The sequence below is a fragment of the Rhodobacter sp. SGA-6-6 genome, assembly GCF_011043545.1.
Classification (GTDB): domain Bacteria; phylum Pseudomonadota; class Alphaproteobacteria; order Rhodobacterales; family Rhodobacteraceae; genus Pseudogemmobacter.
Genome location: NZ_JAAKGP010000011.1, coordinates 1 through 56,371, shown reverse-complemented (window position 1 = coordinate 56,371; position 56,371 = coordinate 1). Strand labels below are relative to the sequence as shown.

Annotated in this window: 50 protein-coding genes (1 of these 50 cut by a window edge); 23 read left to right on the top strand and 27 right to left on the bottom strand. The window is 70.3% G+C overall.

Features of this window, described 5'->3' with window-relative positions; all coding sequences use genetic code 11:
* The 4 genes from G5B31_RS16705 to G5B31_RS16690 all read right to left on the bottom strand — a co-directional run.
* Positions 1-637, bottom strand: the 5' portion of a protein-coding gene (locus G5B31_RS16705) for an ABC transporter ATP-binding protein (RefSeq protein WP_165019345.1). Its footprint begins 434 nt before the window's first position; the window shows 637 of its 1,071 coding nt (coding positions 1-637); the start codon lies at positions 635-637; its stop codon lies off the left edge, out of view.
* 1 nt (position 638) lies between these two features.
* On the bottom strand, positions 639-1,736 hold the full coding sequence (locus tag G5B31_RS16700) for an ABC transporter ATP-binding protein (protein WP_165019344.1): 1,098 nt from the start codon (positions 1,734-1,736) through the stop codon (positions 639-641).
* Positions 1,737-1,745: 9 nt separating this feature from the next.
* A complete protein-coding gene (gene glpD, locus G5B31_RS16695) occupies positions 1,746-3,332 on the bottom strand; it encodes a glycerol-3-phosphate dehydrogenase (protein WP_165019343.1) in 1,587 nt (528 codons plus the stop codon).
* Positions 3,333-3,400: 68 nt separating this feature from the next.
* Positions 3,401-3,562, bottom strand: a complete 162-nt coding sequence (locus G5B31_RS16690) for a hypothetical protein (protein ID WP_165019342.1) — start codon at positions 3,560-3,562, stop codon at positions 3,401-3,403.
* Between G5B31_RS16690 and G5B31_RS16685 the strand changes: the two genes are divergently transcribed.
* Positions 3,561-4,319, top strand: a complete 759-nt coding sequence (locus G5B31_RS16685; RefSeq protein WP_165019341.1) for a DeoR/GlpR family DNA-binding transcription regulator — start codon at positions 3,561-3,563, stop codon at positions 4,317-4,319. The genes G5B31_RS16690 and G5B31_RS16685 overlap by 2 nt on opposite strands.
* An 85-nt stretch (positions 4,320-4,404) precedes the next feature.
* On the top strand, positions 4,405-5,565 hold the full coding sequence (locus G5B31_RS16680) for a serine hydrolase (RefSeq protein ID WP_165019340.1): 1,161 nt from the start codon (positions 4,405-4,407) through the stop codon (positions 5,563-5,565).
* A gap of 455 nt (positions 5,566-6,020) precedes the next feature.
* Here the strand turns inward: G5B31_RS16680 and G5B31_RS16675 are convergent, their stop codons facing one another.
* The 10 genes from G5B31_RS16675 to G5B31_RS16630 form a co-directional block, all read right to left on the bottom strand.
* Complete coding sequence (locus G5B31_RS16675) at positions 6,021-6,551, bottom strand: chemotaxis protein CheD (protein WP_165019339.1); 531 nt, start codon at positions 6,549-6,551, stop codon at positions 6,021-6,023.
* Complete coding sequence (locus G5B31_RS16670) at positions 6,551-7,549, bottom strand: CheB methylesterase domain-containing protein (protein WP_165019338.1); 999 nt, start codon at positions 7,547-7,549, stop codon at positions 6,551-6,553. The genes G5B31_RS16675 and G5B31_RS16670 overlap by 1 nt, the downstream gene beginning before the upstream one ends.
* 51 nt (positions 7,550-7,600) lie before the next feature.
* The gene (locus G5B31_RS16665) at positions 7,601-9,940 is read right to left on the bottom strand and encodes a methyl-accepting chemotaxis protein (protein WP_165019337.1); all 2,340 of its coding nucleotides are present in this window, start codon (positions 9,938-9,940) and stop codon (positions 7,601-7,603) included.
* A 103-nt stretch (positions 9,941-10,043) separates the two neighbouring features.
* Entirely contained in the window at positions 10,044-10,376 is a 333-nt protein-coding gene (locus G5B31_RS16660) for a hypothetical protein (protein WP_165019336.1), read from the bottom strand.
* A complete protein-coding gene (locus G5B31_RS16655; RefSeq protein WP_165019335.1) occupies positions 10,373-10,759 on the bottom strand; it encodes a response regulator in 387 nt (128 codons plus the stop codon). The genes G5B31_RS16660 and G5B31_RS16655 overlap by 4 nt, the downstream gene beginning before the upstream one ends.
* Complete coding sequence (locus tag G5B31_RS16650; protein ID WP_165019334.1) at positions 10,756-11,637, bottom strand: protein-glutamate O-methyltransferase CheR; 882 nt, start codon at positions 11,635-11,637, stop codon at positions 10,756-10,758. Before G5B31_RS16650 ends, G5B31_RS16655 begins: the two co-directional genes overlap by 4 nt.
* Positions 11,637-12,098 (bottom strand): chemotaxis protein CheW, encoded by a 462-nt coding sequence (locus G5B31_RS16645; RefSeq protein ID WP_165019333.1) that lies wholly within the window; start codon positions 12,096-12,098, stop codon positions 11,637-11,639. The genes G5B31_RS16650 and G5B31_RS16645 overlap by 1 nt, the downstream gene beginning before the upstream one ends.
* A gap of 13 nt (positions 12,099-12,111) precedes the next feature.
* Positions 12,112-14,151 carry a chemotaxis protein CheA gene (locus tag G5B31_RS16640; RefSeq protein ID WP_165019332.1) on the bottom strand — a complete coding sequence of 680 codons (2,040 nt, stop codon included), beginning with the start codon at positions 14,149-14,151 and terminating at the stop codon, positions 12,112-12,114.
* Positions 14,152-14,153: 2 nt separating this feature from the next.
* On the bottom strand, positions 14,154-14,528 hold the full coding sequence (locus G5B31_RS16635) for a response regulator (protein ID WP_165019331.1): 375 nt from the start codon (positions 14,526-14,528) through the stop codon (positions 14,154-14,156).
* Entirely contained in the window at positions 14,525-14,809 is a 285-nt protein-coding gene (locus G5B31_RS16630) for an STAS domain-containing protein (RefSeq protein WP_165019330.1), read from the bottom strand. Before G5B31_RS16630 ends, G5B31_RS16635 begins: the two co-directional genes overlap by 4 nt.
* A 250-nt stretch (positions 14,810-15,059) precedes the next feature.
* Here G5B31_RS16630 and tpa point away from each other — a divergent pair, with 250 nt between their 5' ends.
* From tpa to G5B31_RS16575, 11 genes are all read left to right on the top strand, one after another.
* Entirely contained in the window at positions 15,060-16,439 is a 1,380-nt protein-coding gene (gene tpa / locus G5B31_RS16625; protein WP_165019329.1) for a hypotaurine--pyruvate aminotransferase Tpa, read from the top strand.
* Positions 16,440-16,670: 231 nt separating this feature from the next.
* A complete protein-coding gene (locus G5B31_RS16620) occupies positions 16,671-18,125 on the top strand; it encodes a PLP-dependent aminotransferase family protein (RefSeq protein ID WP_165019328.1) in 1,455 nt (484 codons plus the stop codon).
* A 122-nt stretch (positions 18,126-18,247) separates the two neighbouring features.
* Positions 18,248-20,017, top strand: coding sequence for a sulfoacetaldehyde acetyltransferase (xsc, locus tag G5B31_RS16615; RefSeq protein ID WP_165019327.1), 1,770 nt, complete (start codon positions 18,248-18,250; stop codon positions 20,015-20,017).
* Positions 20,017-20,760 carry a sulfite exporter TauE/SafE family protein gene (locus tag G5B31_RS16610; RefSeq protein WP_165019326.1) on the top strand — a complete coding sequence of 248 codons (744 nt, stop codon included), beginning with the start codon at positions 20,017-20,019 and terminating at the stop codon, positions 20,758-20,760. Before xsc ends, G5B31_RS16610 begins: the two co-directional genes overlap by 1 nt.
* A gap of 175 nt (positions 20,761-20,935) precedes the next feature.
* Positions 20,936-23,782, top strand: coding sequence for a molybdopterin-dependent oxidoreductase (locus G5B31_RS16605; protein ID WP_165019325.1), 2,847 nt, complete (start codon positions 20,936-20,938; stop codon positions 23,780-23,782).
* A complete protein-coding gene (locus tag G5B31_RS16600) occupies positions 23,779-24,498 on the top strand; it encodes a 4Fe-4S dicluster domain-containing protein (RefSeq protein ID WP_165019324.1) in 720 nt (239 codons plus the stop codon). Before G5B31_RS16605 ends, G5B31_RS16600 begins: the two co-directional genes overlap by 4 nt.
* Positions 24,498-25,367, top strand: coding sequence for a DmsC/YnfH family molybdoenzyme membrane anchor subunit (locus G5B31_RS16595; protein WP_165019323.1), 870 nt, complete (start codon positions 24,498-24,500; stop codon positions 25,365-25,367). The genes G5B31_RS16600 and G5B31_RS16595 overlap by 1 nt, the downstream gene beginning before the upstream one ends.
* Before the next feature lie 5 nt (positions 25,368-25,372).
* A complete protein-coding gene (locus G5B31_RS16590) occupies positions 25,373-26,728 on the top strand; it encodes a phosphomannomutase (protein ID WP_165019322.1) in 1,356 nt (451 codons plus the stop codon).
* 807 nt (positions 26,729-27,535) lie between these two features.
* A complete protein-coding gene (locus G5B31_RS16585; protein WP_165019321.1) occupies positions 27,536-28,189 on the top strand; it encodes a protein-L-isoaspartate O-methyltransferase in 654 nt (217 codons plus the stop codon).
* Between the two features lie 99 nt (positions 28,190-28,288).
* Positions 28,289-29,665 carry a TolC family outer membrane protein gene (locus G5B31_RS16580; RefSeq protein ID WP_165019320.1) on the top strand — a complete coding sequence of 459 codons (1,377 nt, stop codon included), beginning with the start codon at positions 28,289-28,291 and terminating at the stop codon, positions 29,663-29,665.
* Positions 29,666-29,829: 164 nt separating this feature from the next.
* Positions 29,830-30,678: a hypothetical protein gene (locus G5B31_RS16575; RefSeq protein ID WP_165019319.1), complete on the top strand. Its 849-nt coding sequence runs from the start codon at positions 29,830-29,832 to the stop codon at positions 30,676-30,678.
* 149 nt (positions 30,679-30,827) lie between these two features.
* Here G5B31_RS16575 and G5B31_RS16570 read toward each other — a convergent pair whose 3' ends face one another.
* The 3 genes from G5B31_RS16570 to G5B31_RS16560 form a co-directional block, all read right to left on the bottom strand.
* The gene (locus tag G5B31_RS16570) at positions 30,828-31,154 is read right to left on the bottom strand and encodes a DUF6280 family protein (RefSeq protein ID WP_165019318.1); all 327 of its coding nucleotides are present in this window, start codon (positions 31,152-31,154) and stop codon (positions 30,828-30,830) included.
* 216 nt (positions 31,155-31,370) lie between these two features.
* Positions 31,371-32,147, bottom strand: coding sequence for a folate-binding protein (locus tag G5B31_RS16565; RefSeq protein ID WP_240904466.1), 777 nt, complete (start codon positions 32,145-32,147; stop codon positions 31,371-31,373).
* Between the two features lie 91 nt (positions 32,148-32,238).
* Positions 32,239-33,912, bottom strand: a complete 1,674-nt coding sequence (locus tag G5B31_RS16560; protein WP_165019377.1) for an ABC transporter ATP-binding protein — start codon at positions 33,910-33,912, stop codon at positions 32,239-32,241.
* Positions 33,913-34,430: 518 nt separating this feature from the next.
* Here G5B31_RS16560 and G5B31_RS16555 point away from each other — a divergent pair.
* Entirely contained in the window at positions 34,431-35,642 is a 1,212-nt protein-coding gene (locus tag G5B31_RS16555) for an alanine--glyoxylate aminotransferase family protein (RefSeq protein ID WP_165019317.1), read from the top strand.
* Positions 35,643-35,672: 30 nt separating this feature from the next.
* Here the strand turns inward: G5B31_RS16555 and G5B31_RS16550 are convergent, their stop codons facing one another.
* The 3 genes from G5B31_RS16550 to G5B31_RS16540 all read right to left on the bottom strand — a co-directional run bounded on the left by G5B31_RS16550 (position 35,673) and on the right by G5B31_RS16540 (position 38,033).
* Complete coding sequence (locus G5B31_RS16550) at positions 35,673-36,287, bottom strand: exopolysaccharide biosynthesis protein (protein WP_165019316.1); 615 nt, start codon at positions 36,285-36,287, stop codon at positions 35,673-35,675.
* A 19-nt stretch (positions 36,288-36,306) separates the two neighbouring features.
* On the bottom strand, positions 36,307-37,239 hold the full coding sequence (locus tag G5B31_RS16545) for a DMT family transporter (RefSeq protein WP_165019315.1): 933 nt from the start codon (positions 37,237-37,239) through the stop codon (positions 36,307-36,309).
* 428 nt (positions 37,240-37,667) lie between these two features.
* Positions 37,668-38,033: a DUF305 domain-containing protein gene (locus tag G5B31_RS16540; protein ID WP_240904465.1), complete on the bottom strand. Its 366-nt coding sequence runs from the start codon at positions 38,031-38,033 to the stop codon at positions 37,668-37,670.
* Positions 38,034-38,217: 184 nt separating this feature from the next.
* On the opposite strand from G5B31_RS16540, the gene G5B31_RS16535 reads away from it, so the two are divergent.
* Together G5B31_RS16535 and G5B31_RS16530 are read left to right on the top strand one after the other, a co-directional pair.
* A complete protein-coding gene (locus G5B31_RS16535) occupies positions 38,218-39,006 on the top strand; it encodes a gamma-glutamyl-gamma-aminobutyrate hydrolase family protein (protein ID WP_165019314.1) in 789 nt (262 codons plus the stop codon).
* Positions 39,007-39,047: 41 nt separating this feature from the next.
* On the top strand, positions 39,048-39,275 hold the full coding sequence (locus G5B31_RS16530) for an N-(5'-phosphoribosyl)anthranilate isomerase (RefSeq protein WP_165019313.1): 228 nt from the start codon (positions 39,048-39,050) through the stop codon (positions 39,273-39,275).
* A 65-nt stretch (positions 39,276-39,340) separates the two neighbouring features.
* Here G5B31_RS16530 and G5B31_RS16525 read toward each other — a convergent pair whose 3' ends face one another.
* From G5B31_RS16525 to kynU, 3 genes are all read right to left on the bottom strand, one after another.
* Positions 39,341-40,339 carry a L,D-transpeptidase gene (locus G5B31_RS16525; protein ID WP_165019312.1) on the bottom strand — a complete coding sequence of 333 codons (999 nt, stop codon included), beginning with the start codon at positions 40,337-40,339 and terminating at the stop codon, positions 39,341-39,343.
* Positions 40,340-40,670: 331 nt separating this feature from the next.
* Positions 40,671-41,507, bottom strand: a complete 837-nt coding sequence (gene kynA, locus G5B31_RS16520; protein WP_165019311.1) for a tryptophan 2,3-dioxygenase — start codon at positions 41,505-41,507, stop codon at positions 40,671-40,673.
* Positions 41,508-41,651: 144 nt separating this feature from the next.
* On the bottom strand, positions 41,652-42,848 hold the full coding sequence (gene kynU, locus G5B31_RS16515) for a kynureninase (protein ID WP_165019310.1): 1,197 nt from the start codon (positions 42,846-42,848) through the stop codon (positions 41,652-41,654).
* Positions 42,849-43,136: 288 nt separating this feature from the next.
* On the opposite strand from kynU, the gene G5B31_RS16510 reads away from it, so the two are divergent.
* The 5 genes from G5B31_RS16510 to G5B31_RS16490 all read left to right on the top strand — a co-directional run bounded on the left by G5B31_RS16510 (position 43,137) and on the right by G5B31_RS16490 (position 50,379).
* A complete protein-coding gene (locus tag G5B31_RS16510; protein ID WP_165019309.1) occupies positions 43,137-44,711 on the top strand; it encodes a Re/Si-specific NAD(P)(+) transhydrogenase subunit alpha in 1,575 nt (524 codons plus the stop codon).
* 12 nt (positions 44,712-44,723) lie between these two features.
* The gene (locus G5B31_RS16505; protein ID WP_165019308.1) at positions 44,724-46,157 is read left to right on the top strand and encodes an NAD(P)(+) transhydrogenase (Re/Si-specific) subunit beta; all 1,434 of its coding nucleotides are present in this window, start codon (positions 44,724-44,726) and stop codon (positions 46,155-46,157) included.
* A 167-nt stretch (positions 46,158-46,324) separates the two neighbouring features.
* Complete coding sequence (locus G5B31_RS16500; protein WP_165019307.1) at positions 46,325-47,602, top strand: DUF3422 family protein; 1,278 nt, start codon at positions 46,325-46,327, stop codon at positions 47,600-47,602.
* A gap of 152 nt (positions 47,603-47,754) precedes the next feature.
* A complete protein-coding gene (locus G5B31_RS16495; RefSeq protein ID WP_165019306.1) occupies positions 47,755-49,098 on the top strand; it encodes an FAD-binding oxidoreductase in 1,344 nt (447 codons plus the stop codon).
* A 114-nt stretch (positions 49,099-49,212) separates the two neighbouring features.
* Complete coding sequence (locus G5B31_RS16490; RefSeq protein WP_165019305.1) at positions 49,213-50,379, top strand: M20 aminoacylase family protein; 1,167 nt, start codon at positions 49,213-49,215, stop codon at positions 50,377-50,379.
* Positions 50,380-50,650: 271 nt separating this feature from the next.
* Here G5B31_RS16490 and G5B31_RS16485 read toward each other — a convergent pair whose 3' ends face one another.
* The 3 genes from G5B31_RS16485 to G5B31_RS16475 form a co-directional block, all read right to left on the bottom strand.
* Positions 50,651-51,445, bottom strand: coding sequence for an ATP-binding cassette domain-containing protein (locus G5B31_RS16485; protein ID WP_165019304.1), 795 nt, complete (start codon positions 51,443-51,445; stop codon positions 50,651-50,653).
* Positions 51,442-52,515: an ABC transporter permease gene (locus G5B31_RS16480; protein ID WP_165019303.1), complete on the bottom strand. Its 1,074-nt coding sequence runs from the start codon at positions 52,513-52,515 to the stop codon at positions 51,442-51,444. The genes G5B31_RS16485 and G5B31_RS16480 overlap by 4 nt, the downstream gene beginning before the upstream one ends.
* Positions 52,516-52,646: 131 nt before the next feature.
* Positions 52,647-53,663 (bottom strand): sugar ABC transporter substrate-binding protein, encoded by a 1,017-nt coding sequence (locus G5B31_RS16475; RefSeq protein ID WP_394352138.1) that lies wholly within the window; start codon positions 53,661-53,663, stop codon positions 52,647-52,649.
* Positions 53,664-53,852: 189 nt separating this feature from the next.
* Between G5B31_RS16475 and G5B31_RS16470 the strand changes: the two genes are divergently transcribed.
* Positions 53,853-54,284, top strand: a complete 432-nt coding sequence (locus tag G5B31_RS16470) for an RbsD/FucU family protein (RefSeq protein WP_165019302.1) — start codon at positions 53,853-53,855, stop codon at positions 54,282-54,284.
* Positions 54,281-55,516, top strand: coding sequence for an ROK family transcriptional regulator (locus G5B31_RS16465; protein WP_165019301.1), 1,236 nt, complete (start codon positions 54,281-54,283; stop codon positions 55,514-55,516). Before G5B31_RS16470 ends, G5B31_RS16465 begins: the two co-directional genes overlap by 4 nt.
* A gap of 255 nt (positions 55,517-55,771) precedes the next feature.
* Here G5B31_RS16465 and G5B31_RS16460 read toward each other — a convergent pair whose 3' ends face one another.
* Positions 55,772-56,074, bottom strand: a complete 303-nt coding sequence (locus G5B31_RS16460) for a GIY-YIG nuclease family protein (RefSeq protein WP_165019300.1) — start codon at positions 56,072-56,074, stop codon at positions 55,772-55,774.
* Between the last annotated feature and the right edge of the window lie 297 nt (positions 56,075-56,371).

The following is a 56,371-nucleotide window of genomic DNA, read 5'->3' as shown; positions in this document are numbered from 1 at the left end:
CCACCACCTTGTCGGCGAAGGTCAGCGCCTCGGTCTGGTCGTGGGTGACGTAGATCATGGTATGGCCGAACTGGCGGTGCAGCGATTTCAGCTGGGTCCGCAACTCCCATTTCATGTGCGGGTCGATCACCGTCAGCGGCTCGTCGAAGAGGATGGCGTTGACGTCCTGCCGCACCATGCCGCGGCCGAGGCTGATCTTCTGCTTGGCATCGGCGGTCAGCCCCTTGGCCTTGCGGTCCAGCCGGTCCTCCATCCCGATCATCCGGGCGATGTCCTGCACCCGTTCGGCGATGTAGGCGGCGTCCATGCCGCGGTTGCGCAGCGGGAAGGCGAGGTTGTCGCGCACGGTCATGGTGTCGTAGACCACCGGGAACTGGAACACCTGGGCGATGTTGCGCTCGGCCGTCGGGGAGTCGGTCACGTCGCGGTCGCCGAAGAGGACGCGGCCCTGAGACGGGCGGAGAAGGCCCGAGATGATGTTCAGCAGCGTGGTCTTGCCGCAGCCGGAGGAGCCGAGCAGCGCATAGGCGCCGCCGTCGTCCCAGACGTGATCCATCTCCTTCAGCGCGAAATCGTCCTCGGACTTCGGCGCCGGCAGGTAGCTGTGGGCGAGGTTCTTCAGCGTGATCCGGGCCATGTCAGGCAGCCCCCTTCAGGTCGGCATAGGCGGCAGGGGCGGCAAGGCGGCCCGCGCCGTCGAAGAGGTAAAGGTGCGCCGGGTCCAGCCAGACCCGCACCTCGGCCCCGGGGGAAAGGTTCTGCACGCCATGGACCAGCCCGACCCAGCGGTCGGCGCCATGGGTCAGGTGCAGAAAGGTCTCGGACCCGGTGATCTCGGTCACGATCAGGCTGCAGGAAAATTCCAGCGCCTGCGGAGAATGTTTCAGCAAGTCCAGATGGTTGGCGCGGAAACTTGCAGTATATTCCCCGTCCGGCAGCGCCGCCAGCGCGCCCGCCGCCGGCAGCCGGGCGGTGCCGCCGAAGGTCAGGCTGCCGCTGGCCTTGACCGCCGGGACGAAGTTCATCGGCGGATCGCTGAACACCCGCGCCGTCACCATGTCGGCGGGCTGGCGGTAGACCTGCGGCGTCGGGCCGAACTGGGTGATCCGGCCCTCCCACAGCGTTGCGGTGTTGCCGCCGAGCAGCAGCGCCTCCTCCGGCTCGGTGGTGGCGTAGACGAAGATCGCGCCGGAAGCCTCGAATATCCTTGGGATTTCGACGCGCAGCTCTTCGCGCAGCTTGTAGTCCAGATTGGCCAGCGGCTCGTCCAGCAGCACCAGCCCCGCGCCCTTGACCAGCGCCCGCGCCAGCGCGCAGCGCTGCTGCTGGCCGCCCGACAGCTCCAGCGGGCGCCGGTCCAGCATCGGCGTCAGCCGCAGCATCTCGGCGGTCTCGCGCACCGCGCGGTCGATCTCCGCCCGGTCGCGGCCGAGGATGCGCAGCGGCGAGGCGATGTTCTCGTAGACCGTCAGCCCGGGGTAGTTGATGAATTGCTGGTAGACCATGGCGACGCCGCGGTCCTGCACCCGCACGCCGGTGACGTCCGTGCCGTCCCACAGGATGCGGCCCTGCGTCGGCGCGTCCAGCCCGGCCATCAGCCGCATCAGGCTGGTCTTGCCGGCCAGCGTCGGCCCCAGCAGCACGTTCATCGTGCCCTTCGCCAGCGTCAGGCTGGTCGGGTGGATGTGCACCCGCCCGCCGGCCGCCCGCGATACGCCCTGAAGCTCCAGCGTCATGCCGTTTCCCTATTCCGCGGCCGGGGTGATCGCCCGGCCTTCCGTCATGTGTTGCCCGATCGCGGCAATCTGCTCCGCGCTCAGCCGCAGGCCCAGCTTGCTGCGCCGCCAGACCACGTCCTCGGCCGTCCGCGCCCATTCGCGGGCCGTCAGCCAGCGGATCTCGGCCTCGGTCAGGGTGGCGCCGAAATCGCGGCCGAGGTCTTCCATGGCCTTCGCCGGGCCGAGCAGCGCGAAGGCCTCGGTGCCATAGGCGCGGATCAGCCTTGCGGCGTGGTAGTCGGTCAGGAACGGGTATTCGGCCCGCAGCTTTGCGGTCAGCGCCGCCTTGCCGTCATGCGGGAAATCGCCGCCGGGCAGGGGCACGCGGGCGGTCCAGTTGCCCTTCAGTCCCGGGAAGAACGGCGCCAGCTTGGCCATCGCGCTTTCGGCCAGCCGGCGCGAGGTGGTGATCTTGCCGCCGAAGACGTTCAGCAAGGGCGGGCCGTCCCTGTCCAGCGACAGCACGTAGTCGCGCGTCGCCGCGGTGGCCGACTTCGCCCCGTCGTTGTAGAGCGGGCGGACGCCGGAATAGGTCCAGACCACATCCTCCGCCGCCAGCGGTCTGACGAAATATTCCGAAGCGAAGGCCAGCAGATAGTCGCGCTCCGCCTCGGTGCAGCGGGCCTCCGAGGGCGCGCCCTCGTGGTCCATGTCGGTGGTGCCGATAAGGGTGAAGTCCTGCTCGAAGGGGATGGCGAAGATGATCCGCCCGTCCGCCCCTTGGAAGAAATAGCAGCGGTCGTGGTCGTAAAGCCGGCGGGTGACGATATGGCTGCCGCGCACCAGCCGCACGCCCTCGGGCGTGGCGATATGGGCGACGTTGCGGATCACATCCTCGACCCAGGGCCCGCCGGCGTTGACCAGCACCTTGGCATGGTGGATGCGCGGGCCATCCGGGGTTTCGGTGGCGATCTCCCAGCCGTCGCCCTGCCGGGTGGCGTGGGTGACGCGGGTGCGGGTCAGGATGGTGGCCCCCCGGGCGGCGGCGTCGCGGGCGTTCAGCACCACCAGCCGCGAATCCTCCACCCAGCAGTCGGAATATTCGTAGGCGCGGCGGAACTTCGGCTTCAGCGGCTTTCCGGCCGGGTCCTGGGTCAGGTCCAGCGCCCGGGTGGCGGGCAGGATCTTCCGCCCGCCCATGGTGTCGTAAAGGAACAGCCCCAGCCGGATCAGCCAGGCCGGGCGGCGGCCGCGCATCCAGGGCATGACCACCGACAAGAGCCGGCTGGTCGGGGTGTCGCTGTCGAAGCGCATCCCGGCGTGGATCGGCAGCACGAAGCGCATCGGCCAGCTGATGTGGGGCATGGCGACCAGAAGCGTCTCGCGTTCCTCCAGCGCCTCGCGCACAAGCCGGAACTCGAAATATTCCAGGTAGCGCAAGCCGCCGTGGAACAGCTTGGTCGAGGCCGAGGAGGTGGCCTGCGCCAGATCCCCCTGTTCGGCCAGGGTGACCGTCAGCCCGCGGCCGGCGGCGTCGCGGGCGATGCCGCAGCCGTTGATGCCGCCGCCGATGATGAAGAGATCGGTCCTGCCGGGCCGGGCCGCTTCGGTCAATGTGGATCCTCCCCCGGGAAGGGCTTCGCCTTCCGCGGGCAAAGCCTGCACCGGGGGCGCGGCCGTCGTCAATCGGGAATTTTCGTTTTTGCGCGATTGCCGGAAAAACGAACATTTGAAAATGCCAGGGCGGCATCATACTCTGCCCGCAGGGCCGGATTTTCTGCATTCGCGCAATAACGAATGCAACCGCAGCAAGTAACCGGCCGCGATGGGGAAAGGCGTTCCATGGCGATGAACATCCGGCAGAGCGAGATTCTCGACATCGCCCGGGCCGAGGGCAGGGTGGGGGTCGAGGACCTGGCGCAGCGCTTCGAGGTGACGCTGCAGACCATCCGCCGCGACCTGTCGGAACTGGCCGAGGCGGGGTTCCTCGACCGGGTGCATGGCGGCGCGGTGGCGCGCACCGGCGTCGTCAACATCGGCTACGAGCAGCGCCGGCGGATGAACGAGGATGCCAAGGCCGCCATCGCCCGCGCCTGCGCGGCGGAGATCCCCGACAATTCCAGCCTGATCCTGAACCTCGGCACCACCACCGAGGCGGTGGCGCGCGAGCTCTTGCACCACAAGAACATCACCGTGGTGACCAACAACATGAACGTGGCCAATATCCTGCTGGCCAACCCGGGCTGCGAGATCATGGTGGCGGGCGGCGCGCTGCGGCGGTCGGACGGCGGGCTGGTGGGCGAACTGACCACCCAGTTCTTCGAGCAGTTCAAGGTCGATTTCGCCGTGGTCGGCACTTCGGCGCTGGACCTCGACGGCGACATGCTGGACTTCGACCTGGCCGAGGTGCGGGTCAGCCGGGCGATCCTTGGCCGGGCGCGTAGCCGCTTCCTGGTGACGGACCGCTCCAAGCTGGGTCGCTCCGCCCCGGCGCGGATCGCCTCGCTGTCCGAGATCGACACCGTGTTCACCGATGTGGCCCTGCCCGAGCCCTTGGCAACGGCCTGCCGCGACTGGGGCACGCGGGTGGTGCTGGCCTGAACCCCGGATTTTCGCCGAAAATCCGCGGGGCTTGCGGCGGGCCGGGCCGGGCGCTACCCCTGTCGGGACGGACAGGGAGGCAGGCATGGCAACGGATTTCGCGGCGCGCTACGGGTTCCGGCGCGCAGAGGTGACGCTGGCGAACTGGCGCACGGCGCCCTTCAGCCGCTGGGCCTTCCAGAACGTTGCCGAACTGGTGCCGAGCGCGATCCGCCTTCCCGCCGATCCGCGCCCGGAGGCGCCGGCCGAGGACCCCGCCCTGTTGCAGGCGCCGCTCGGCGCGGGCGGGACGACGGTGGCGGAGCATCTGGCCGCGCATGACACCGACCTCTTCTGCGTGATGAAATCCGGCCGGGTGCTGGCCGACTGGGCCGCGCCCCATGCCGACCCGGCGCTGCCGCATCTGGTGTTCTCGATCTCCAAGTCCCTGACCGCGCTGCTGGCGGGGGCGCTGGAGGCCGAGGGCAGGCTCTCGCCCGGGGACCCGGTGACCCGCTTCGTGCCCGAGGCCGCGGGCTCCGCCTTCGGCGAGGCCAGCCTGCGGCACCTTCTCGACATGACCACAAGGCTGGATTTCGACGAGGCCTATCTGACCCCGGACAGCCCCTTCGCCCGCTACCGCCGGGCGATGCTGTGGAACCCGGGGACGGACGGCCTGACGCTGCTCGAATTCCTCTGCACCATCCCGCCGCTGCCCGGGGGTTATGGCGACGCCTTCCGTTACCGCTCGCCCAATTCCGACATGCTGGGCGCGATGGTGGAGCGCGCGGGCGGTGCGCGGCTGGCCGACCTGTTCCAGGAAAGGGTCTGGACCCGGATCGGCTGCCGCGGGCCCGTGGCGCTGACCGTCGATGCCGTGGGGCTGGGACGCGCCGCCGGCGGGGTGTCGATGACGGCGCGCGACCTCGCCCGGGTGGGCGAGATGATGCGGCAGGGCGGCATCGGCCCCGGCGGCCGGGTGGTGCCCGGGCCTTGGGTCCGCGACACGGTGGAGGGCGGCGACCGCGGCCAATGGGCCCGCGGCGACTTCCCCGAGCTGCTGCCGGGCGGGGCCTATCGCAACCAGTGGTATCGCTCCGGCGGCGACTGGTTCTGCGCCATCGGCATCCACGGCCAATGGCTGGCGGTGGACCCCGCCAGCGAGGTGGTCGTCGTCAAGCTCTCCTCGCAGGCCGAGCCGGTGGACGACGACATCGACCAGCGCAACATCGCCTTGTTCGAGGCGCTGTTCCGGCATCTGGGGTAAGGGAACGGGCTGCCGCTTTGCCTGGACGATCCCCTTGGCGAAGGCGTGTGCCTTCGCCACAGCACAACGCTTCCCCTTGTCCCGGCCGGGCCCCAAAGGCCCGGCCAGCGCCCGCCCGCCCTCGGCGGGCGCTTCTCGCCCGCCCGGTCGGGCGCTGGCCTCTCGGGGTCTTGTGCCACTGCCGTCTCCGGGTGACATGTCCCGCAGGGGCGGGGGGCGAGGCAGTGCCTCGCCTCATCCCGCCCGGCCCTGCCGCGGCCCTTCCGGCGCCGGATGCCGGCCCGGCCCCTTGCCGGCTGCGCGATGCGGAGTTTTCTTGCAGCCGAGGACGCCTTTCCTTGGCGCGGCGAAGGAGCCTCCTGCGGAGCGTTCTGCAAGTCCGGCAGTCCGCGGATGGACGCTCTGCCGGCCGGACCCGCTGCGGCGCTTTCCTCCGCCTGCCGGCATCGCGCCTTTCAGAACAGCTCGATGCTGGTCCCCGCCGCCGGCCTCGGCGGGCTGCGCAGCGGGGTCTCGTCCAGCTGGTCGTTCGGGATCAGCAATTGCCGTGCCCGTCCCGTGGCGGGGTGGAAGCTGACCCGCCGCGCCCGGGTGCCGCCCAGGCTTTCGGCGCGGCAGGCGATCCCCTCCGTCCGCAGGAAGCCGCGGGCGAAATCGGCATTGGAGGCGCCGATGTCGCGCAGGTTGGCGGCGATCTTCGCGCCGCCGAACAGCTTGGCCTGCAACGCCTCGCGCCGCGCCCCGGCGCGCAGAAGGCCGTTGATCAGCACCTCCATCGCATGGACGCCGTAGCGGTTGTCCGGCGCGGAGGAATTGCCCAGCGACTGCGCCAGCAGGAAATGGTTCATGCCGCCGATACCGCGGCCCGGATCCCAGATGCAGGCGGCGATGCAGGAGCCGAGGATCGTGGACAATTCCTCGCCCGGATCGGCGGAGACGCGGAATTCGCCCTGCACCACCTGCATCATCCGCGGGGCGAAATGCATCACCGGCCGCCCTCCGCCCGCGGTTCGGCGCAGCGGGCCAGCAGGGCGGGGCCGATGCGGTCCAGCGGCAGCCGCTCGGCGGCGGCGCCGGTCTCCCAGGCGGCGCGCGGCATCCCGTAGACGACCGAGCTCGCCTCGTCCTGCGCCAGGGTGGCGGCGCCGGCGCGGCGCAGCTCCAGCATCCCCTGGGCGCCGTCGCGGCCCATGCCGGTCAGCAGCGCCGCCGTCACCCGCGGCGCGAAGGGCAGCGCGGAGCGGAAGAGTTCGTCGACCGAGGGCAGGTGGCCGGACACCGGGTTGCCCGAAGCGACCTCGACCCGCGGCGGCAGTCCCGGCAGCAGCCGCAGGTGGCCGCCGCAGCCGGCTCCGACCACCACCATGCCGGGCAGGAAGGGCGCGCCCGGCTGCGCGGCCAGCACCCGGGCGGCGCAGGCGCGGTCGAGCAGGCGGATCAGGCTGCCCGAGAAGGCCGCGCCGGTGTGCTGGACGATGGCGGTGGGCGGGCAGTCGGCCGGGAAGACCGACAGCACCCGCGACAAGGCGTCGATCCCGCCGGTGGAGGCGCCGATCAGGATGAAGCGGTCGGCCCGGCTGCGGCCGGTGACCGCCGGCACTTTCGGCGGCACCGGCGCGGGCGGGGCGGCGGGCCGGGCCAGCGCCGCCCGGATCGCCGCCAGCATCGCCGCCGGCGGCAGCGCCGGGTCCAGCGCCGGGGCCTGCCCGCCGGCCCCGGGCGGCGGCGGGCCGGAGGCGATGCGCATCCAGGCGATGCCCATCACCCGGAACATCGCCAGCAGGCCGGGGAAGTCCGGGTGCCGCATCAGTTCGGGGCCGAGGATCACCAGCTTCGGCTCGACCTCCTCGACCCGGACATAGGCGCCGGACAGGTCGCTGGCCCGGCCGCAGAGCCGCAGCTCCTCCAGCCCCTCCAGCGCGCGGCCGAGCCGGGAGAGCGCCAGCGGGCTGGCGGTGACGATGACGGTGGGGATCGCACTCATGACGGGTCTTTCCGGGAAGGGACGCGCGGCGGGATGCCGCCGCGGGCGGCATCAGGAGGCGGCCCTCAGGCGCGGCGCGGTGCTGTGCCTGCCAGAAGGCATCCCGACGCTGGTGTCTGCCACGAAGGCGGGTTTTTCGGCCGGCGGGGAGGGGAAACCGGCCTCCCCGGCATCGGACGGGGGGCCGGGCGGCGGAAGCGCCGTTTCCGGCTCCGCCGCCGGGGCGGTGCGGAAGCGCGCCACCAGCTCCTGCAGATGCGCCGCGCTGCGGGCCATGGCCGCGCCGGCGGCTTCGGCCTCCGCCGCCATGGCGGCGTTCTGCTGGGTCACGCCGTCCAGCTGGATCATCCCGGCATTCACTTCGGACAGCCCGCCGGACTGGTCCGCCGCGGCCCGGGCGATGCCGGAAACCAGCGCGGCGATCTCCTCGACCCGGCGGAGGATGCGGTCCAGCGCCGCGCCGGTCTCCGCCACCCGGGTAACGCCGGCCTCGACCTGCCGGCCGGAGGCGGCGACCAGCGCCGCGATCTCTTTCGCCGCGGCCGAGGACCTTTGCGCCAGCGCCCGCACCTCCGAGGCCACCACGGCGAAGCCCTTGCCGGCCTCGCCCGCCCGTGCGGCTTCCACCCCGGCGTTCAGCGCCAGCAGGCTGGTCTGGAAGGCGATGTCGTCGATCGCCCCGATGATCTGGCCGATGTGGCGGGCCGAGGTCTCGATCCCGGTCATCGCGGCGACGGCGGATCGCACCACCTCGGCGCCCTGTCCGGCCTCGGCCCGGGCGTCGCGGGTCAGCCGCTCGACATGGCGCGCGCCCTCGGCGGTGCCGCGGACCGAGGCGGTCAGCTGGTCCAGCGCGGCGGCGGTTTCCTCCAGCGTGGCGGCCTGGGTCTCGGTCCGGCGCGACAGGTCGGCGGCGGACCGGCCCACCTCTCCGGCCGCCCGGCCGATGCCGCCGGCCGCCCCGACCACATCGGCCATGGCTTCGTTCACCCGTCCGATGGCCCGGTTGAAATCCTGCCGCAGCCGGTCCAGCCCGGCGGGGAAGGCCGCCTCCAGCCGCAGCGTCAGGTCGCCCGCCGACAGGTCCCCCAGGGCCTGCCGCAGCGCGTCCACCGCCCGGTCGTCGGCCTCGCGCGCCGCCTGCCGCTCCGCGTCCCGGGCGCGCGAGTCGGCCAGACGGGCGCGCAACTCCTCCAGCGCGCGGGCCATGGCGCCCACCTCGTCGCGGCGGGCGGTGCCGGGAATGGCGGCCTGCAGGTCGCCCGCCCCGACCGCGGCCATCGCCGTGCAGAGCCGCGCCACCGGGCCGGTGATCGAGCGCGCCAGCACCAGCCCCGCGGCGCCGACGGCCAGCAGGGCTGCGGCGCCGAAGCTCAGGCTGCGGCGCAGGAATTCCTCGGGCCCCGCCATGGCCGCCTCCCGGTCCAGCTCGACCGCGAGGAGCCAGGGGTCCCCGCCGGGCAGCGCCACGGGCGTCGAGCGGGCGAAACCCGTCCGCCCCGATTGCAGCGGTGCATCGGCTGTCCCGCCCGGCTCCGCCAGATGCGGCAGGGGCAGCAGCGGTGTCCCCGGCGCGATCCCGCCCACCGCGGCCCGGGCCAGCCCGTCGGGGCCGGCGACATAGACCTCCATCCCGACACCTCCACCGGCGGCATCGGCGACGATGCGCTGCAAGAGGCCGGGCGGCAGCCGGACCGCCAGCACCCCGGCCGGATTGCCGTAGCCGTCGTCGACCGGGGTGGCGAGGACCATCGCCACCGCGCCGGCCGCCGGATCGGGCAGGAAGTCCGAGACCGCCACCTCGCCCGGGGCCAGCGCGGCGGCGCGGGCGACGGTCCGGGCCAGTTCGCTGTCCCTGTAGGGGCCGCTCCTCAGGTTGGTGGCAAAATCCTCCGCCTTGGCGTGGCTGTAGAGCACGTCGCCGTCCGGGCCGATCAGCAGGACATCGGCATAGCCCGCCCGGGCGACCACGGTGTCGAAATAGCGGTGCAGCGCCTCGTGCCGGAAATGATAGCCGCCCTTGCCCTCGGCCTTGGCCAGCCGGGCCCGTTCGCCGGGCGGATGGGGGTTGCCGGTGACATAGGCCGCGCGCAACTGGTCGAAGGCGGTCTCGCCCAAGTCCTGCACCGAGGCGCGCAACTGGCCGAGCGATTTCGCCACCGTCGGGCTGGCGGCCAGCGCCGCGGCCCCGGCGCCGGTGTCGGCGAGCCAGCGGGCGACCGCCTCCTCCTCGGCCCGAAGGATGCGGGCGACGCGGGCCTCGGCCTCCTGCACGGCCAGGTCGCGCAGGGTCAGCCAGGCCAGCGCCAGGGTGATCCCGGCGACCAGCAGGCTGAGGCCGATCACGGCGGCGGGAACCTTGAGGCGGATGGGCAGGGCGGGGCGGAGCATGGCGGGGTCCTGGCGGGCGGTCGGGGGCAGCTTGCGGCGGGAGAGGCTTCCGAAGGGTTAAGGCCGGCGGCGAAGGATCAAATCCGAGGCGTTTTCCGGGGTGTCAGAAGAACTCGGTATGTCCTGCGGCGGGGGTGTCGCCCGCCTCGGCGCCGCCGAGCGCCCGGCGCATCTCGGCCAGCAGCAACCCGCGGGCCAGGTCGGCGCCGCTGCGGTCCGCCCGGGCCGTCCCGGCGGCGGCGGCCAGCGCCTCGGTCCAGAGCGCGAGGTCGTGCAGCCGCTGGTCCAGGAGGTCGATCGCCTGCAGGTCCTGCAAGGCCGCGCCGGACGGGCCGTCGACCAGACCGTGGACCGCATCCTCCAGCCGGATCACCATCCCGCGGCAGCGCCGGATCTCCGCCGCCGTGCGCCGCAGCAGCTCGGCCAGCCCGGTCATAGCGGGCCGACCACGCGCTCGATGCTGGCCTTGACGGTGGCGGTGGTGAAGGGCTTGCGGATCAGGTTGTTCAGGCCAAGCTGCTGACCCTTCTGCAGGATTTCCGGCGTCGGCGTGCCGGTGATCAGGATGAATCCCATCCGCTGGGTGTTGCGGTTCTGCCGGATCGCCCCCAGCAGGTCCAGCCCCGACAGGCCCGGCATGTTCATGTCCGAGATCACCAGATGCACCGGATTGGCCGCCAGCTTGCCGAGCGCGGCCCTGCTGTCGGCTTCGGTCGCGACATGGCGGATGCCGATCTCCTCCAGCGATTGCGAGATCAGCGCCCGGCTGACCGACATGTCGTCGACCACCATCACGCGCAGCGAGTCCCTCAGGCTCATGCGGTTTCCTTCCTTCCTGCGGAGGTCCCGGTCTTGCGGTAGGCGGTGATGCCGACCGAGGCGAAGGCGGCCTCGGCCGGGCCGCCCAGCCGTTCGGAATGGCCGATGAACAGCAGGCCCCCGGGCGCCAGCAGCCCGGCGAAGCGCTGCCAGAGCCGGGCTTGCGTCGGCTTGTCGAAATAGATCGCCACGTTGCGGCAGAAGATGGCGTCGAAGGGGCCGCGGACGGGCCAGTCCTGCATCAGGTTCAGCCCGGCGAAGCGCACCATCCGGGCGGGTTTCGGGGCGATGCCGTGCCGGCCCTCGCCGGCCGGGACCAGCGCCCAGGGTTTCATCCGCGCGGGGATCGGCCGGACCTCCTCGTCGGTGAACCGGGCCTCGCGGGCGCGGGCCAGGATCGCCGGGTCGACATCGGTGGCGAGGATGCGGATGTTCAGCTGCGCGGCCTCGGGCAGGGCGTCGAGCAGGGTCATGGCGATGGAATAGGGCTCCATCCCGGCCGAGCAGCCGGCCGACCAGATCCGCAGCCTTTCCCCCGCCCGCAGCGCCTGAAGCCGCGGCTTCACCGCCAGGGCGGCGAGAAGGTCGAAGTGGTGCGGCTCGCGGAAGAAATGGGTGACGTTGGTGGTCAGGGCCGAGACCACCGCGTCGTGCTCGGCCCGGCCCTCGGGGCCTTCGAGCAGGTCGCAATAGGGCTGGAAGCCGGAAAGGCGCAGCGCCCGCAGCCGCCGGACCAGCCGGGAATAGACCAGGTCCTTCTTCGACTCCTGCAAGGAAAGGCCGAATTCGCGATAGGCGAAGGCGGCGATGCGGTCGAAATCGCGGGCGGTGAAGGGAGGGTCGCCCGGTGCCGCCGGAGGAGGGGCCAGCAGGGCCATCAGGCGGCCTGCCGGGCGCGGGCCTGGATCACCGCGGCGAGGTCGATCACCCGGGTCATGCCCTCGTCCACCGGGATGACGCCGGTGATGCTCTGCCGCGCGGTCTCGGACCTTATGTCCGGGGTGTCCTGGATGCGGTCGCGGGCGACGGAGAGGATTTCCGACACCGCCTCGACCAGGAGGCCGACGGTCTGGCCGTCGATCATCGCCACCACCACCACGTTGCGCGGGCTTTCCGGGGTGGGGCCGAGGCCGAAACGGGCCGAGAGGTCGTAGATCGGGATCACCGAGCCGCGCAGGTTCATCACCCCCAGCACCTCCTTCGGCGCGTGGGGCAGCGGCGTCACCGCGGTCCAGCGGCGGATCTCGCGGACCTGGGTGATGTCGAGCGAGAAGCTCTGCCCGCCGGCCTGGAAGGTGACGAATTCCGCATCGGCGGGGCGGGTGTCGGGGCTGTGCATCGGTCTCTCCTGTTCAGGCGGCGGCGGGACGGGCGGCACGGGTGGAGGTCAGGGCATCGGCGTCGAGGATCAGCGCGATCTGGCCGTCGCCGAGGACGGTGGCGGCCGAGATGCCCGGGATGGCGCCGTAGTTCGACTCCAGCCCCTTGATCACCACCTGCCGCTGGTCCTGCACCGCATCGACCACCAGCGCGCATTGGCTCTGGCTTTCGGTTTCCACCAGCAAGAGCAGCGGCGGCTCGCCGGGATCGCGGTCCGGGAAGCCGAGGGCGGCCGCCACGTCGATCATCGGGATGAAGCGGCCGCGCATCGCCAGCAGGCTTTCGCCGGTGCCGATCCGGTGCAGGTCGCCGGGGCCGGGGCGGATGGTCTCGATCACCGAATTGATCGGCACCACCATGGTCTGGCCGGCGACCGAGATCACCATCCCGTCCATCACCGCCAGCGTCAGCGGCAGCGAGATGGTGAATTCGGTGCCCTCGCCGGGGGTGGAGGCGATGGCGACCCGGCCGCCGAGCGCGGCGACGGCGTTCCTGACCACATCCAGCCCGACGCCGCGGCCGGAGAGGCTGGAGACCTGCTCGGCGGTGGAAAAGCCGGGCAGGAACAGAAGGTTGTCGATCTCGGCCTCGCCGAGTTCGGCCTCGGCCGGGACCAGGCCCTTGGCCACCGCCCTGGCCAGGATGCGGGCGCGGTCCAGCCCGGCGCCGTCGTCGCGCAGCGTGATGACCACGCTGCCGGAACGGTGGGCGGCCTGCAGGCGGATGGTGCCCTCGGGGTCCTTGCCGGCGGCGGCGCGGCGGTCGGGCGGCTCCAGCCCGTGGTCCACCGCGTTGCGGATCATGTGGGTCAGCGGGTCGGCCAGCCGCTCGATCACGGTCTTGTCGACCTCGGTCGCCTCGCCCAGGGTGATCAGCCGGGCCTGCTTGCCGGTGGCCTCGGCGGCCTCGCGCAGGATGCGGGACATGCGCTGGAACAGCGGCTTCACCGGCTGGGCACGGATCGCCATCACCGCTTCCTGGATGTCGCGGGCCAAGAGGCGGTAATCCTCGACATGGGCGATCACCTCGGCGTCGGCGGGCAGCGACAGGACCGAGATGCTCTGCTCGATCATCGCCTGGTTGATGATCAGTTCACCCACGGCGTTGATCAGCCGGTCCACCCGTTCCAGGTCCACCCGCAGGGTGGGCTTGGGGCCGCGGCCCTCGGCGCCGTCCTCCTCGGCAGGCCGGGCCTCGCGCTTCGGGGGCGGGTCGGCGGGCGGGGCGGCTGCGGGGGCGGGTTCCGGTTCGGGCGCTTCCTCCGCGGGCGCGGAAGCCTCGGGCAGGATCTCCAGATCGCAGAGACCTTCGACGAATTCGAACACCTCGTGCAGCACGGTCTCCGGCTCCGCCGTGGTCAGGTGGAGGGTCCAGGACAGGTAGCTGGCGGCGGGATCGAACGCCGGCCAGGGCGGCAGGCCGGAGCAGTCCAGCGTGACCTCCAGCGCGCCGAGGTCGGCCAGCGCGGCCAGGATCAGCGCCGGGTCGTGGCCGTTGGCGAAAAGCGCCGGGTGGGGATGGAAGCGGATCCGGTAGACCTGCGGCGCCTCCTCCGCCGGCAGGCCCAGGTCCAGCGGCAGGGCGGCGAAGCCGAAGCAGGGGTCCTCTTCCGCCACCGGCGTGGGTGGGCCGCCGAGCACGGCATCGAGGTTGGACAGGAACCCCGCCGTCGCCTCTGGCCCCACCGCGGTGCCGTCGCGCGCCGCCTCCACCTGGTCGGCCAGATGGTCGGCCGAGCGCAGAAGGACATGCATCACCTCGGCCGTCAGCGCGATGCGGCCGGCGCGCAGCCCGTCCAGCACGGTCTCCAACCGATGCGCGAAGGCCACCAGCGCCTCCAGCGCGAAGGCTCCGGCGCCGCCCTTGACCGAATGCACCGCGCGGAAGACGGCGTTCACCGTCTCGGCGTCGTGGGCGCCCCTGGCCATCAGCGCCAGCCCCTCGGCCAGCGCCTCCAGCAGTTCCTCGCATTCCTCGAAGAAACTGTCGCGGATCGCGTTCATCGATGCCATGGCTACCCCCTTGCGCCGGTGACGCGGCGGACGACCGAGACGATCGCCGTGTCCTCGAACGGCTTCACGATCCAGCCGGTGGCCCCGGCGCGGCGGGCGCGGGCCTTCAGCTCCTCGGCCGATTCGGTGGTGAGGACCAGGATCGGCACGGTCCGGTTGCCGCCGCCGCCGCGGATGGCGTCGATCACGCCGAAACCGTCCAGCCGCGGCATGTTGATGTCGGTGATCACCACATCGGGATCGACCTCGGCGAAGCGTTCCACCCCCTGCACGCCGTCGTCGGCGGTGGTGCAGGCGAAGCCCGCCTCCTCCATCGCCTTGCGGACGAGGTTGCGGATGGTGCGGCTGTCGTCGATGGCAAGCACCCGGATCGTCATGCCGCCCCCCCGGTGTCCAGCATCGCCGCGGTGACGCCGAGCGCGGCCAAATGCGCCGCCTGCTCCGGCGCCAGCTCGGTCAGCCGGAAGGGAATGCCGCGGGCGCGCCGGTCGGCGGCTGCGGCGAGCAGGGCCTGGACCAGCGGCGTGTCCAGCCGGCGCAGCCGGGCGGCCGAGACCTGCACCGCCGCATCCGGGTGGGCGCGCAGGAAGGGGAGGAGCGCGTTCTCGCCCGTCACGGAAATCCGCTCCGGCAGGGTGAATTCAGGCGGTGCTGTCATCTGGTGCTGTCCTCTCTGCCCCGGCGCCCGTCCGGGAGGCACGCCCGGCGCGGGAACCGCCCGGCAGTGATAGCGGGCGGCTGTTTAAGGAATCATTGCCGGGCGAAGGCGATTGCCGCGGATTTTCGGCGATTCCACAGCAGCCGGCGCCGCCATAACTGGCGCTAATCGGGCCCGCGGTCTGGTCCTAATCCGGCGCGGGCTTTTCCCCGATAATGGCGGCAGCGAAACTCCCGGGAAGGATCATGCCATGGAAGGCATCAGCGGAATGAACGACATGAGCCGCGTGGTCGAGGCCGACCGCGCCCATGTCTGGCACCACCTCGTCAACCACAAGCAGTTCGAGACCGTCGATCCCCGCGTCATCGTCGAGGGCAAGGGGATGCGGGTCTGGGATGCCGCGGGCCGGGAATATCTCGACGCGGTCTCGGGCGCGGTCTGGACGGTGAACGTGGGCTATGGCCGGGAAAGCATCGCCAATGTGGTGCGCGACCAGCTGATCAAGATGAACTACTTCGCCGGCGTCGGCGGTTCGGTTCCCGGGGCGCTCTTCGCCGAGAAGCTGATCGAGAAGATGCCGGGGATGAGCCGGGTCTACTATTCCAACTCGGGCTCGGAGGCGAACGAGAAGGTCTACAAGATGGTGCGCCAGCTGTCGCACCGGGTCCACGGCGGCAAGAAATGGAAGATCCTCTACCGCGAGCGCGACTACCACGGCACCACCATCGGCGCGCTGGCGACCTCGGGCCAGGCGGAGCGGGCGATGCAATACGGGCCCTTCCCGGACGGCTTCGTCATGGTCCCGCATTGCCTGGAATACCGCAAGCAATGGGATGTCGAGAACTACGGCGAGCGGGCGGCGGATGCCATCGAGGAGGTGATCCTGCGCGAGGGCCCGGATACCGTCGGCGCCATCGTGCTGGAACCGGTGACGGCGGGCGGCGGGGTGATCGTGCCGCCGAAGGGATATTGGGAGCGGGTGCAGGAAATCTGCAAAAAATACGATATCCTGCTGCACATCGACGAAGTGGTCTGCGGCGTCGGCCGCACCGGGCTGTGGTTCGGCTACCAGAACTACGGCATCAAGCCGGATTTCGTGACCATGGCCAAGGGCGTCGCCTCGGGCTATGCGGCGATCTCCTGCACCGTTACCACCGAGGCGGTGTTCGATATGTTCAAGAATGACGCCGCCGATCCGCTGAGCTACTTCCGCGACATCTCCACCTTCGGCGGCTGCACCTCCGGCCCGGCGGCGGCGCTGGAGAACATGCGGATCATCGAGGACGAGGGGCTGCTGGAGAACACGCAGAAGATGGGCGAGCGCTGCCTTTCCAACCTGCGCGGGCTGATGGAGAAGCACAAGGTCATCGGCGACGTGCGCGGCGCGGGCCTGTTCCTCGGCGCCGAACTCGTGGCCGACCGCCAGACCAAGGAGCCGATGGACGAGAAGAAGGTCGCCGCCGTGGTGGCCGACTGCAATGCGCAGGGGGTGATCATCGGCATGACCAACCGTTCGCTGCCCGGGTTGAACAACACCCTCTGCCTGTCGCCGGCGCTGATCGCCACGCCCGACGACATCGACGAGATCACCGGCGCCATCGACAAGGCGCTGACCAAGGTCTTCGGCTGAACCCCTTGCCTCCGCCCGGAGCGTTCGCCATGCAGGCGCTCCGGGCGGAAGCCTTGGGGGTTTCACCCCCAAACCCCCAGAGTATTTTTGCCAAGATGAAGACATGCTCCTTCATCTTGGCAAGAAATACTCCCGCCGGAGGCATCCGCGGTTGCTGCAAGGCACTCCGGTTGACATTCCGCGCGCGCAGGAGCCTTGATGGGGCCAGTTGCCGCCCCGGATGAGGCCAGAATGTCGATTCCCGTCGAAGCCTTCTTCCTGACTGCCGGGCCGGGCGGCACGCTGCAGCGCCGCATCCGGGCGATGGTGACAGAGGGTATCCTTGCCGGGCGGTTCCGGCCGGGGCAGCGGATGCCGTCGTCGCGCGGGCTGGCGGAGCATCTGGGGGTCAGCCGGATCACGGTGACGCTGGCCTATGCCGACCTGGTCTCCTCGGACTACCTGACCGCGCGGGGGCGGTCGGGCTATTACGTCTCCGACAACGCCCCTCGCGCGCCGGAGTTTCCCGCCGCCGCCCGGCCGCAGGAGGAGGTGGATTATGCCGCGCTGTCCTCGGCCCGCTTCACTCGGGCGATGGCCGGGGTGGACCGGCCGGGGGATTGGGAGCGGTTTCCCTATCCCTTCATCTACGGCCAGGCCGATCCGACGCTGTTCGACCACCAGAACTGGCGCGCCTGTGCCCTGCGGGCGCTGGGGCGGCGGGATTTCGACTCGCTGACCTCGGATTACTACGAACGCGACGACCCGTTGCTGATCGAGCAGATCCTGCGGGTGATCCTGCCGCGCCGGGGCATCGCCGCGGGGGCGGAGGAGGTGCTGCTGACCATGGGGGCGCAGAACGCGCTCTGGCTGGCGGCGACGGTGCTGCTGGCGCCGGGGCGGCGGGCGGTGGTCGAGAACCCCTGTTACCCCGGGCTGCGGCGCATCCTGCAGACCTGCGGGGCTGGAGTGGCATCGGTGGACGTGGACGAAGGCGGCCTGCCGGTGCGGCTGCCGCCGGCCGATGTGGTCTTCACCACCGCCAGCCATCAATGCCCGACCAATGCCACCATGCCGCTGGAGCGGCGGCTGGCGCTCTTGGAGGCCGCCAGCCGCGAGGATTTCGTGGTGGTGGAGGACGATTACGAATTCGAGATGTCCTTCCTGAAGCCGGTCTCGCCGGCCTTGAAATCGCTGGATAAAGGCGGGCGGGTGATCTACGCCGGGTCGTTCTCGAAGTCGATCTTCCCGGGAATGCGGCTCGGCTATCTGGTCGGCCCGCCCAGCTTCATCGCCGAGGCCCGCGCCCTGCGGTCGATGGTGCTGAAGCACCCGCCCGGCCACAGCCAGCGCACGGTGGCCTATTTCCTGGCCGAGGGCCATTACGACGCGCTGATCAACCGGATGCGCGCGGCCTTCAAGCGGCGGCGGCAGGTGATGGAGGAGGCCATCGCCGAGGCCGGGCTGCGGGTGGCGGGGCAGGGCGGCTTCGGCGGCTCGTCATTCTGGATGGCCGCGCCGGAAGGGGTGGACACCGAGGACCTCGGCCGCCGTCTGCGCGCCGAGGGCGTGCTGATCGAGCCGGGGCGGGGGTTCTTCGATCCGGCGCGCGAGGCGCGGAACTTCTACCGCCTCGCCTATTCCTCGATCCCGCCGAACCGGATTCCCGAGGGAATCGCCCGGATCGGCCGGGCGCTGGGCCGGTGAAACTGGCCGCATCTCGGGGCAGGGGCTGGCCCTAAGGCCCGCGGTGCCGGGGGCTGTAAAGTCCACCCCAAGGGCCGCGCCGTCAGGGCGTGGACGCAAAGCATTGCCAGAGGGACCGCGCCATGAGGATGACCACCGAGGAAGCCTTCGTCAAAGTGCTGCAGATGCACGGCATCTCTGATGCCTTCGGCATCATCGGATCGGCCTTCATGCCGATTTCCGACCTGTTCCCCCGCGCCGGCATCCGGTTCTGGGACTGCGCCCATGAGGGCTCGGGCGGGATGATGGCGGACGGCTATACCCGCGCCAGCGGGCGGATGAGCATGATGATCGCCCAGAACGGGCCGGGCATCACCAATTTCGTCACCGCGGTGAAGACCGCCTACTGGAATCATACCCCCTTGCTGCTGGTAACGCCACAGGCGGCGAACAAGACCATCGGTCAGGGCGGCTTCCAGGAAGTCGAGCAGATGGCGCTGTTCAAGGACATGGTGGCCTATCAGGAGGAGGTCCGCGACCCCTCCCGCGTGGCCGAGGTGCTGAACCGGGTGATCCTGAACGCCAAGCGCCACTCGGCCCCGGCGCAGATCAACTTCCCCCGCGATTTCTTCACCCAGGTGATCGACATCGACCTGCCGCGGATCGTGGAGTTCGAGCGGCCGCAGGGCGGCGAGGCGGCGCTGGACGAGGCGGCGAAGCTGCTGTCGCAGGCCAAGTTCCCGGTGATCCTGAACGGCGCCGGGGTGGTGATCGGCGGGGCGATCCCGGCCTCGATGGCCTTGGCGGAACGGCTGGAGGCGCCGGTCTGCGTCGGCTACCAGCACAACGATGCCTTCCCGGGCAGCCATCCGCTGTTTGCCGGCCCCTTGGGCTACAACGGCAGCAAGGCGGCGATGGAACTGATCGCGCAGGCCGATGTGGTGCTGGCGCTGGGCACGCGGCTCAACCCGTTCTCCACCCTGCCGGGCTATGGCATCGATTACTGGCCGAAGGATGCCGCCATCATCCAGGTCGACATCAACCCCGCCCGCATCGGCCTGACCAAGAAGGTCACCGTCGGTATCGTCGGCGATGCGAGGAAGGTGGCCGAGGGCATCCTGTCGCGGCTCTCGGGCACCGCGGGCGACGAGGGGAGGGAGAGCCGCCGTGCGCTGATCTCGACCACCAAGAGCCGCTGGGCGCAGGAACTGGCCTCGATGGACCATGAGGCCGACGATCCCGGCACCAGCTGGAACGAACGCGCCCGCGCCGCCAAGCCGGACTGGATGTCGCCCCGCATGGCTTGGCGGGCGATCCAGTCGGCGCTGCCGAAAGAGGCGATCATCTCCTCCGACATCGGCAACAATTGCGCCATCGGCAATGCCTACCCCACCTTCGAGGCCGGGCGGAAATACCTTGCCCCGGGCCTGTTCGGCCCCTGCGGCTATGGCCTGCCCGCGGTGGTCGGCGCCAAGATCGCCTGCCCGGACACTCCGGTCGTGGGCTTCTCGGGCGACGGCGCCTTCGGCATCGCGGTGACCGAACTGACCGCCATCGGTCGCGAGGAATGGCCCGCCGTCACCATGGTCGTCTTCCGCAACTACCAATGGGGCGCGGAGAAGCGCAACTCCACCCTCTGGTTCGACGACAACTTCGTCGGCACCGAACTGGACACCAAGGTCTCCTACGCCGGGATCGCCAGGGCCTGCGGGCTGCAAGGCGTGCAGGCGCGGACCATGGAGGAACTGCGCGAGGCGTTGACCAAGGCGCTGGCCGACCAGAAGGCGGGCAGGACCACGCTGATCGAGGCGATGATCAACCAGGAACTGGGCGAGCCCTTCCGCCGCGACGCGATGAAGAAGCCGGTCGCGGTGGCGGGGATCGAGCCCTCCGACATGGCACGCCCCGGCTGATGCCCTTCGACCTGACGGCCGGCGGTTCGGTCTGGCTTGCGGCGGTGGTGCTGGTCGCCGCCTTCGTGCGCGGCTATTCCGGCTTCGGCTATTCGGCCATCGTCATCGCCGGATCGGCGCTGGTCACCAATCCGCTGAACCTCGTCGCCGTGGTGATGGTGATGGAATTCGCCATGTCGGTGCAGTCCTGGCGCGGCGCCGGGCCGGACATCGACTGGCGGCGGGTGCTGCTCTTGATGCTGGGGGCCGCGGTCGGGCTGCCGCTCGGCCTCTGGGCGCTGACGGCGGTCTCCGAGGATACCGCGCGGGCGGCGATCTCGGCCTATGTGCTGGCGATGTGCGCGGTGCTGCTGATGGGCTGGCGGACGGCGGCCGAGGCGCGCGGGGCGGGCGCGAACCTGGCGGCGGGGCTGGCCTCGGGCCTGGCAAATGCGCCGGGGATGGGCGGGCTGCCGCTGGCAGCGTTCTTCGCCGCCCAGCCGATCCCGGCGCCGGTGTTCCGGGCGACGCTGATCGCCTATTTCCCGCTGCTGGACCTCTATTCCGCGCCGCTCTACTGGGCGCATGGCATGATCGGCCGCGACACGCTGCTGGCCGCGCTCTGGGCGCTGCCGCTGACGGTCCTCGGCAACTGGCTGGGCGGGCGGCATTTCTTCGGCACCGACCCGCGGGAATTCCGCCGCTTCGCCCTGCTGCTCTTGGCCGGGCTGGCCGCGCTCGGCCTGGGCAAGGCGCTGCTGTGACAGCGGGATCGCCGATGCGGGGGCTTGACGCCACCGCCGCCGCAGGCGGTATTGGCGGGGACGACAACCGGGTCCGCAGGCCCGACCGGAGAGCCAGGGACAGTCAGGTGCCAGTGACCCCAGCCGACACGCAACGCCGGATCGCGGCGCCCCGCGCCTTGCAGGAGACCGGCGCATGACCGCCCCGCGGATCGACACCTCGCCCGCCGTCTCTGACGAGATCCGGCAGACCACCTGCTACATGTGCGCCTGCCGCTGCGGCATCAACGTGCACCTGAAGGAGGGGCGGGTCACCTATATCGAGGGCAACCGCGACCACCCGATCAACAAGGGCGTCCTCTGCGCCAAGGGGGCCAGCGGGATCATGCAGGTCACCGCGCCCTCGCGCCTGAAGGCGCCGTTGCGGCGGGTGGGGCCGCGCGGATCGGGGGCCTTCGAGGAGATCAGTTGGGACGAGGCCCTCGATCTGGCGGTGAAATGGATGAAGCCTTTGCGCGAGACCGCGCCGGAAAGGCTGGCCTTCTTCACCGGCCGCGACCAGTCGCAGTCCCTCACCGGCTGGTGGGCGCAGGCCTTCGGCACCCCGAACTACGCGGCCCATGGCGGCTTCTGCTCGGTCAACATGGCGGCGGGCGGCATCTACACCATCGGCGGCGCGTTCTGGGAATTCGGCCAGCCGGATTGGGAGCGGACCGAGGTCTTCGTGATGTTCGGCGTAGCCGAGGATCACGACAGCAACCCGATCAAGATCGGCATCGGCAAGCTGAAGGCGCGCGGCGCGCGGGTTATCAGCGTCAACCCGGTGCGCACCGGCTATTCCGCGGTGGCCGACGACTGGTATGGCATCACGCCGGGGACGGACGGGCTGTTCATCCTGTCGCTGATCCATTGCCTGATGCAGGCGGGCAGGATCGACCTGGACTACCTGGCGCAGTGGACCAACGCGCCGATGCTGGTCAACGGCGAGGAGGGTCCCGAGAAGGGGATGCTGGTCAAGAACGCCGAGCGCCAGCCCTTCGTCATCGACCGCCGCACCGGCCATCCCGCACCCTGGGACGGGCCGGGGGTGGAGCCGGACCTCGGGGCCGAATGGCAGGGCAACCGCACGGTGTTCCGTCACATGGCCGAGGAATACCTGGACCCGAAATATGCGCCTGAACAGGTGGCCGAACGGGTCGGCATCCCCGCCGGACGCATCCGCGGGCTGGCGGCGGAACTGGCGCAGGCGGCCTTCGACCGGGCCTTCGCGCTGGACCGTCCCTGGGTGGATTTCCGCGGCAACCGGCACGACACCATGCAGGGCCGCCCGGTCAGTTTCCACGCCATGCGGGGGATTTCCGCCCATTCCAACGGTTTCCAGACCGCCCGCGCCCTGCACCTGTTGCAGATCCTGCTCGGCTCGGTCGAGGCCCCCGGCGGATACCGGCTGAAGCCGCCTTACCCCAAGCCCGTCGAGGCCCACCCGACCCCGCATTTCGCCTGCACCCCGGGCAAGCCGTTGTCCGGCCCGCATCTGGGCTATGTCCGCGGCCCGGACGACCTGGCGCTCTTGCCCGACGGCAGCCCGGCCCGGATCGACAAGGGCTTCACCTGGGAGAACCCGTTCTCGGCCCATGGGCTGATGCATATGGTGATCCCCAACGCCCATGCCGGCGATCCCTACCGGATCGACACCCTGTTCCTCTACATGGCCAACATGTCGTGGAACTCCTCGATGAACACCGCCCGGGTCATGGAGATGCTGACCGAGAAGGGCGCGGACGGGGAATATCTCATCCCGCGGATCATCTATTCCGACGCCTATGCCTCGGAGATGGTGGCCTATGCCGACCTGATCCTGCCCGACACCACCTATCTGGAGCGGCACGACTGCATCTCGCTCTTGGACCGGCCGATCTCCGAGCCCGATGCGGCCGGCGACGCCATCCGCTGGCCGGTGATCCAGCCGGACCGCGAGGTGCGCTGCTTCCAGTCGGTGCTGCTGGACCTCGGCGCAAGGCTGGGCCTGCCGGGGATGGTGGCCGAGGACGGCAGCCCGAAATACCGCGACTACGCCGATTACATCGTCAACCACCAGCGCCGGCCGGGGGTGGGGCCGCTGATGGGCTTCCGCGGCAACGGCGACGAGACCGGCCGCGGTGCGCCGAATCCGGCGCAGTTGCAGCGCTATATCGAGAACGGCGCTTTCTGTCAGGCCCATGTCCCCGAGGGCGCAGCCTTCTTCAAGCCCTGGAATGCCGCCTATCAGGACTGGGCGGTGCGCCTCGGCCTCTACGAGACGCCGCAGCCCTATCTGTTCTCGCTCTGGTCGGAACCGATGCGGCGCTTCCAGCTGGCCGCCGAGGGGCAGGGCGACCGCCAGCCGCCGGATCACCTGCGGGCGCGGCTGCGGCAGGCGATGCACCCCTTGCCGATCTGGTATCCGCCCTATGGCGATGCCGATGCGGACTACGGCTATCCGGTCCACGCGCTGACGCAGCGGCCGATGGACATGTATCACAGCTGGGGCAGCCAGAACGCCTGGCTGCGGCAGATCAAGGGGCACAATGCCCTCTACCTGCCGACGGCAATCTGGGAGGGGCAGGGGTTCCAGCCCGGCGACTGGGCGCGGGTGTCGTCGCGCAACGGGGTGATCGAGGTGCCGGCGGCGCATATGGCGGCGCTGAACCCGAACACGGTCTGGACCTGGAACGCCATCGGCAAAAGACGCGGGGCCTGGGCGCTGGACAAGGACGCGCCGGAGGGGGTGGTGGGGTTCCTCCTGAACCACCTGATCTCGGAACTGCTGCCGGGCGACGGGCGGCTCTCCAACTCCGATCCGGTGACCGGGCAGGCGGCCTGGTTCGACCAGCGGGTGCGGGTGGAGCGGGTGGCGGCCGAAGACCGGCCCGCGGGCCGCGGCGCGCAGCCGCAGTTCCCGATCCTCCCCGACCCGCCGCGCGCCGGCGGCGGAAGGGGCACGAGTTTTCTGCGAAAACTCGATCCTGATTTTCGGCGAAAATCAGGGGAGGGCGCGGCATGACCTGCCTTCCCGCCAAGGTGGAGAAGCGGCTGGGGCTGGTGATCGACCTCGACACCTGCGTCGGCTGCCAGGCCTGCGTGACCGCCTGCAAGGGCTGGAACGACCAGGGCGCCGGGCTGTCGGACCAGGACCCCTATGGCGCCGACCCCTCCGGCACCTTCCTGAACCGGGTGCATTCCTACCAGGTCCGGCCGGAGGACGGCCCGGCGCAGGTGGTGAACTTCCCGCGCTCCTGCCTGCATTGCGAGAACGCGCCCTGCGTGACCGTCTGCCCGACCGGGGCCAGCTACAAGCGGGCCGAGGACGGCATCGTGCTGGTGAACCCGGATACCTGCATCGGCTGCGGCCTCTGCGCCTGGGCCTGCCCCTATGGCGCGCGCGAGATGGATGCCGTGCAGGGGGTGATGAAGAAATGCACCCTCTGCGTCGACCGCATCTACAACGACAACCTGCCCGAGGAGGACCGCATCCCCGCCTGCGTCCGCACCTGCCCGACCGGCGCGCGGCATTTCGGCGACCTCTCCGACCCCGACAGCGCGGTGTCGCGGCTGGTCGAGGCGCGGGGGGGCTATGAGCTGATGCCCGACCTCGGCACCAAGCCGGTCAACCGCTACCTGCCGCCGCGGAAGAAGGGCGCCGCCGCCGCGCCGGCGCTGGAGCCGCTGGCGGCCACCGGCATCGCCGGCTGGCTCGACCGGCTGCTGGGGAAGATCTGATGCATCCGGCGCCTTCGGTCATCGTCTTCACCGTGCTGTCGGGCGCGGGCTTCGGCTTCCTCGCCTGCCTCGCCCTGGGCCTGCTGCCGGTGGCCGGCTGGATGGCCTTCGCCGCCTGGGGCCTCGGCTACGGGCTGGCGGTGGGGGGGCTTCTGGCCTCGACCTTCCACCTCGGCAATCCGCAAAGGGCGCTGCTGGCCTTCACCCAATGGCGGTCCAGCTGGCTGTCGCGCGAGGGCTGGACCTCGGTGCTGGCGCTGCTGGCGCTGGCGCCGCTGGCCTTGTCGGACTGGCTGGGCCTCGGGCTGGGCCGCTGGATCGGCTGGGGGGGCGCGGGGCTCTGCGTCCTGACCGTGCTCTGCACCTCGATGATCTATGCCCAGCTGAAGACGGTGCCGCGCTGGAACCACTGGTCCACGCCCGTCACCTTCTTCGCCTTCGCGGCGGCGGGCGGGGCGATCCTCGCCGCCCCCGGCTGGGCCGCTGCGGTCTTGTGCCCGATCCTCGGCGCCTGCCTGCTTTACGGCTGGCAGCGCGGCGACGGCGCCTTCGCGGCCGCGGCGCAGACCCTCGGCACCGCCACCGGGCTGGACCGGCTGGGCAGGGCGGAGGTGTTCGAGCCCGCCCATACCGCCGGCAACTACCTGCTGCGCGAGATGATCCATGTCGTCGGCCGCCGCCATGCCGCGAAGCTGCGGGTCATCGCGCTGGTGCTGGCGGCGGCGCTGCCGGCCGTGCTGGTGCTGGTCCCGCTGCCCGGGATGCGGGCGCTGGCCTTCGCGCTGCACCTGGCCGGCGCCTTCGCCGCCCGCTGGCTGTTCTTCGCCGAGGCCGAGCATGTCGTCGGGCTTTACTACGGCAAGCGGTGAGCAAAATGTTGAGCTGCTTCAAGGCTTACGACATCCGCGGCCGCCTCGGCGAGGAACTGGACGAGGACATCGCCCGCCGCATCGGCCGGGCCTTCGCCCATGTGCTGGGGGCGCGGAAGGTCTGCGTCGGCCGCGACTGCCGGGCCTCTTCCGAGGCGCTGATGGCGGCTGCGGTCGAGGGGCTGCTGGCGGCGGGGGTGGAGGTGCTGGACCTCGGCCTTTGCGGCACCGAGGAGATGTATCACGCGGTGACGCATTTCGGCGCCGGGGGCGGGATCGAGGTCACCGCCTCGCACAATCCGATGGATTACAACGGGATGAAGATGGTCCGCGCGGGTTCGGCGCCGCTGGACCCCGCCACCATGCGCGCGGTCCACGACCTGGCCGAGAGCGTGGATTTCCCGCCGGGCGGGCAGGGCAGGGTGGTGCCGGCGGCGGGGGCGCGGGCGGCCTATGTCGCCGGCGTGGCGGGCTTCGCCGATCCGCAGGCGCTGCGGCCGCTGCACGTCCTGGTCAATTGCGGCAACGGCGCCGCGGGGCCGACCTTCGACGCGCTGGCCGAAGCGCTGGCGGCGCAGGGCGCGCCCTTCCGCTACACCCGCCTGCACCACGACCCCGACGGCAGCTTCCCGAATGGCATCCCCAATCCGCTTCTGCCGGAAAACCAGCCGGTGACGGCGCGGGCGGTGGTGGAAGCGGGGGCCGACCTCGGCATCGCCTTCGACGGCGATTTCGACCGCTGCTTCTTCTTCGACGAGGCGGGGGGCTTCGTGCCGGGGGAATATGTGGTGGCGCTTCTCGCCTCGGCCTTCCTGGAGAAAGAGCCGGGGGCGGCGATCGTCCACGACCCGCGGGTGGTCTGGGCGACGCAGGATGCGGTGGCGTGCGGCGGCGGTAGGGCGGTGCTGGCGCGCACCGGCCATGCCTTCCTGAAGGCGGCGATGCGGCAGACCGGCGCGGTCTACGGCGGCGAGATGTCGGCGCATCACTATTTCCGCGACTTCATGGCCTGCGATTCCGGGATGATCCCCTGGCTGCTGGTGGCCGAACTGATGGGGCGGAGCGGCCAGCCGCTCTCGGCCCTGGTCGGGCGGATGCGGGCGGGGTTCCCCTCCTCGGGCGAGATCAACTTCCGGGTGGCGGATGCGCAGGCGGCGGTGGCGCGGGTGGAGGCGGCGCTCGGCCCGCAGGCGCGGGCGCGCGACCTGACCGACGGGCTGAGCCTCGATTTCGGCGACTGGCGGCTGAACCTGCGGTCGTCGAACACCGAGCCGCTGCTGCGGCTGAACGTCGAGGCGCGGGGCGACGCGGCGCTGGTGGCGCGGTCGGTCGAGACGGTCCGGGCGCTGATCCTCGGCTGAGCCGCGATCCGGCGGTGCGGCTGCCGCCGCATTCCTTTTCGTGGTGGCCGGCGGAGTCTCATGGGGCTGCTGTCGCCTGATGGGGGCATTCTGCCCCCAAACCCCCTGAGGATATTTGCAGCAGGTGAATTTGAAGAAGAGCACTTCTTGCAATTCACCTGCCTCCAAATATCCCCGCCGGAGGCACGCCCGAGCCGGTTGCGCGCTTGCGCGCAGAGGCGAGACGAAAGGCTTGCGCCGCAAGGCGCTCCTTCTGGAAGCCGCCTCAGTGCAGCGCGAGGCCGGGGGGGGGTCGCGCCGGATCGGCCAGCCCGGCCGCGGCTTCGGACCGGCCTGCACCGGGCGCAGCGTCACCAGATGCGACGGGCGGTCCTCCCAGCAGCGGGGGTCCTGCCGGACTTCGGCGGGCAGGAGCCAGCGGTTGAACACCAGCCGCTTGCGGAAACTCACCTCCGCCTCGTGCCAGCGGCCGAGCCGCCCGGCCGCGGGCGCCGCGATCAGCGCCTGGCGCAGCGCGGCCTCGCGCCGCCGCAGGCGCAGGATCTCGGCCCTGATCTCGGCCAGTTCGTCGGCAAGGCAGGTCATCGTCATCCGTCGCCCCTTCTGTTGCGTGCGTCCGATCCGGGCAGCCTGCCGCAGTTTCCTTAACGGAAGGTTGGCGGCAGCGCGGTTTCCGCGCGGACCTGCCCGCCGGGGCTGGAAATCCCCCGGCATCTGCGGCACAAAGGCGGCAAGCAAGCCTGTTGCCCCCGGGCAGGGGCTGCGGTTATACATTCACAAGACACGATCTAAACCGAAGGGTTCAGAATGAGCGAGTTCGCCTCCCGCCGGATGATGATGGTGGACACCCAGGTCCGCCCCTCGGACGTGACCAAGTTCCCGATCATCGACGCCATGCTTCAGGTCCCGCGCGAGGTCTATGTGCCGCGCGACCGCCAGGAAGCGGCCTATGTCGGCGAGAACGTCGAGATCGCCCCCGGCCGGGTGGTGCTGGAGCCGCGGACGCTGGCCAAGATGCTGGACGCGCTGGACATCCAGCCGCATGAGATCGTGCTCGATCTCGGCTGCGGGCTCGGCTACTCGGCCGCCGTCATCGCCCGGCTGGCCGATACGGTGGTCGCCGTGGAGGAGGATACCGAGCTGGCGGCCGAGGCGCAGCGGGCGCTGTCGGAGGAGGGCGTCGACAATGCCGTGGTGGTGGCCGGGCCGCTGGCCGCCGGCGCGGCCAAGCACGGCCCCTACGACGTGATCACCGTCGAGGGCGGGATCGAGACCCTGCCGCAGGCGCTGGCCGACCAGCTGAAGGAGGGCGGCCGCATCGCCGCCGTCTTCATGGACGGCGCGCTCGGCACGGTGAAGGCCGGCATCAAGCAGGGCGGGCGGATCGACTGGCGCTTCGCCTTCAACGCCGCGGCCCCGCTGCTGCCGGGCTTCGCCCGCGCCCGCAGCTTCGTTCTGTGATGAGAGCCGCGCCCCGGCCAAGGGGCGCGCAAGTGCCGACGGAAAGGCCGGCGCCGGCCGTATAGGCCGGGCGGGCCAGCGAAACAGGAAGGCGGATCAATGCGGAAACTCCTGCGGGCAGTGACGGTCACGGCGGCCCTTGCCCTGTCAGCGGCTCAGGCCAGCGCCGAGACGCTGGCCGATGCGCTGATCGCGGCCTACAAGAACTCGCATCTCCTCGACCAGAACCAGGCCGTGCTGCGGGCGGCGGACGAGGACGTGGCCATCGCGATCTCTGCGCTGCGGCCGACGATCAACTTCGTCGGATCGACGGCCTATACCTACAGCGAGGGCCTGAACCTGCTCGGCGTGCGCACGACCAACGAAAGCCTGGTCAACTCGGCCACGCTGTCGGCCGAGCTGGTGCTGCTGGACTTCGGCCGCCGCGAATTCGGCATCCGCATCGCCGAGCATACCGTGCTTGCCACCCGGCACGCGCTGGTGAACGTGGAGCAGCAGGTGCTGCTGGCGGCGGTCTCGGCCTATGTCAACGTGCAGCTGACCCAGCAGATCGTGACCTTGCGCGAATCGAACGTGCGGCTGATCACCCAGGAACTGCGCGCGGCGCAGGACCGCTTCGACGTGGGCGAGGTGACGCGGACCGATGTCTCCATCGCCGAGGCGCGGCTGGCCGCGGCCCGGTCGAACCTTGCCGCGGCGCAGGGCGACCTGATGGTGGCGCGCGAGGCCTACAAGGCCGCGACCGGGGCCTATCCGGGCCGGCTGGCGGCGCTGCCGCCGGCGCCGAGGATCGGCAAGACGCTGGAAGAGGCGCAGGCGGTGGCGCGGCGCAGCCATCCGCTGGTGCTGCAGGCGCAGGAGCTGGTGACGGTGGCAGAGGCGCAGGTCGGCCTGGCCGATGCCGCCATGAAGCCGACGCTGGGCCTGGGGGCCTCGGTCGGCTGGAACGACGACGAGGACCTGACCAAGCGGCTGGGGCTGAACTTCAACCAGACGCTCTATGCCGGCGGCGCCAATTCGGCGCGCTACCGCAAGGCGCTGGCCGGGCAGGACCGGGCGCGGGCCGGCCTGGGCCAGACCGTGGTCGACGTGCTGCAGAACGTCGGCAACGCCTGGGCCGCGCTGGCGGTCTATGCGGCCTCCATCGAGGCCTCGGACCGGCAGATCCGCGCGGCGCAGGCGGCCTTCGAGGGCGTGCGCGAGGAGGCGACCCTGGGCGCCCGCACCACGCTGGACGTGCTGAACGCCGAGCAGGAACTGCTGGACGCCCGCGCCTCGCGGCTGCAGGCCGAGGCGGGCCGCTATGTCGCGGTCTACCAGGTGCTGGCCAGCATGGGCCTGCTGACGGTGGAGCATCTGAATCTGGGCATCCCGACCTACGACCCCAAGGCCTATTACGATGCGGTGAAGACCGCCCCGTCGCACACCAGCCGCGGCAAGAAGCTGGACGAGATCCTGAAGAAGATCGGCGACTGAGCGGGGGGCCATCCCGCTGAGACGGGGCGGACCGTTTCCGCCCTGTCGCCTCTCTGCCCCGATTTTAACCAATCCTTGACGGGTCTTGCGCCAATTTCTTGTCACGCGGGGCGGTTCTGGCTATGGTGCCCGGCAAAACACACAAGACCGGCAGGCAGAGCGACATGTCCGAACCCCTGACTTCGCATGAGATCGAGGATGTGCTGTCCTCCATCCGCCGGCTGGTCTCGGAAGACCTGCGCCCGGCCCGCGCCGCCATGGCCGCCGCGCCGGAGGCGAAGGCCGAGGCCGGGAAGCTGCTGCTGACCCCCGCGCTGCGGGTGGTGTCGGCGGAACCGGAAGAGGCCGCCGCGCCGGCCTGGCCGGAGCCGGAGACGGCGGCGCTGGCCGATCTGGCCGATGCGCCCGCGCTTGAGGAAACCGCCCCCGCAGCCATCGCCCCGGCGGATGACGCCTATGACGAAGTCTACGACGATGCCGGGATGGCGGATGCCGCCTCCGGCCTGACGGCGGGCGAGGGCGAGGTTCTCTGGGCCTCGGCCGGCGAGGAGACCGAAGCCGTGGAGCCTGCCGCCGGGCCGGCGCCGCTGCATGGCCACTGGACGGCGCAGGAGGTGCCGGGGCTGGACTGGGTGCAGGAGGAAACCGATTGGGTGGAGCCCGAGCCGGTCGCCTTCGTCGCCCATCCCCGCAAGCCCGAGCTGACCGAAGAGCCGCTGGCCCGCGCCTGGGCCGACCGTGCCGAGGCCGCGGTGCGGGCCGAACTGGACGAGACTCCGGCGGCCAGGGCGGAGACGGTGGTGCCGCCCGCGGCGGAGCCGGAGACTGCGGCGGAAGGGCCGGGCCTCTTCGACGGCGAGACCGGCATCGACGAGGAGATGCTGCGCGAGATCGTCCGCGACATCATCCGCGAGGAACTGGCCGGGACGCTGGGAGAAAGGATCACCCGCAACGTGCGCAAGCTGGTGCGGGTGGAGATCAACCGCGCCCTGACCGCGCGGGAATTCGAGTAATCGGAGGTCCGGGCGCCATCGACTTTTCGACGAAAAGTCGGGGGTCGAAGGTCTGCGGTGCGCCCCGGGCGACGCAGGCATTCCCAAGCCTCCGAAATGAAAAAGCGCGCCGCAGGGGCGCGCCTTTTTCTTCGGCCGGGAAAACCGGCTCAGGCGGCTTCGGCCTGTTCGGCTTCCAGCGCGTGGCGGCGCTCGGATTCCTCGCGGCTCAGCGCCACCGAGGTGCGCACGCCCTTGGAGACGAATTCCATCAGCCCCTTCACCACCCGCTCGTTCGGGTCGATGCCGGCGCAGGACAGCACTTCGCGGCCGTCGCGCGACCGCGCCCAGCGGGCGATCTGGTCAGGACCGTTGCCATATTTCTTGTCGTCGGCGATGGCGTCGTCGAGGGCCGCCAGAACCACGGCGGCAAACAGCTTGCGCGCCCGCTGGCCTTGCTCGAAGTTGAAGGCCGTGCTGTCGATGGAGTCGAGCATCAGCGAAATCCTTGGTCTTGTCTTTTCTGTTCGCCCTGCGCTTGTAACGATTTGAACACGATTCGGGGGTTTCCGGTTTGGAATGACAGCCTTGCGTCTGGCGCATGGCTGCTTCCTCCGGCCACGATATCTGGTGTTCGTTAGCGCAAGCAGCCTGCGACATATGGGGGTGGCGCAGGCAATTTCAACATTCCGGCAGAGCTTTTGCCGTATTTTTCAGCGGCCTCGGATCGCCGCCAGCCGGGCCGTCCCCGCCCGCAATTCCCCTTCCATCCGGTCGAACCTCATATGCGCCAACGCGAAGCCCCCGGCAGAGGTTCCCAACCGTCCCGCCTCGCGCCCGTCGGGCAGGGTGATCGGGGTGCCGGGGGCGGCCTCGCCGTCGATGGACAGGCGGACCAGGCCCTTCCTCAGCTCGGTCTTGTGCTTCATCCGGGCGGTGACCTCCTGCCCGACATAGCAGCCCTTGCGGAAGTTCACCCCGTTCAGCCGCTCGAAGCCCATCTCCAGGATGTAGCTGTCGTCGGGCACCAGATCGGCGGGATATTCCGGCACCATCAGTTCCACCCGCAGTGCGTCCCAGTCGGTCGCCGGCGCCGTGCCCGGGGCATCGCCATAGCGCCGCCAGCCGAGGCCGGAGTGGCGCGGGTCGGGCAGGGCGCCCTCGGGGGGCTCGCCGAGCCCGCGGGTCACCTGCAAAGCGGTGGGGGCGATCTGCACATCGGCGCGCAGGCGATACATCTGGAGGCGCTTCAGCACGGGTTGGGCCATCGGCTCCGGCAGGTCCAGCAGGATGTCGTCCTGACCGGGCAGGCGGGCGAGGAAGAAATCGGCCAGATACTTGCCCTGCGGCGTCAGCAGCGCCGCCCAGACCAGCCCCGGCGCCTGGCCGAGCGGCAGCACGTCGTTGGTCACCAGCCCCTGCAGGAAGGGCAGCACGTCGCTGCCCGAAAGCCGCCAGACCGCCCGTCCTTCCATCGCCTCGCCGATCATCGTCGCACCCCTTTGCCGACAGTCTGTGGTGGTCGCCTGTCTTTCGGCAAAACCGGGCTCCACTTTTGCCGGACAGGCTCCATATAGGCGTTCAATCGCGGAATTGCAGGGCGTGGAGACGGGCATAAAGCCCGCCCTTCGCCAGAAGCTGGTCATGGCTGCCGGTCTCGACCGCCCGGCCCTCGTCCATCACCACGATCCTGTCGGCATCGCGGACGGTGGCCAGCCGGTGGGCGATGACCAGCGTGGTGCGGCCCTGCTGCGCCCGGGCCAGCGCCTCGGTGACGGCGGTCTCCGAGGCGGCGTCCAGCGCCGAGGTGGCCTCGTCCAAGAGGAGCACCGGCGCATCGGCCAAAAGCGCCCGGGCGATGGCGATGCGCTGGCGCTGGCCGCCGGAGAGCGCCGAGCCGCGGGGGCCGGCGGGCGTGTCGAGCCCCGCGGGCAGGCGGGCGAGGAATTCGTCCACCCGCGCATCGGCCAGCGCCGCGGCCAGCCTTTCCCCGCCGATGCCGTCGCGGCCGAGGATCAGGTTCTCGCGCAGGGTCTCGTCGAAGAGCGCGGCCTCCTGCGCCACGGCGGCGAAGTGGCGGCGCTGGTCGGCCAGGGTCATGCCGGTCACGTCGGCGCCGCCGAGCAGGATCTGCCCGCCCTGCGGCTCGGCCAGCCCGGTCAGCAGGTGGAAGACGGTGGATTTCCCCGCCCCCGAGGCGCCGACCAGCGCGGTGACCTTGCCGGCCTCGGCGGTGAAGGTCAGGCCGCGCAGCACCGGGGTGGCGTCGTAGCCGAAGTCCACCGCGCGGAACTCGATGGCCGGGGGCAGCGCGGCGGGCAGGGCGCGGCTCTGCGCCGGGCGGCTGGCCTGCGGGTGCCGGTCGAACAGCGCATAGAGCCGCTCCAGCGAGGCGCGGGAGATTTGCCATTGCCCGGCCAGGTCGGACAGGCGGCGGATCGGCTGGAAGGTCAGCGCCATGGCGGTGAAGAAGGCCATGAACTCGCCGGTGGTGCGGGTGCCCGCCACCACCTCGCGGCCGCCCAGCATGAGGACGGCGAAGAAGCCGAGGCCGGTCACGATGTCGACCAGCGCCGGCATCGCGGCGCGGCCGGTGGCGGATTTCACCTCGGCCCGGGTGATGCGGTTCAGGATCCGGCGGAAGCGCGCGGCCTGGTAGCCCTCCATCCGGTTCAGCTTGACCTGGGCGATGCCGTGGAAGATCTCGTCCAGCCTGGTGGCGCGCAGGCCGGATTCGGTGCGCATCTGCAGGGTCTTGCGGCGGATGTAGCGTTGCAGGCCGAGCGCGGGCAGCAGCAGCAGCGGCGCGCCGACCAGCGCGGCGGCAGTCCAGAGCGGGTCGATCGAGAGTGCGACGGCGAAGAGCCCGATCAGCGAGACCGCATCGCGGGCTATCCCGGCCACCACCAGCTGCATCCCGGCCTGGGCGGCGACGGTATCGCCCTGCACCCGCTCGATCAGGCTGCCGGGCGGGTTGGCCTGGAAGAAGCCGCCGTCCAGCGTCAGCAGGTGGCCGAGGAGCGCGGCCTGCATGTCGGCGGCGGTCTCCTGGTTCAGCCGGGCGATCAGGTGGCGGCCGAGGATCGAGGTCAGCGCCCGGAACAGGAAGAGCGCGAGGATGCCGGTGCCGACCCAGGCCAGCGCCGTGGTGGAGCGCGAGGCGAAGACCTGGTCGAAGAGCGGCTCCAGCAGCCAGGAGAGCGCGCCGAGCGTAGAGCCCTCGGCCACCGAGACGAGGATCGCCAGCCCCAGCATCTTCCAGCGGCGGCCGAGGAAATCGCGCCAGTAGCGGCGGAAGAGGCGGGTCGGGGCAGGGTCTGTCTCGGCCAAGTCGGGCCTCCGCTGGGGTGGCACGGGTGTAGCGGATCGGGGCGCGGGTCTCAAGGAGTCCCCGACCGTCGTCCCGGCGCAAGGCGCCCGCCGGGGTGAACCCGTGGTAGGGCGGGGTTCACCCCGCCGCTCCGTTCCTTGCCTTGGCGAAGGCCATCGCCTTCGCCACAGCGCAACGCTTTACCTTGTCCGGCCGGTCCCCAAAGGCCCGGCCAGCGCCCGCCCCGCCCTCGGCGGGCGCTTCTCGCCCGCCGGGTCGGGCGCTGGCCTCTCGGGGTCTCGTGCCGCACCGTCTCCGGGGTGCTGCCGTCGCGCACGGGCGGGGGCGAGGCAGTGCCTCGCCTTCTCCCGCCCGGTCAAGCCGTGCAACCCGTCCAATCCCCCCGGTTGCACCGCGCCCCGATCCGGCCTAGCCATGTCCGGCGAACGGAGAGGAGCCCGCGATGACCCTTGCCAACGGCCAGCCCTATCTTGCCATCCCCGGCCCCTCGGTCATTCCCGACCGGGTGCAGCGGGCGATGCACCGGGGCAGCCCGAACATCTACGAGGGCGGGCTGCTCGACCTGGTGGAAAGCCTCTGGCCCGATCTGCGGACGCTGGCCGGGACTTCGGGCCATGTCGCGGCCTGGATCGGCAACGGCCATGCGGGGTGGGAGGCGGCGACGGCCAACCTGTTCTCGCGCGGCGAGAAGGCGCTGGTGCTGGCGACCGGGCAGTTCGGCCATGGCTGGGCCAACCACGCAAGACAACTGGGGGTGGAGGTCGATGTCCTCGACTTCGGCCGGCAGGCCCCGGCCGATCCGGGGCAGGTGGAGGCGGCGCTGCGGGCCGACCGCGAGGGCCGGATCAAGGCCGTGCTGACCACCCATGTCGACACCGCCACCACCATCCGCAACGACATCCCCGCCCTGCGCCGCGCCATCGACGCCGCGGGTCATCCGGCGCTGTTCGCGGTGGACTGCATTGCCTCGCTGGGCTGCGACGAATTCCGCATGGACCAATGGGGCGTCGATGTCACCGTGGCGGCCTGCCAGAAGGGATTGATGACCCCGCCGGGCCTGGCCTTCGTCTGGTTCACCGAAGCCGCGCGGCAGCGCTGCGGCGAGGGCGACCTCGCCAGCCCCTACTGGCGGTGGGGGCCGCGCATCCCCGGCGCCTCGGACGAATTCTGGCACCTCTGGGACGGCACCGCGCCGACCGCGCACCTTTACGGGCTGCGCGAGGCGCTGACCATGCTGGTGCACGAGGAGGGGCTGGAGGCCGTCTGGCATCGCCACGAGGTGCTGGCCGGTGCGGTCTGGGCCGCCTTCGACGCCTGGGGCCGGGGCAACCCGCAGATCGCCATGAACGTCGCCGATCCCGACTGGCGCGGCCGCTCGGTCACCGCGGCGCGCTTCGGAGCGCCGCAGGCAACCCGGTTGCGGGAATGGTGCGAGCACAGGGCGGGCGTCACCCTGGGCATCGGTCTCGGCATGGCGACGCCGGAGGACCCGGCCAGCGACGGCGCGCTGCGGGTGGCGCATATGGGCCATGTCAACGCCCATATGACGCTGGGGGCGCTGGCGGTGATGGACGCCGGGCTGAAGGCGCTGGACCTGCCGCACGGGGCCGGCGCGCTGGAGGCGGCGGCGAAGGTGGTCGCGGCGGGGGCGTAAGATTTCGATTTTTCGCTGAAAAATCGGACCTCAGAACGCGTTCATCAGCAGGAAGACCACCGATTTCACCAGCGCATAGGCCAGCCCCGCCACATAGACCAGCGAGCCGAAGGCGGCCAGCACGCCGAGGACGATCCAGAGCCCGTCGCGCTCCAGCACCCCGAGCCCGATCAGGCAGAGCGCGATGGAGGGGGCCATGTTGGCGAAGGGCACCGGCAGCACCAGCGCGATGGAGACGATCAGGCACAGCGCCCCCAGGATCCGCTGCGCCCGCGGATGGGCCAGGACCTGCATCCGCGCCCGCAGCAGCCGCTCGGCCCGCAGCAGCCAGGGCTCGATCCGCGCCACCAGCGCCTGGAAGGTGCTGCGCGCCATCGACCGCCGGGCGATGAAGCCGGGCAGCCAGGGGTCCAGCCCCAGCATCATCTGCGCCGACAGGAAGATCAGCGGCAGGCCGAGGATTCCGGCGGTCCCCGGCGGCGTCGGCAGGATGTTGGGGAAGGCGAAGATGAGGAGCAGCGCCCCGAAGGCGCGGGCGCGCATCGTCTCCACCATGTCGTGGACCGAGATGCGGTCGCGGCTGTCGTCCCCGGCCAGCGCGGCGAGGATCTCGGAAAGGCGGGGCGGAGGGGCGGGCTGCGGCATCGGTTGGGGGACCCGGGGTTCAGCCCCCGGATGCCGCTTTTGCGGGCGGCTGTGAAGGGGAGATTTTCCGCACCCGCCGCTCGCGCAGCGAGATGTAGACGGCCGAGCCGATCAGCACCGCCACGCCGAGCAGGGTCCAGCGGTCGGGCCAGTCGCCGAAGAACCACCAGCCGACCAGCACCGCCACCACGATCTCGGTGAAGGCCAAGGGCGCCAGCAGCGAGGCCTCGGCCTGTTCGTAGGCGCGGGTGATCAGCAGATGCCCTGCGGTGGCGATGATGCCGACCCCCAGCAGCATCAGCCATTCCTGCGGCTGCGGCATCTGCCAGCCGAGCGGCAGCAGCAGCGTCAGGCCGAGGGTGCCGATGGCGCTGGTCTGGAAGGTCATCACATTGGCGTCGTCGTGCACGGCGCGGGCGCGGGTCATCACGAAATAGCTGCCGAGGCTGGTCCCCGCCAGCAGCGCCAGCAGGGTGCCGGGGTTCAGTTCCACCAGGCCGGGGCGGATGATGATCATGGTGCCGAGGAACCCCACCGCCACCGCCGCCCACCGGCGCGGGCCGACCCTTTCTCCCAGCACCAGGGCGGAGAGCAGGGTGACCACCAGCGGATTGACGAAGAAGATCGCCAGCGCATCGGCGATGGGCAGGTATGTCAGCGCGGTGAAGAAGAACCAGGTGGAGGCGTAGAGGAGCAGCGCCCGCAGGCTGTGGTAGAGCGGCCGCTCCGGCAGCAGCGCCCGGCGCCCGGCGGCGCGGAAGGCGAAGGGCGCCACCATCAGCGCCCCGAACAGCGCCCGCGCCCAGACCACCACCAGGATCGGCAGCCCGGCCTGGCCGAGGAACTTCGCCAGCACGTCGATCAGCGGCAGGATCGCCATGGCGGCGAGCATCAGCCCGATGCCGAGCAGCGGCCTCGGCTGCGGCCGGGCGGGGGAGGGGGCGCGTGTCATGCCGGGCAGGCTATGGGCGGGCTGCGCGGGATGCCTGCCTGAAAGCGACGGGGGAGGCAGCGGGATGGAGTATTCCGAACCTTCGGCTCCGGCGGGTCGACGGGGCTTCCGGCGCCGGATGCCGACCCGGCTGCGGGCAAGGACTTGGCCGAGAGCGAGGGCAAGGGCGGAGTGCGGGCATCGCGGGGGAGGCGATCCGCGCTCGGGCAGGTGGCCCGACCCTGACCGCCGCTCTTGGCCAGACGCCCTTGGGCGACGTTGGGGGCATTCGCCCGCCGATATGGCACGCAAGTCCGGCGGGCTGGCGGGCTTGCGGTGCCGGATGCCGACCTTGCCTGCGGGGCGGGGGCTTGCCCGAGAGCGAAAGGCAAGGATGGGGACGATCCTCCCGCTCCCGGGCAGACGGCAGGAGAACTCGGAGGCGTGGCTCAGGGCGCGTGGTCCGCCAGCCACTCCTGCATCCACCGGATCTCCGCCTCCTGCGCGGCGATCACCGCTTCGGCCAGTTTGCGCACCTCCGGGTCCTTGCCGTGCTCCAGCACCACCCGGGCCATCGCCACCGCGCCCTGATGATGCGGGATCATGCCGCGGATGAAATCGACATCGGCATCGCCGCTGTAGTCGATCGCCATCGCCTCGTGCATCGCGGCATTGGCGGCGGCGAAGGCCTCGGTCGAAGGGGCGGCAGCGGCGGCGCCATGGCCGGAATGGTCCATCGCGGCCGGCGCGTCCTCGGCCGGCAGGGGCAGGGCGAGGGCGGCAAGCAGCGAGGCGGCAAGCATGATCCGTTTCATCGGGGGTCCTTTCCTGTGCTCCGCTCCGTCTCGCAGCTTCCCCCCGCTGGAAGGCAAGTCACGAGCCGGTGAGCCCCTGCGCCAGCGCAACCGGCCTGTGCGTCGCGGCCCGCATCAGCCCCTTCACCCTGCCGCGCCGGGGGGTTATCCTGCCCGCGAAAGTCACCATTGCCGGACCCCGGACATGTCCTGCCTGACCAGCCGTCGCCCCGTGGTGGGCATCATCGGCAACTCCCATGCGATGAACGACCGCTATTTCGTCCATGCCAGCGGCACGATGAATTCCGAGGCGGTGGCGGACGTGGCGGGCTGTCTGCCGCTGATCATCCCGACCGACCCGCGCTATGTCTCGGTCGAGGACCTGTTGGGCCTTTGCGACGGCTTCCTGCTGACCGGCGGCCGGCCGAACGTCCATCCTTCGGAATACGGCGCCGAGGAGACGCCGGCGCATGGCGCCTTCGACCGCGGCCGCGATGCGGTGGTGCTGCCGCTGATCCGCGCCTGCGTCGACCGCGGCCAGCCCTTCCTGGGCATCTGCCGCGGCTTCCAGGAGGTGAACGTGGCCATGGGCGGCTCGCTCCACCCGGAAATCCGCGAGTTGCCGGGGCGGATGAACCACCGGATGCCGCCCGAGGGCACGCTGGAAGAGCAGTTCGCCCTGCGCCATGCGGTGCGTTTCACCGAGGGCGGGGTGTTCCACCGGCTGATGGGCGCGGCGGAGGTGATGACCAACACCCTGCACGGCCAGGGCATCGACCGGCCGGGGCCGCGGATCGTGGTCGAGGGCATCGCGCCGGACGGCACGCCGGAGGCGATCCATGTCAGGGACGCGCCCGGCTTCACCCTTTCGGTGCAATGGCACCCGGAATGGCGGGCGGGCGAGGACCCGGTGTCGCGCCCGCTGTTCGAGGCCTTCGGCCGCGCCTGCACCGACTGGGCCGAGGGGCGGAAGAAGCGGCTGGCGGCGGAGTAGCGTCAAGGTTTCGTCAACCCTTTGCGGCCAGCATGGGCCTCATGTCCGCCCTGCCGCCCCTTTCCCAGGACCAGTTCTTCGGCGAGTTGTTCGCCTCGAAGGCCGCACGCGACGGCGCGGTGATCCGCCGGCAGGTGCGGGATGTGGAGCGGTATGTCGGCCGCGCGGCCTTCATGGCCGAGATAAGACGGCGCGGCTTCTCGCTGGTCGAGAATGCCGGACAGTTCGTGATCTTCTGCAACCGGGGGCCGTTGCGGCGGCTGTTGTAACGGCGATTTCCGCGCGGAAATCACCCCGAAGATCGCGCGATCTTCGGGGCCTTGGAGATGTTCCGTCAGTCCTGCGGGCAGGCGCCGTCGACCATCGGCACCGGGCAGGCCGGGGCGGCGGGTTCGGGCGCGGCCGCCGGGGCCTCCGGCACGGCGGCGGGCGGCGTATCGGCGGCGGGGGCCGGCACCGCCGGCGCAGTCGCCGGGGCCGCGGCGGGCTCCGCCGACGGGGCGGCCGGCGCGGCAGGTCCGCCGACGATGCTGGGGGGCGGCAGCACGGCCAGCGGCGGCGCCACCACCGGCGCGGCGGCCGGGGCCTTCTTCTTCACCGCCGGCGGTTTCGGGATGTTGAGGCCGTTCGGCATCTCGCCCTTCGAGGTCAGCACGATCACCTTCTCGCCGCCCTTCACCCGCTCGAACAGGTCCATCACGTCCTGGTTGATCATGCGGAAGCAGCCGGAGGAGGCGTTGCGGCCGATCGACTTCCACTCCGGGGTGCCGTGGATGCGGTAGCCGTAGTCCACGCCGTTCGAGGTCAGGTAGATCGCCCGCGCGCCCAAGGGGTTGGTCGGGCCGCCGGGTTGGCCGTTCTCCCATTTCGCCAGCTCGGGCTTGCGCGCGATCATCTCCTTCGGCGGGGTCCAGGTCGGCCAGTGCTTCTTGTTGGCGACGATGGCCTCGCCCGACCAGCCGAAGCCCTCGGCCCCGACGGCGATGCCGTAGCGCAGCGCCCTGTTCTTGCCGAGGACGTAGTAGAGCACGCGCTGGCTGGGGTCGATGATGATGGTGCCGGGGGCCTGTTCGGTGGTGTAGGCCACGACCTGGCGGCGGTAGGCCTCGGGGATCTGTTCGACCGGCAGGGCGGGGACGGTGTATTGCCCGTCCGACTTGGCCACGTAGACATTGTCCTCGGGCTTCGGCAGTTCGGGGCCCGCGGCGGCGGGGGTGCCGGCCGGCTGCCCGGTGATCGGGTCGACGCAGCCCGCCAGCAGCAGGGCCGCGGCCAGCGCGAAGGCCGGCGTTCGGAGCAGCGGGGAAAGGGCAAGGCGGCCGGTCAGGATCATGCTTGGGCTCACAGGTTTCCATTCCGGGAACAATGCTCCCGGATTCACGGGGGCGACACTAGCCGAGGCCGGAAGGAGCGTCAAACCGCCGCGGGGCCGGCGGGCGGCGGACCGCCCGCCGATGACGGCTTCGTGAACGGGAAAGGTCTGTCCGCGCTCTTGTCCTGGCGACGGCCACCGCTTTCGTCCCAAAGCATCATTTCCATAGACCAGCCGGGCCCGCCGGGGCGGCGCCGGTCTTCCCGGTCTCGGGTTGACAGGTCTCCGGTCGAACCGCTGGGCGCGGGCGGGGGCGAGGCGGTGCCTCTTCTCCCGCCCGGCTGGAGAGTGCCTACAGCGCCGTCCGCAGCGACCAGAGTTCGGGGAACAGCTGCACCTCCAGCATCCGCTTGAGATAGGCGATGCCCGAGGTGCCCCCCGTCCCGCGCTTGAAGCCGATCACCCGTTCCACCGTGGTGACGTGGTTGAAGCGCCAGCGGCGGAAGTAGTCCTCGAAATCCACCAGCTTCTCAGCCAGTTCATAGGCTTCCCAATGCGCCGAGGGATTGCGGTAGACCTGCGCCCAGACCTCCTGCACGCGCTCGTCGAAGGCCCAGGGCTGGCGCAGGTCGCGGGTCAGCACCGCCTCCGGCACCGCAAAGCCCGTCCGGGACAAGAGCCGCAGCGCCTCGTCGTAAAGCGAGGGCCGCGCCAGTTCCGCCTCCAGCTTCGCCAGCAGGTCGGGCCGGTGGGCATGGGGCTTCAGCATCGCAAGGTTGCGGTTGCCCACGGCATATTCGATCAGCCGGTATTGCCAGGACTGGAAGCCGGAGGACTGGCCCAGGCTTTCGCGGAAGGTGGTGTAGTCGGCGGGCGTCATCGTCCGCAGCACGTCCCAAGCGTTGTTCAACTGCTCGAAGATGCGGGCGATCCGCGCCAGCATCTTGAAGGCCTCGCGGGCGCGGTCCTCGGCCACGCAACGGCGGGCGGCGTCCAGTTCGTGCAGCGCCAGCCGCATCCACAGCTCGGAGGTCTGGTGCTGGATGATGAACAGCATCTCGTCATGCGCGGTGCTGAGCGGCTTCTGTGCGGTCAGGATCTGGTCGATGGCGAGATAGTCGCCATAGGACATCCGCCCGTCGAAGGACATCTGGGCGCCGTCTGAGGCGGGGTCGGGTAGTTTGGTCATGTCTCTTTCTCCTGTGAATCTAAAGGCTTCAAGGGGAAAGTTCAGCCCTCCGGTTCAGCACCGACAGATTGCCCAGCCGCCGCCAGATGGCGACCCAGCCCGCAGGGCGGCAGACCGGCGGCAGGCTGGGCGGCAGGGCGGCCATCAGGTCACCCGGGCCCGGGCCTTGAACTCCGGCCGGTCCCAGCCGCGGGTCGCCATGATCCGCGACAGGATCTCCACCGCCCGGTCGACCTCGGCCGCGCCGATATACAAGGGAGTGAAGCCGAAGCGCAGGATGTCGGGGGCGCGGAAGTCGCCGATCACGCCCTCATGGATCAGCGCCTGCATGATGGCATAGCCCTCGGCGTGACGGAACGACACCTGGCTTCCGCGCATGGCGTGGTCGCGGGGCGTGGCCAGCACCAGGTCGGGGCAGGCGTCCTCCACCCCGGCGATGAAGCGGTCCTGCAAGGCCAGCGAAGCGGCGCGCAGGTCCTCCATCTCCACGCCGTCCCAGATGTCCAGCGCGGCATCCAGCGCCGCCAGCTGCAGGATCGGCGGGGTGCCGACGCGCATCCGTTCGACGCCATGGCCGGGGCGGTAGTCGAGATCGAAGGCGAAGGGCGCTTCATGCCCCAGCCAGCCCGAAAGGGCCGGGCGCGCGACCGCCTGATGGCGCGGCGCGACATAGATGAAGGCCGGGCCGCCGGGGCCGGAGTTCAGATACTTGTAGCTGCAGCCCACGGCGAAATCGGCGCCGTCGCGGGCCAGATGCACCGGGATCGCCCCGGCCGAATGGGCGAGGTCCCAGACCACCAGCGCGCCGGCCGCATGGGCCTTGGCGATCAGCTTCGCCATGTCGTGCTTGCGCCCGGTGCGGTAGTCGACCTCGGTCAGCATCAGCACCGCCACGTCGGGGCCGATCGCGGCCTCCACCTCTTCCGGGGCGACGGTGCGCAGGGCGTAGCCCTCGCCGAGGGTCCGCACCAGCCCGTCGGCCATGTAGAGGTCGGAGGGGAAGTTGCCGGTGTCGGACAGGATCACCTTCCGCGAGGGGTTCATCTCCAGCGCCGAGGCCAGCGCCTGGTAGACCTTGATCGACAGGGTGTCGCCCATGACGACCGAGCCGGGCTCCGCTCCCACCAGCCGGGCGATCCGGTCGCCCACCCGCGCCGGCATCTCCATCCAGCCGGCCGCGTTCCAGCCGCGGATCAGGAGCTTGCCCCATTCCTCGGTCACCGCATGGGCCACCCGCGCGGCGGCGGCCCTGGGCATCGGCCCCAGCGAGTTGCCGTCGAGGTAGATCACCCCCTCGGGCAGGTCGAATATCGCCCGGGTCGCGGCAAAATCGGTGGTCATCGGCATCCTCTCCCGCGGGGCGGCCGCCCCGTTCCTCTTGCCCCAGCCATAGGGCTTCCGGCGAGAAATTTCAAGCTTGAAATGTCTTGCCGCCTGCGGCGTCGCGGACGGGCCGCCGGGATTGACGCCGCCGGCCGGGCCGGGAAGAGTGGCGCGGCCCCAAGAAGCGGGGCCGCAGGGCCCGGAGGAAACGCCGCGGGGCAGCATTCAACGGTTGAAATCATGGTCCCCGATGCTACAGCAGCGACGGGACAGGCGGGAAAACCGCCACGGAAGGGGGAGAGATCGGTGAAGATCGGCGCTTTGGCTGAGATTTTCGAGGGCGAGAACCGGGTGGCGATGACCCCCGATTCGGCGCTGCAGCTGCAAAAGCTGGGGCATGCGTGCTGCATCCAGGCGGGCGCGGGGACGAAGGCGGGCTTCACCGATGACGCCTATGCCGCGGCGGGCGTCGAGGTGCTGAAGACGGCGAAGGCCGTGGTCGATGCCGCCGACGTGCTGGTCAAGGTGCGCGGGCCGGAGGAGAAGGAGGCCAAGCTTCTCCGTGCGGGCCAGACGCTGATCTCCTTCTTCTGGCCGGCGCAGAACGAGGCGCTGCTGAAGCTGGTGGCCGAGCGCGGCGCGACCGTGGTCGCCATGGACATGGTGCCCCGCATCTCGCGCGCCCAGAAGATGGACGCGCTGTCCTCGATGGCGAACATCGCCGGCTACCGCGCGGTGATCGAGGCCGGCAACAACTTCGGCCGCTTCTTCACCGGCCAGGTGACGGCGGCGGGCAAGGTGCCCCCGGCGAAGGTTCTGGTGGTCGGTGCGGGCGTGGCGGGGCTGGCGGCCATCGGCACTTCGACCAGCCTCGGCGCGATCACGCTGGCCTTCGACGTGCGCCCCGAGGTCGCCGAGCAGATCGAGTCGATGGGGGCGGAGTTCGTCTATCTCGATTTCTCCGAACAGGCGCAGGACGGCGCCGCGACCGGCGGCTATGCGGCGCCCTCGTCCCCGGAGTTCCGCGAGGCGCAGCTGAAGAAGTTCCGCGAGCTGGCACCGGAGGTGGACATCGTCATCACCACCGCCCTGATCCCCGGCCGCCCGGCGCCGAAGCTCTGGACCGCGGACATGGTGGCGATGATGAAGCGCGGCAGCGTCATCGTCGACCTTGCGGCCGAGCGCGGCGGCAACTGCGACCTGACGGTGCCGGACCAGAAGATCGTCACCGACAACGGCGTGACCATCGTCGGCTACACCGACTTCCCCAGCCGGATGGCGACGCAGGCTTCCACGCTTTATGCCACCAACATCAGGCACATGCTGACCGATCTTACGCCGAAGAAGGACGGCGTGATCGACCACAACATGGAAGACGACGTGATCCGCGGCGCCACCGTGGCCCATGCCGGCGCGGTGACCTATCCGCCGCCGCCGCCCAAGGTGCAGGCCATCGCGGCGCAGAAGCCGAAGGAAAAGCCCAAGGAACTGACGCCCGAGGAACGCCGGGCGCAGGAAGTCGCCGCCTTCAAGGCGCAGACCCGCAGCCAGGTCGGCCTGCTGGCCATCGGCGGCGGGCTGCTGCTCTTGGCCGGGCTTTACGCCCCGGCCAGCTTCATGTCGCACTTCATCGTCTTCGTGCTGGCCTGCTATGTCGGCTTCCAGGTGATCTGGAACGTCTCGCATTCGCTGCACACGCCGCTGATGGCGGTGACCAACGCGATCTCTTCGATCATCATCCTCGGCGCGCTCTTGCAGATCGGATCGGGGAACATCCTGGTCATCATCCTCGGCGCGCTGTCGGTGCTGATGGCGGGGGTCAACATTTTCGGCGGCTTCATGGTCACGCGGCGGATGCTGGCCATGTTCCAGAAGTCGTAAGGGGCAGGGCAGATGGAAATCGGATTCACCACCGCGGCCTATGTCGTCGCCGCCGTCCTCTTCATCCAGTCGCTGGGCGGTCTGTCGGGGCAGGAAAGCGCCAAGCGCGCGGTCTGGTATGGCATCGTGGGCATGGCGCTGGCGGTGCTGGCCACGCTGATCGGCCCGGGCGCGGGCAACTGGTATGTCACCCTGGCCATGCTGGTCATCGGCGGTTCCGCCGGATGGTATGTCGCGCAGCGCGTCCAGATGACCGAGATGCCGCAGCTTGTCGCCGCCATGCACAGCCTGGTCGGCCTCGCTGCGGTCTTCATCGGCTACAACGCCCATATCGAGGCCGCCGACGTGGCGGGGCTGGATGCCGCGGGCCGGGCCGGGCTGACCGGCTTCGCCGCCCTTCTGGCGCACAAGACCCCGGTGGAACTGTCGATCCTGCGGGTGGAACTGTTCCTCGGCGTCTTCATCGGCGCGGTCACCTTCACCGGCTCGGTCATCGCCTATGGCAAGCTGGCCGGGAAGGTGGATGGCAAGGCGAAGAAGCTGCCGGGCGGGCATGTGCTGAATGCCGGCGCGGCCCTTGGCTCCTTGCTGCTGCTGCTGGTCTACCTGAACTCCGGCTCGGTGCTGGCGCTGATCGGGATGACGCTGCTGGCCTTCTTCATCGGCTACCACCTGATCATGGGCATCGGCGGCGCCGACATGCCGGTAGTGGTGTCGATGCTGAACAGCTATTCCGGCTGGGCGGCGGCGGCGATCGGCTTCTCGCTGTCGAACGATCTGCTGATCGTGGTCGGCGCGCTGGTTGGCTCCTCCGGTGCGATCCTGTCCTACATCATGTGCAAGGCGATGAACCGTTCGTTCATCTCGGTGATCCTCGGCGGCTTCGGCGGCACCTCGGGCCCGGCCATGGAAGTCACCGGCGAGCAGATCGCCATCGACGCCGAGGGCGTGGCGGCGGCGCTGAACGATGCGGATTCCGTGATCATCATCCCCGGCTACGGCATGGCGGTGGCGCAGGCGCAGCAGTCGGTTTCCGAACTGACCCGCAAGCTGCGCGCCAAGGGGAAGAACGTCCGCTTCGCCATCCATCCGGTGGCGGGGCGACTGCCCGGCCACATGAACGTGCTGCTGGCCGAGGCGAAGGTGCCTTACGACATCGTGCTGGAGATGGACGAGATCAACGAGGACTTCCCGGAAACCGATGTCGCCATCGTCATCGGCTCGAACGACATCGTCAACCCGGCGGCGCAGGAGGACCCGAACTCCCCCATCGCCGGGATGCCGGTGCTGGAGTGCTGGAAGGCCAAGCAGGTCTTCGTGTCGAAGCGCGGGCAGGGCACGGGATATTCCGGCATCGAGAACCCGCTGTTCTACAAGGACAACACCCGGATGTTCTACGGCGACGCCAAGAAATCGCTGGACGCGCTGCTGCCGATGATCGACTAGGACCGATCTTGCGCCCAAAAATCGTGCAAGGGCCCCGGCATCGCGCCGGGGCCTTTTGCATTCGCGCAACACCCCCGCCGCATACCCCGGTATCCCGCGAAACTTCTGGCATCCGCCGCCGTGCCGCCGTCCATCTGGCCGAAACAGACCCCACCGGACCGCCGAAGATGCCTGCCGACCATCCCCTGCGCTATGCCACCGTCAACGAACTGCACGCCCGCCCCTTCCCGGCGCTGGAGCTGCCCTGCACCGCCGTCTTCCTGGCGATCAAGCCGCCGGTGGACGCCGCCAACCGCGACCGGGCGCGCGACCGCGCCCACCTGCTGGCGCTGATCGACCGCCACGGCGGCGCCCATCCGCAGCCAGAGGCCACCCATTACTCCGGTCCCATCGGCCGGGCCGAGCTGAAATGGGAGAGCCACACCGAATTCGTGACCTATTCGGCCTTCTGCCCCGGCCTCTCGCCCCGCCCCTTCGACCCGGCGGAGGCCGAGGTCTTCCCGCCCGACTGGGTCGAGGCCGCGCCGGGCGACCGCCTGGTCTCGGCACTGATCCGCGTCGCGCCGATGCCGGCGGACGAGGACGACATCCTGCGCGCCTGCGCCGACTGGTTCGTGCCCGAAAGCATGGTGCTGTCTCGCGTGGTCGACGACGCGGCGGTGATCGCCGGCGATTTCCGCATCGACCCGGCCGGCCACATGCGCTTTGCCGTCTTCGTCCGGCCCGGCGGCTCGCCCCGCAGGGTGGGCCGCATCGTCCAGCGGCTCTGCGAGATCGAAACCTATCGCGCCATGTCGATGCTGGGGCTGATGCGCGCGCGCCAGCTGACGCAATGGCTGAACGCGCTCGACCCGAAGATGGAGGCGCTGGTCGCGGGGCTGGACAGCGGCGCCCGGCCCTCTGAAGAGGTGCTGCACGAGCTTCTCTCCATCGCGGCGGAGCTGGAGGGCCTGGCGGTCCGCTTCTCGTTCCGCTTCGGCGCGACGGCGGCCTATGAGGCGATCCTGAACCAGCGTATCCAGGTCCTGCGCGAGGACCGGCTCGGCGGTCGCCAGACCCTGGCCGAATTCATGATGCGCCGCTACGACCCCGCCATGCGCACGGTGAAATCCGCCGAGAAGCGCCTGCGCGAGATGTCCGAACGCGCCATCCGCGCGGCCGAGCTGCTGCGGACGCGGGTGGATGTCGAGCGCTCGGGCCAGAACCAGCGGCTGCTGGAGAGCATGGACCGCCGCGCCGACCTGGCGCTGCGGTTGCAGCACACGGTCGAGGGGCTGTCGGTGGTGGCGATCAGCTATTATGCCGTCAGCTTGGCCGCCTATCTGGCCTATCCTTTCGCCGCGGCGATGGGCTGGACCAAGGAGATGCTGACCGCCGCCCTTGTGCTGCCGGTGATCGGGCTGGTCTGGCTGATGGTCCGCCGGATCAGGAAGGCGATGCATTAGGGGTTTCGTCCGGGAATCGGCACCCTTGACCGCAGGCCAGATATTGACAGTCCGCACCGGCGCGCAGAGGCTGGCCGCAAGATATGGGGAAGGGACATGGAAATCCTGATACTGCGTCAGCTGCGGGCCTGCGGGGCCCCGGAGGCCCGGCGATGACCTTCCCGATCCACGACGGCACCCCCGTCCGCTTCTCCGCCCCGCTGCCGCCCCGTGCCGATGTGGTGATCGTCGGCGGCGGCGTGATCGGGGTGATGACGGCCTGGTTCCTGCGCCAGAAGGGCCTGTCGGTCTTCCTCTGCGAGAAGGGCCGGATCGCCGGCGAACAGTCCAGCCGCAACTGGGGCTGGGTGCGCCAGCAGGGCAGGGACCCGGGCGAGCTGCCGATCATGGTGGAAAGCCTGTCGATCTGGAAGCGCCTCGCCGCCGAGCTGGGCGAGGGGCTGGGGTTCCGGCAGACCGGGGTGATGTATCTGGCGAAGACCGACCGCGAGATCGCCGGTTTCGAGGCCTGGACCGAGCATTCCCGGGCGCATCAGCTGGACACGCGCCTGCTGACCGCGGCCGAGGCCGCGGCGATGCTGAACGGCGCCGCGGCGGCGTGGAAGGGCGCGCTCTGGACCGCCTCGGACGCGCGGGCGGAGCCCTGGGTGGCGGTGCCGATGCTGGCCGCCGCTGCCGAGGACCGCGGGGTGATGATCCGCGAAGCCTGCGCCGTCCGCGCGCTGGACATCGCGGGCGGCAGGGTTGCGGGCGTCGTCACCGAGGCGGGCCGGGTGGCGTGCGACCATGTGGTGGTCGCCGCCGGGGCCTGGTCGCGGCTGTTCCTGCGCCGCCATGGGGTGAGGATTCCGCAGTTGTCGGTGCTGGCCTCGGTCGGCGCCACCGGGCCGATGCCGGAGGTCTTCCCCGGCGCTGCGGCCGACGACGACTTCGCCTTCCGCCGCCGCGCCGATGGCGGTTACACGCTGGCCCCCGGCGGCTCGGCGCATGACTTCTTCATCGGCCGGGATGCCTTCGCCTCGTTCTTCTCCTACCTGCCGGTGCTGCGGAACGATTTCCGCGCCACCACCTTCCGCCTTGCCGCGCCCAAGGGCTTCCCCGACGCCTGGGGCACGCCGCGGACCTGGGCGGAGGACGCGGCCTCGCCCTTCGAGGCGATGCGTATTCTGAACCCGGCGCCGAACCTGAAGACGCTTGGCAAGGTGCAGGACGCCTTCGCCGCCGCCTTCCCGGCGCTCGGCCGGCCGCGGCTGGCCTCGGCCTGGGCGGGGATGATCGACACGATGCCGGACGTGGTGCCGGTGGTGGACCATGCACTGGTTCCCGGCCTGACCATCGCCACCGGGATGAGCGGCCACGGCTTCGGCATCGGCCCCGGCATGGGCCGGGTGGTCGCCGACCTGGTGGCGGGCGGCGCGGTGGGTCACGACCTGAGCCGCTTCCGGCTGTCGCGCTTTTCCGACGGCACGAAGATCAGGCCGGGGCCGAGCCTGTAGGGTCCTCCTCCTGCGCCTTCGGCTTGTCGTCGGCAGGCGACGAGGGACGAAGTCCCCGAGGAGCCCTTGCCCTCCGCCCCGCGCCGGTCCAGGCTCCGCGCAAAGGAGCCTGCCATGCCTGTCAAGAACCGTTTCGCCGAACTCCTGCCCGAGATCACCGCCTGGCGGCATGATTTCCACCGCCACCCCGAGCTGTTGTTCGAGGTCCACCGCACCGCCGCCCGGGTGGCCGAGCTGTGCCGCGGCTTCGGCTGCGACGAGGTGGTGGAGGGCATCGGCAAGACCGGTGTGGTGGCGGTGATCCGGGGTCGCACCGACAGCCGGGGCCGCAGCATCGGCCTGCGCGCCGACATGGACGCGCTGCCGATCCATGAGCGGAGCGGCGCGCCCTATGCCTCGGAAACGCCGGGGCGGATGCACGCCTGCGGCCATGACGGCCACACCGCCATGCTGCTCGGCGCGGCGAAATACCTGGCCGAGACCCGCAACTTCGACGGCACCGTGGTCTGCATCTTCCAGCCGGCCGAGGAAGGCGGCGGCGGCGGGTTGAAGATGGTGGAAGATGGCCTGATAACCCGTTGGAAAATAGATGAAGTCTACGGGATGCACAACATGCCCGGCATCCCGGTCGGCCAGTTCGCCATCCGCCCCGGCGCGATGATGGCCGCCGCCGACCAGTTCGAGATCGTGGTCACCGGCAAGGGCGGCCATGCCGCCAAGCCGCACGACTGCATCGACACCACCGTGGTCGCCGCCCATATCGTGGTGGCGATCCAGACCATCGCCAGCCGCAACGTCGATCCGCTGAAACAGGCCGTGGTCTCGGTCTGCACGGTCGAGACCGACAGCCCGGCCCACAACGTGCTGCCGCAGGTGGTGCAGATGAAGGGCACCGTCCGCACCCTGGACCCCGAGGTGCAGGACCTGGTGGAGAAGCGGCTGGCCGAGGTGGTGGAGGGCACCGCGCTGGCGCTCGGCGCCCGGGCGGAGCTGCACTATCACCGCGGCTATCCGGTCACCGTCAACGCCGCCGAGAACACCGGCTTCGCGGCCGAGGTCGCCCGCGCCGTCTCGGGCCGGGTCGACATGGATGTGGCGCCGCTGATGGCGGCGGAGGATTTCTCCTACATGCTGAACGAAAGGCCGGGGGCCTATATCTTCCTCGGCAACGGCGACACCGCCATGGTCCACCATCCGGCCTATGATTTCGACGACAGCGCCATCCCCTTCGGCGCCAGCTGGTATGCCGGCATGGCCGAGGCGCGGCTGCCGGTGGGGTGAGCGGCGGAAGAGGCGGAGCGCCGATCTTCTGCGGCCTGTTCGGCGAAGGCGCGCGCCTTCGCCGCAGGGCAACGGTTACCCTTGTCCCGGCCGGGACCACAAGTCCCGGCCAGCGCCCGCCCTCGGCGGGCGCTTCTCGCCCGCCGGGTTCGGGCGCTGGCCTCTCGGGGTTATGTGCTGCCACCGCCTCCGGGTGCAACCGCCGCGGGCGGGCGGGGGCGAGGCAATGCCTCGCCTCATCCCGCCCGGCCAAGCCGTTGGCCTTCCCGTCTCAGGCGGCTTCCTCCACCCCTTCCGGCAGCTTGGCGCCGGTCATGAAGGCCACCGCGTCGGACATCGAATGGTCCTTCGGGTCGATCACGCAGAGCCGGCTGCCGAGGCGGTGGATGTGGATGCGGTCGGCCACCTCGAACACATGCGGCATGTTGTGGCTGATCAGGATGATCGGAATCCCGCGCGCGCGCACGTCGCGGATCAGCTCCAGCACCCGGCGGCTTTCCTTGACGCCGAGCGCCGCGGTCGGTTCGTCCAGGATCACCACCTTCGAGCCGAAGGCCGCCGCCCGGGCCACCGCCACCCCCTGGCGCTGGCCGCCGGAAAGCGTCTCCACCGCCTGGTTGATGTTCTGGATCGTCATCAGCCCCAGCTCGTTCAGCTTCTCGCGGGCGAATTTCTCCATCGCCGGGCGGTCGAGCTGGCGGAACAGCTGGCCCATGATCCCGGGTTTGCGCAACTCGCGGCCCATGAACATGTTGTCGGCGATGGAGAGGGCAGGGGACATCGCCAGCGTCTGGTAGACGCATTCGATGCCCGACCCCCGCGCGTCCAGCGGGCTGGCGAACTTCACCGGCCTGCCTTCCAGCATGATCTCGCCCTCGTCCGGTTGAACCGCGCCGGACAGCGCCTTGATCAGGCTGGACTTGCCGGCGCCGTTGTCGCCGATGACGGCGAGGATCTCGCCCGGCATCAGGTCGAAGTCGCAGTTGTTCAGCGCGGTGACCTTGCCGTAGCGCTTCACCAGGCCGCGCGCCTTGAGGATGGGTTCCCCCGACACTTGAACAGTCATGCCGCTGCCTTTCTGATCCACTGGTCCACCGCCACGGCGATGATGATGAGCAGGCCGATGAGGAAGAAGGTCCATTGCGGGTCGGTGCCGACCATCTTCAGCCCCATCTCGAACACGCCGACGATCAGCGCGCCGAAGAACATGCCGACGATGGAGCCGCGGCCGCCGAAGAGCGAGATCCCCCCGATCACCACCGCAGTGATCGACTGGATGTTGCCCATCACCCCGGTGGAGGCGGAAGGCGAGACCGAGCCGAAGCGGCCGATCATCACCCAGCCGGCGACGGCGCAGAAGAGGCCCGCCAGCGCATAGACCTGGATCAGCACCCGCTTGGTCTGCACCCCCGCCAGCTCCGCCGCGTCGGGGTCGTCGCCGACGGCATAGACATGGCGGCCCCAGGCGGTGTGGCGCAGGACATAGGCCATCACCGCCACCAGCGCGACCAGCAGGAAGACGGCATAAAGCACCTTCACCCCGCCCGGCTGGATCGAGGAGCCCCAGAACTGCAGCGACGCGGCACTGGCGGCGATGTCGGACGACCGGATCGTCTCGTTGGCGGAATAGATGTAGTTGGCCGCCAGCAGGATCTGCCAGGTGCCGAGGGTGACGATGAAGGGCGGCAGCTTGACCTTCGCCACCAGCCAGCCGTTGGCGAAGCCCATGGCGGTGCCCGCCGCCAGCCCGATCAGGATCGAGGCCGGGGCCGGTATGCCGTAGCGGAAGGTGAACTGCCCCATGATCACCGAGGAGAACACCGCGATGGCGCCCACGGAAAGGTCGATGCCGGCGGTCAGCACCACCAGCGACTGCGCGCAGCCCAGGATGCCGACGATGGCGATCTGCTGCAGGATGGTCGACAGCGTGGCGGGCTTGAAGAAGTTCGGCGACAGGAAGCCGAACACCACCAGCGCCACCACCAGCACGATCATCGGCACTGCCGATGGCGTCTGGTGCAGCCAGGTCTGCAACCGTTTCAGCGCCGTCTTGTCCTCGTGGAATTCCGCGACCCGGGTCGAGGCGCCTTTCAGGCCCTCCTCGTAACTGGTTGCGGCCTTGGCGTCAGATGACATGGGGTCCCCTCCCTCGCGCGTCCGGGACTGGCCGGACGGGTGCCGGTCGTGACAGGGGCGGCGCCAAGGCCGCCCCCGCCGGGTCAACTGTGTGCCGGTTCCGGGAACCGATCAACCTTTCCGTGCAGGGCTCAGCCCCAGCACAGCTCCAGCCCCTTGGCGCTGTCGATCGATTCCACGCCCTCCACCGGCTTGTCGGTGATCAGCGTCACCCCGGTGTCGAAGAAGTCCTTGCCCTCGGTCGGGACGGGCTTGCTGCCGTCCTTGGCGAAGGCGGCGATGGCCTCGATCCCCAGCGAGGCCATCTGCAGCGGGTATTGCTGCGAGGTGGCGCCGATCACGCCGTCCTTGACGTTGGTGACGCCCGGGCAGCCGCCGTCGACCGAGACGATCAGCACTTCGCCCTCGCGGCCCACGGCCTTCAGCGCCTCGTAGGCGCCGGCGGCGGCGGGTTCGTTGATGGTATAGACCACGTTGATCTCGGGGTCCTTGGCCAAGAGCGATTCCATCGCCTTCAGCCCGCCTTCCTCGTTCCCGGCGGTCACGTCATGGCCGACGATGCGGGGATCGGTCTCGTCGCCCCATTTCGCCGGGTCGGCCAGGTCGATGCCGAACCCTTGCAGGAAGCCCTGGTCGCGCAGCACGTCCACCGAGGGCTGCGCGATGGCAAGGTCGAGCAGCGCGATCCTGGCATTCGCCGCCTCGGCCCCCAGCGTCGCCGCTGCCCATTTGCCGATCAGCTCGCCGGCCAGGAAGTTGTCGGTGGCGAAGGTGGCGTCGGCGGCGTCGATCGGGTCCAGCGGCGTGTCCAGCGCGATCACCAGCAGGCCCGCATCCCGCGCGGCCTTGACCGAATCGACGATGGCCTTGGTGTCCGAGGCGGTGATCAGGATGCCCTTGGCGCCGTCGGCGATGCAGGCTTCGATGGCCGAGACCTGGGCCTCGTGGTCGCCGTCGATCTTGCCGGCATAGGATTTCAGCGTGATGCCCAGTTCGGCCGCCTTGGCCTCGGCGCCTTCCTTCATCTTGACGAAGAAGGGGTTGGTGTCGGTCTTGGTGATCAGGCAGGCGCCGGTCTCGGCGCTGGCGCCGGTCGCCGCCAGCGCAAGCGCGGCCGAGCCCAGAAGGGCCTTCATCGAAATGGTCATGGCAGTCCTCCAGTTGGAAGCGGCAGCTCCCCGCCGCGGTCGCGCAGCCGTTCCTCCCGCTGCGATGGGGCAAGGAAAACCGATTCGGCGCTTTGCGTCAATATAAATAAATCAGATTGATTTAGTATTGACAGAATGCTGGCTTCGGCCCAACCCTTGGGGCTCTGGCAGAGGGCGGGGGAGACAAGGATGCTGATCGGGATACCGCCGGTTCTGGGGCCTGACCTGCTGGCCACCCTGCGCGCCATGGGCCATGGCGACGAGATCGCGCTGGTCGACGGCAACTACCCGGCGCAGGAGCACGCCCGCCGGCTGGTCCGCGCCGATGGCCACGGCCTGCCGGTGCTGCTGGAGGCGGTGCTGCAGCTCTTGCCGCTGGATGCCGACGCCCCCGCCATCCTCCGCGCCGGCCTGGACAACGACCCCGCGCTTGCCGGCCCGATCCACCGGCGGATCGATGAAATCTGCGCCCGGCTCCGTCCCGGCCTTGCCGTGCAGGCGCTGGCCGGAGCGGCGCTCTATCCCCGCATCCGCGCCGCCCATACCATCGTTGCCACCGGCGAGACGGCGCTTTACGCCAATGTCATCCTGCGCAAGGGCGTGATCGGAGAGGCGCAATGACGACAGAGACCACCGCGGCCGAGCGGCTGGCGCCCGAGCGGCCCGGCGAGGACCCGCAGTTCCGCGGAACCAACCAGTCCGGGATGCGGGCGCAGAACGAAAGGCTGGTGCTGACGCTGCTGCGCCAGCTGGGCGCGCTGGCGAAATCCGACATCGCCCGGATGACCGGGCTGTCGGCGCAGACCGTCTCGGTGATCATGCGGCGGCTGGAGGGCGACGGCCTGTTGCAGCGCGGGGAGCCGCAGCGGGGCCAGATCGGCCAGCCCTCGATCCCGATGTCGCTGGCCGCCGGCGGGGCCTATTTCTTCGGGCTGAAGATCGGGCGGCGGTCGGCCGACCTGGTGCTGATCGACTTCCTCGGCCAGGTCGTCGGGATGCGGCGGCGCATCCACCGCTATCCCACCCCAGACGGCGCCGTCGCCTTCGTCCGCGAGGCGCTGCCCGAGCTGGCCGCCACCCTGCCCGCCGACGGCCGCGCCCGCATCGGCGGCCTCGGCGTCGCCATGCCGTTCCAGCTGTGGAACTGGGTCCATGCCCTCGGCGCGCCGCAGCAGGAGATGGACAGCTGGCGCCACCGCGACATCCAGGCCGAACTGGCGGCGCTGACCGGGATGCCGGTGGTGATCCGCAACGATGCCACCGCCGCCTGCGCAGCCGAACTGGTGCTGGGGCGGGGCGAGCGGCCGCGGGATTTCCTGTATTTCTACTGCGGCACCTTCATCGGCGGCGGGCTGGTGCTGAACGGCCAGCTCTTCACCGGCCGCACCGGCAATGCCGCCGGCGTCGGCCCGATGCCGGTCCCGGGCGGCGACGGCCGCATGGGCCGGCTGTTCGATGCCGCCTCGATGACGGTGCTGGCCGATGCGATGGAGGCCGCCGGCGAAAGCCCGGACCACCTCTGGGAGCAGCACGAGGAATGGCGCGTCGGCCCGGCGCTGCTGGAGCGCTGGCTTGACACCGCCGCCGAGGGGCTGGCCTGGGCCACCCTCTCGGCCGCCGCGCTGACCGAGATCGAGGCGGTGCTGATCGACGGCTGGATGCCGGTCTCGGTGCGCGCCGAACTGACCGCCCGCACCGGCGCCGCCCTGCACCGGCTGGACCTCTCCGGCATCGACCCGCCGGCGATCCGCGAGGGCACGGTCGGCGCGGATGCCCGGGTGCTGGGGGCGGCGACCACGCCGCTGTCGCAGCGGTATCTCATCGACCAGAACGCCCCGGCGCAGGCGGGGTGAGGGACGGGAGGAAAAGACAAAGGGCCGGTCTTGCGACCCGGCCCTTTTTGTCATTTGGCTCCGGCGGTAGGCGGCTAGGGGTCGAAGTGTCCTGCGGCCAGCTCGGATTTACCTTGGAGTATCAAGAGTTTGCTGGGATGCGTGGTGAGCGGTCTAGTTGCGGTGTGTGTCTGGTGGGTTGCGATTGTGTGCCTACACTGCGGTAACTGTGAGGGTGCCGCAAGTGCCTTGAGGGAGCATCTACCATCCCCGCGCTCATCTACGGCTCCGAGGACGGTGAGACCGGTTGTAGCCGACGAGAGGGTCGTTGGAGTTGAGAGCGCGGATGAACTCCCCCTCTCGCCGCGATACTTCCGCCTTGTCTTGGCTCTCGAACAGGATTTCCTTGCGCAGCGTGAAGTCACGAAGCTCTTCGCTTGAGAAGTCAGCCTCTACTACCGCGTTATTCCAGGAACCGAAGTAGCGCATCGAGTGGCCGGGTTCGCCGATGTCCTTCCCGACGTAGATCTTCCCGTTGGGGAAGGTGATCTTGTAGATGACGTAACCTAGCTTCCGCACCGTGTCTTCCGTTCCATAGCGGCTCGGCGGTTGGCTCCACCTGCTGGCAGGGATGTGGCACGTTGCTGGGTGCTGCTTTCCAAGTCAACTAGCGGGCTGGCTGGTGGTGTTGAGGGCCACCATTAGAAGAGCGGGATGAACGCCGAAGCCCCTAGCGAGAGCAGCGGCTTGCTTATGCAAGCCTTGGTGGGTGCAGATGCATACCCCGCTCGCCTCCAAAAGCAGCGATAAACCCATGACCAACAAGAAGAAACTGGGCTTTCCTCGCCCAGCGCCACGCACGGTGCAGATTCATCG

Coding starts and splice junctions, on each gene's coding strand:
- G5B31_RS16700 (WP_165019344.1), bottom strand. CDS start 1,736: ATGACGCTGGAGCTTCAGGGCGTATCGCGGGCGGCCGGCGGGCGGGTG.
- G5B31_RS16685 (WP_165019341.1), top strand. CDS start 3,561: ATGGCGATGAACATCCGGCAGAGCGAGATTCTCGACATCGCCCGGGCC.
- G5B31_RS16690 (WP_165019342.1), bottom strand. CDS start 3,562: ATGGAACGCCTTTCCCCATCGCGGCCGGTTACTTGCTGCGGTTGCATT.
- G5B31_RS16680 (WP_165019340.1), top strand. CDS start 4,405: ATGGCAACGGATTTCGCGGCGCGCTACGGGTTCCGGCGCGCAGAGGTG.
- G5B31_RS16675 (WP_165019339.1), bottom strand. CDS start 6,551: ATGCATTTCGCCCCGCGGATGATGCAGGTGGTGCAGGGCGAATTCCGC.
- G5B31_RS16670 (WP_165019338.1), bottom strand. CDS start 7,549: ATGAGTGCGATCCCCACCGTCATCGTCACCGCCAGCCCGCTGGCGCTC.
- G5B31_RS16665 (WP_165019337.1), bottom strand. CDS start 9,940: ATGCTCCGCCCCGCCCTGCCCATCCGCCTCAAGGTTCCCGCCGCCGTG.
- G5B31_RS16660 (WP_165019336.1), bottom strand. CDS start 10,376: ATGACCGGGCTGGCCGAGCTGCTGCGGCGCACGGCGGCGGAGATCCGG.
- G5B31_RS16655 (WP_165019335.1), bottom strand. CDS start 10,759: ATGAGCCTGAGGGACTCGCTGCGCGTGATGGTGGTCGACGACATGTCG.
- G5B31_RS16650 (WP_165019334.1), bottom strand. CDS start 11,637: ATGGCCCTGCTGGCCCCTCCTCCGGCGGCACCGGGCGACCCTCCCTTC.
- G5B31_RS16645 (WP_165019333.1), bottom strand. CDS start 12,098: ATGCACAGCCCCGACACCCGCCCCGCCGATGCGGAATTCGTCACCTTC.
- G5B31_RS16640 (WP_165019332.1), bottom strand. CDS start 14,151: ATGGCATCGATGAACGCGATCCGCGACAGTTTCTTCGAGGAATGCGAG.
- G5B31_RS16635 (WP_165019331.1), bottom strand. CDS start 14,528: ATGACGATCCGGGTGCTTGCCATCGACGACAGCCGCACCATCCGCAAC.
- G5B31_RS16630 (WP_165019330.1), bottom strand. CDS start 14,809: ATGACAGCACCGCCTGAATTCACCCTGCCGGAGCGGATTTCCGTGACG.
- tpa (WP_165019329.1), top strand. CDS start 15,060: ATGGAAGGCATCAGCGGAATGAACGACATGAGCCGCGTGGTCGAGGCC.
- G5B31_RS16620 (WP_165019328.1), top strand. CDS start 16,671: ATGTCGATTCCCGTCGAAGCCTTCTTCCTGACTGCCGGGCCGGGCGGC.
- xsc (WP_165019327.1), top strand. CDS start 18,248: ATGAGGATGACCACCGAGGAAGCCTTCGTCAAAGTGCTGCAGATGCAC.
- G5B31_RS16610 (WP_165019326.1), top strand. CDS start 20,017: ATGCCCTTCGACCTGACGGCCGGCGGTTCGGTCTGGCTTGCGGCGGTG.
- G5B31_RS16605 (WP_165019325.1), top strand. CDS start 20,936: ATGACCGCCCCGCGGATCGACACCTCGCCCGCCGTCTCTGACGAGATC.
- G5B31_RS16600 (WP_165019324.1), top strand. CDS start 23,779: ATGACCTGCCTTCCCGCCAAGGTGGAGAAGCGGCTGGGGCTGGTGATC.
- G5B31_RS16595 (WP_165019323.1), top strand. CDS start 24,498: ATGCATCCGGCGCCTTCGGTCATCGTCTTCACCGTGCTGTCGGGCGCG.
- G5B31_RS16590 (WP_165019322.1), top strand. CDS start 25,373: ATGTTGAGCTGCTTCAAGGCTTACGACATCCGCGGCCGCCTCGGCGAG.
- G5B31_RS16585 (WP_165019321.1), top strand. CDS start 27,536: ATGAGCGAGTTCGCCTCCCGCCGGATGATGATGGTGGACACCCAGGTC.
- G5B31_RS16580 (WP_165019320.1), top strand. CDS start 28,289: ATGCGGAAACTCCTGCGGGCAGTGACGGTCACGGCGGCCCTTGCCCTG.
- G5B31_RS16575 (WP_165019319.1), top strand. CDS start 29,830: ATGTCCGAACCCCTGACTTCGCATGAGATCGAGGATGTGCTGTCCTCC.
- G5B31_RS16570 (WP_165019318.1), bottom strand. CDS start 31,154: ATGCTCGACTCCATCGACAGCACGGCCTTCAACTTCGAGCAAGGCCAG.
- G5B31_RS16565 (WP_240904466.1), bottom strand. CDS start 32,147: ATGATCGGCGAGGCGATGGAAGGACGGGCGGTCTGGCGGCTTTCGGGC.
- G5B31_RS16560 (WP_165019377.1), bottom strand. CDS start 33,912: ATGCTGGGGCTGGCGATCCTCGTCTCGGTGGCCGAGGGCTCTACGCTC.
- G5B31_RS16555 (WP_165019317.1), top strand. CDS start 34,431: ATGACCCTTGCCAACGGCCAGCCCTATCTTGCCATCCCCGGCCCCTCG.
- G5B31_RS16550 (WP_165019316.1), bottom strand. CDS start 36,287: ATGCCGCAGCCCGCCCCTCCGCCCCGCCTTTCCGAGATCCTCGCCGCG.
- G5B31_RS16545 (WP_165019315.1), bottom strand. CDS start 37,239: ATGACACGCGCCCCCTCCCCCGCCCGGCCGCAGCCGAGGCCGCTGCTC.
- G5B31_RS16540 (WP_240904465.1), bottom strand. CDS start 38,033: ATGAAACGGATCATGCTTGCCGCCTCGCTGCTTGCCGCCCTCGCCCTG.
- G5B31_RS16535 (WP_165019314.1), top strand. CDS start 38,218: ATGTCCTGCCTGACCAGCCGTCGCCCCGTGGTGGGCATCATCGGCAAC.
- G5B31_RS16530 (WP_165019313.1), top strand. CDS start 39,048: ATGTCCGCCCTGCCGCCCCTTTCCCAGGACCAGTTCTTCGGCGAGTTG.
- G5B31_RS16525 (WP_165019312.1), bottom strand. CDS start 40,339: ATGATCCTGACCGGCCGCCTTGCCCTTTCCCCGCTGCTCCGAACGCCG.
- kynA (WP_165019311.1), bottom strand. CDS start 41,507: ATGACCAAACTACCCGACCCCGCCTCAGACGGCGCCCAGATGTCCTTC.
- kynU (WP_165019310.1), bottom strand. CDS start 42,848: ATGACCACCGATTTTGCCGCGACCCGGGCGATATTCGACCTGCCCGAG.
- G5B31_RS16505 (WP_165019308.1), top strand. CDS start 44,724: ATGGAAATCGGATTCACCACCGCGGCCTATGTCGTCGCCGCCGTCCTC.
- G5B31_RS16500 (WP_165019307.1), top strand. CDS start 46,325: ATGCCTGCCGACCATCCCCTGCGCTATGCCACCGTCAACGAACTGCAC.
- G5B31_RS16495 (WP_165019306.1), top strand. CDS start 47,755: ATGACCTTCCCGATCCACGACGGCACCCCCGTCCGCTTCTCCGCCCCG.
- G5B31_RS16490 (WP_165019305.1), top strand. CDS start 49,213: ATGCCTGTCAAGAACCGTTTCGCCGAACTCCTGCCCGAGATCACCGCC.
- G5B31_RS16485 (WP_165019304.1), bottom strand. CDS start 51,445: ATGACTGTTCAAGTGTCGGGGGAACCCATCCTCAAGGCGCGCGGCCTG.
- G5B31_RS16480 (WP_165019303.1), bottom strand. CDS start 52,515: ATGTCATCTGACGCCAAGGCCGCAACCAGTTACGAGGAGGGCCTGAAA.
- G5B31_RS16475 (WP_394352138.1), bottom strand. CDS start 53,663: ATGACCATTTCGATGAAGGCCCTTCTGGGCTCGGCCGCGCTTGCGCTG.
- G5B31_RS16470 (WP_165019302.1), top strand. CDS start 53,853: ATGCTGATCGGGATACCGCCGGTTCTGGGGCCTGACCTGCTGGCCACC.
- G5B31_RS16465 (WP_165019301.1), top strand. CDS start 54,281: ATGACGACAGAGACCACCGCGGCCGAGCGGCTGGCGCCCGAGCGGCCC.